Annotated in this window: 49 protein-coding genes (2 of these 49 cut by a window edge); 25 read left to right on the forward strand and 24 right to left on the reverse strand. The window is 72.2% G+C overall.

All coding sequences use genetic code 11. The features are described from left to right. Both ABT026_RS20870 and ABT026_RS20875 read right to left on the reverse strand, forming a co-directional pair. On the reverse strand, positions 1-105 hold the 5' end (the start) of the coding sequence (locus ABT026_RS20870) for an SSI family serine proteinase inhibitor (protein ID WP_351116256.1). It extends 348 nt beyond the left edge of the window; only the first 105 of its 453 coding nucleotides appear in the window; it begins with the start codon at positions 103-105; its stop codon lies beyond the left edge, outside the window. Positions 106-168: 63 nt separating this feature from the next. Beyond that, entirely contained in the window at positions 169-597 is a 429-nt protein-coding gene (locus ABT026_RS20875; protein ID WP_351116258.1) for an SSI family serine proteinase inhibitor, read from the reverse strand. Between the two features lie 463 nt (positions 598-1,060). On the opposite strand from ABT026_RS20875, the gene ABT026_RS20880 reads away from it, so the two are divergent. Beyond that, on the forward strand, positions 1,061-2,230 hold the full coding sequence (locus tag ABT026_RS20880) for a DUF6545 domain-containing protein (protein WP_351116259.1): 1,170 nt from the start codon (positions 1,061-1,063) through the stop codon (positions 2,228-2,230). A 23-nt stretch (positions 2,231-2,253) separates the two neighbouring features. On the opposite strand, the gene ABT026_RS20885 is transcribed toward ABT026_RS20880, so the two are convergent. After that, a complete protein-coding gene (locus ABT026_RS20885; RefSeq protein WP_351116261.1) occupies positions 2,254-3,687 on the reverse strand; it encodes an NAD(P)/FAD-dependent oxidoreductase in 1,434 nt (477 codons plus the stop codon). Between the two features lie 219 nt (positions 3,688-3,906). Between ABT026_RS20885 and ABT026_RS20890 the strand changes: the two genes are divergently transcribed. Continuing rightward, positions 3,907-4,341 (forward strand): DUF4240 domain-containing protein, encoded by a 435-nt coding sequence (locus ABT026_RS20890; protein ID WP_351116262.1) that lies wholly within the window; start codon positions 3,907-3,909, stop codon positions 4,339-4,341. Between the two features lie 52 nt (positions 4,342-4,393). On the opposite strand, the gene ABT026_RS20895 is transcribed toward ABT026_RS20890, so the two are convergent. The 4 genes from ABT026_RS20895 to ABT026_RS20910 form a co-directional block, all read right to left on the reverse strand. After that, complete coding sequence (locus tag ABT026_RS20895) at positions 4,394-5,611, reverse strand: peptidoglycan DD-metalloendopeptidase family protein (protein ID WP_351116264.1); 1,218 nt, start codon at positions 5,609-5,611, stop codon at positions 4,394-4,396. Between the two features lie 127 nt (positions 5,612-5,738). After that, positions 5,739-6,374, reverse strand: a complete 636-nt coding sequence (locus ABT026_RS20900; RefSeq protein ID WP_502968022.1) for a DUF1345 domain-containing protein — start codon at positions 6,372-6,374, stop codon at positions 5,739-5,741. 171 nt (positions 6,375-6,545) lie between these two features. Next, on the reverse strand, positions 6,546-7,283 hold the full coding sequence (locus tag ABT026_RS20905) for a VOC family protein (protein ID WP_351116267.1): 738 nt from the start codon (positions 7,281-7,283) through the stop codon (positions 6,546-6,548). Positions 7,284-7,324: 41 nt separating this feature from the next. Continuing rightward, positions 7,325-8,008: an Lsr2 family DNA-binding protein gene (locus tag ABT026_RS20910; protein WP_351116268.1), complete on the reverse strand. Its 684-nt coding sequence runs from the start codon at positions 8,006-8,008 to the stop codon at positions 7,325-7,327. 78 nt (positions 8,009-8,086) lie between these two features. Here ABT026_RS20910 and ABT026_RS20915 point away from each other — a divergent pair, with 78 nt between their 5' ends. Then, a complete protein-coding gene (locus ABT026_RS20915) occupies positions 8,087-9,457 on the forward strand; it encodes an SMI1/KNR4 family protein (protein ID WP_351116270.1) in 1,371 nt (456 codons plus the stop codon). 77 nt (positions 9,458-9,534) lie between these two features. On the opposite strand, the gene ABT026_RS20920 is transcribed toward ABT026_RS20915, so the two are convergent. The 8 genes from ABT026_RS20920 to ABT026_RS20955 all read right to left on the reverse strand — a co-directional run bounded on the left by ABT026_RS20920 (position 9,535) and on the right by ABT026_RS20955 (position 20,488). Beyond that, entirely contained in the window at positions 9,535-9,894 is a 360-nt protein-coding gene (locus ABT026_RS20920) for a hypothetical protein (protein ID WP_351116272.1), read from the reverse strand. Between the two features lie 91 nt (positions 9,895-9,985). Then, entirely contained in the window at positions 9,986-12,073 is a 2,088-nt protein-coding gene (locus ABT026_RS20925) for a restriction endonuclease (RefSeq protein ID WP_351116273.1), read from the reverse strand. A gap of 138 nt (positions 12,074-12,211) precedes the next feature. Continuing rightward, complete coding sequence (locus ABT026_RS20930; RefSeq protein WP_351116275.1) at positions 12,212-13,135, reverse strand: phosphotransferase; 924 nt, start codon at positions 13,133-13,135, stop codon at positions 12,212-12,214. Positions 13,136-13,256: 121 nt separating this feature from the next. Then, on the reverse strand, positions 13,257-14,414 hold the full coding sequence (locus ABT026_RS20935) for an MFS transporter (protein WP_351116277.1): 1,158 nt from the start codon (positions 14,412-14,414) through the stop codon (positions 13,257-13,259). Between the two features lie 217 nt (positions 14,415-14,631). Beyond that, complete coding sequence (locus ABT026_RS20940) at positions 14,632-15,024, reverse strand: hypothetical protein (RefSeq protein WP_351116278.1); 393 nt, start codon at positions 15,022-15,024, stop codon at positions 14,632-14,634. Continuing rightward, a complete protein-coding gene (locus ABT026_RS20945) occupies positions 15,024-17,372 on the reverse strand; it encodes a DUF4132 domain-containing protein (protein WP_351116280.1) in 2,349 nt (782 codons plus the stop codon). Before ABT026_RS20945 ends, ABT026_RS20940 begins: the two co-directional genes overlap by 1 nt. After that, positions 17,372-19,879, reverse strand: coding sequence for a DUF4132 domain-containing protein (locus ABT026_RS20950; protein WP_351116282.1), 2,508 nt, complete (start codon positions 19,877-19,879; stop codon positions 17,372-17,374). The genes ABT026_RS20945 and ABT026_RS20950 overlap by 1 nt, the downstream gene beginning before the upstream one ends. A 75-nt stretch (positions 19,880-19,954) precedes the next feature. After that, positions 19,955-20,488: a 2'-5' RNA ligase family protein gene (locus tag ABT026_RS20955; protein WP_351116283.1), complete on the reverse strand. Its 534-nt coding sequence runs from the start codon at positions 20,486-20,488 to the stop codon at positions 19,955-19,957. A 339-nt stretch (positions 20,489-20,827) separates the two neighbouring features. Here ABT026_RS20955 and ABT026_RS20960 point away from each other — a divergent pair, with 339 nt between their 5' ends. The 7 genes from ABT026_RS20960 (at position 20,828) to ABT026_RS20990 (ending at position 28,211) form a co-directional block, all read left to right on the forward strand. Then, complete coding sequence (locus ABT026_RS20960; RefSeq protein ID WP_351116285.1) at positions 20,828-21,643, forward strand: VOC family protein; 816 nt, start codon at positions 20,828-20,830, stop codon at positions 21,641-21,643. Positions 21,644-21,772: 129 nt separating this feature from the next. Continuing rightward, positions 21,773-22,036, forward strand: a complete 264-nt coding sequence (locus ABT026_RS20965) for a hypothetical protein (protein ID WP_351116287.1) — start codon at positions 21,773-21,775, stop codon at positions 22,034-22,036. 107 nt (positions 22,037-22,143) lie between these two features. Further along, positions 22,144-23,742 (forward strand): M48 family metallopeptidase, encoded by a 1,599-nt coding sequence (locus ABT026_RS20970; protein ID WP_351116288.1) that lies wholly within the window; start codon positions 22,144-22,146, stop codon positions 23,740-23,742. Positions 23,743-24,464: 722 nt separating this feature from the next. Then, complete coding sequence (locus ABT026_RS20975) at positions 24,465-25,559, forward strand: LLM class flavin-dependent oxidoreductase (RefSeq protein WP_351116289.1); 1,095 nt, start codon at positions 24,465-24,467, stop codon at positions 25,557-25,559. 59 nt (positions 25,560-25,618) lie between these two features. Continuing rightward, positions 25,619-26,443 (forward strand): NADPH-dependent oxidoreductase, encoded by an 825-nt coding sequence (locus ABT026_RS20980; RefSeq protein WP_351116291.1) that lies wholly within the window; start codon positions 25,619-25,621, stop codon positions 26,441-26,443. Between the two features lie 118 nt (positions 26,444-26,561). Further along, entirely contained in the window at positions 26,562-27,599 is a 1,038-nt protein-coding gene (locus ABT026_RS20985) for an aldo/keto reductase (protein ID WP_351116293.1), read from the forward strand. An 87-nt stretch (positions 27,600-27,686) separates the two neighbouring features. After that, complete coding sequence (locus ABT026_RS20990) at positions 27,687-28,211, forward strand: hypothetical protein (RefSeq protein ID WP_351116294.1); 525 nt, start codon at positions 27,687-27,689, stop codon at positions 28,209-28,211. Between the two features lie 78 nt (positions 28,212-28,289). Here the strand turns inward: ABT026_RS20990 and ABT026_RS20995 are convergent, their stop codons facing one another. The 3 genes from ABT026_RS20995 to ABT026_RS21005 all read right to left on the reverse strand — a co-directional run bounded on the left by ABT026_RS20995 (position 28,290) and on the right by ABT026_RS21005 (position 31,646). After that, positions 28,290-29,693, reverse strand: coding sequence for a cellulase family glycosylhydrolase (locus ABT026_RS20995; protein ID WP_351116296.1), 1,404 nt, complete (start codon positions 29,691-29,693; stop codon positions 28,290-28,292). A gap of 164 nt (positions 29,694-29,857) precedes the next feature. Beyond that, positions 29,858-30,625, reverse strand: coding sequence for a calcium-binding protein (locus ABT026_RS21000; RefSeq protein ID WP_351116297.1), 768 nt, complete (start codon positions 30,623-30,625; stop codon positions 29,858-29,860). Between the two features lie 346 nt (positions 30,626-30,971). Beyond that, positions 30,972-31,646 carry a lytic polysaccharide monooxygenase auxiliary activity family 9 protein gene (locus ABT026_RS21005; RefSeq protein WP_502968020.1) on the reverse strand — a complete coding sequence of 225 codons (675 nt, stop codon included), beginning with the start codon at positions 31,644-31,646 and terminating at the stop codon, positions 30,972-30,974. 660 nt (positions 31,647-32,306) lie between these two features. On the opposite strand from ABT026_RS21005, the gene ABT026_RS21015 reads away from it, so the two are divergent. Together ABT026_RS21015 and ABT026_RS21020 are read left to right on the forward strand one after the other, a co-directional pair. Then, positions 32,307-33,842, forward strand: coding sequence for a glycoside hydrolase family 43 protein (locus tag ABT026_RS21015; protein ID WP_351116300.1), 1,536 nt, complete (start codon positions 32,307-32,309; stop codon positions 33,840-33,842). A gap of 148 nt (positions 33,843-33,990) precedes the next feature. Then, complete coding sequence (locus ABT026_RS21020) at positions 33,991-35,049, forward strand: LacI family DNA-binding transcriptional regulator (protein WP_351116302.1); 1,059 nt, start codon at positions 33,991-33,993, stop codon at positions 35,047-35,049. Between the two features lie 100 nt (positions 35,050-35,149). Here the strand turns inward: ABT026_RS21020 and ABT026_RS21025 are convergent, their stop codons facing one another. Further along, complete coding sequence (locus tag ABT026_RS21025; RefSeq protein ID WP_351116303.1) at positions 35,150-36,442, reverse strand: ABC transporter substrate-binding protein; 1,293 nt, start codon at positions 36,440-36,442, stop codon at positions 35,150-35,152. A 289-nt stretch (positions 36,443-36,731) separates the two neighbouring features. Between ABT026_RS21025 and ABT026_RS21030 the strand changes: the two genes are divergently transcribed. The 5 genes from ABT026_RS21030 (at position 36,732) to ABT026_RS21050 (ending at position 42,052) form a co-directional block, all read left to right on the forward strand. After that, complete coding sequence (locus ABT026_RS21030; RefSeq protein WP_351116305.1) at positions 36,732-38,273, forward strand: GH39 family glycosyl hydrolase; 1,542 nt, start codon at positions 36,732-36,734, stop codon at positions 38,271-38,273. Between the two features lie 79 nt (positions 38,274-38,352). After that, positions 38,353-38,856 (forward strand): GNAT family N-acetyltransferase, encoded by a 504-nt coding sequence (locus tag ABT026_RS21035; protein WP_351116306.1) that lies wholly within the window; start codon positions 38,353-38,355, stop codon positions 38,854-38,856. A 211-nt stretch (positions 38,857-39,067) separates the two neighbouring features. Then, positions 39,068-39,571, forward strand: coding sequence for a hypothetical protein (locus ABT026_RS21040; RefSeq protein ID WP_351116307.1), 504 nt, complete (start codon positions 39,068-39,070; stop codon positions 39,569-39,571). Positions 39,572-39,629: 58 nt separating this feature from the next. Then, on the forward strand, positions 39,630-39,845 hold the full coding sequence (locus tag ABT026_RS21045; protein WP_351116308.1) for a hypothetical protein: 216 nt from the start codon (positions 39,630-39,632) through the stop codon (positions 39,843-39,845). Positions 39,846-39,985: 140 nt separating this feature from the next. Next, on the forward strand, positions 39,986-42,052 hold the full coding sequence (locus ABT026_RS21050; protein WP_351116309.1) for a HEAT repeat domain-containing protein: 2,067 nt from the start codon (positions 39,986-39,988) through the stop codon (positions 42,050-42,052). A 191-nt stretch (positions 42,053-42,243) separates the two neighbouring features. On the opposite strand, the gene ABT026_RS21055 is transcribed toward ABT026_RS21050, so the two are convergent. Further along, complete coding sequence (locus tag ABT026_RS21055) at positions 42,244-43,395, reverse strand: RsbRD N-terminal domain-containing protein (protein ID WP_351116310.1); 1,152 nt, start codon at positions 43,393-43,395, stop codon at positions 42,244-42,246. 175 nt (positions 43,396-43,570) lie between these two features. Here ABT026_RS21055 and ABT026_RS21060 point away from each other — a divergent pair, with 175 nt between their 5' ends. The 4 genes from ABT026_RS21060 (at position 43,571) to ABT026_RS21075 (ending at position 48,087) form a co-directional block, all read left to right on the forward strand. After that, a complete protein-coding gene (locus ABT026_RS21060) occupies positions 43,571-45,049 on the forward strand; it encodes a flavin-containing monooxygenase (protein ID WP_351116312.1) in 1,479 nt (492 codons plus the stop codon). Then, entirely contained in the window at positions 45,046-45,876 is an 831-nt protein-coding gene (locus tag ABT026_RS21065; protein ID WP_351116313.1) for an SDR family NAD(P)-dependent oxidoreductase, read from the forward strand. The genes ABT026_RS21060 and ABT026_RS21065 overlap by 4 nt, the downstream gene beginning before the upstream one ends. Positions 45,877-45,956: 80 nt before the next feature. Beyond that, positions 45,957-47,303, forward strand: coding sequence for an MFS transporter (locus ABT026_RS21070; protein ID WP_351116315.1), 1,347 nt, complete (start codon positions 45,957-45,959; stop codon positions 47,301-47,303). Positions 47,304-47,364: 61 nt separating this feature from the next. Beyond that, positions 47,365-48,087 carry a TSUP family transporter gene (locus tag ABT026_RS21075; RefSeq protein WP_351116316.1) on the forward strand — a complete coding sequence of 241 codons (723 nt, stop codon included), beginning with the start codon at positions 47,365-47,367 and terminating at the stop codon, positions 48,085-48,087. Positions 48,088-48,142: 55 nt separating this feature from the next. On the opposite strand, the gene ABT026_RS21080 is transcribed toward ABT026_RS21075, so the two are convergent. Further along, complete coding sequence (locus ABT026_RS21080; protein ID WP_351116318.1) at positions 48,143-48,757, reverse strand: TetR/AcrR family transcriptional regulator; 615 nt, start codon at positions 48,755-48,757, stop codon at positions 48,143-48,145. 171 nt (positions 48,758-48,928) lie between these two features. Between ABT026_RS21080 and ABT026_RS21085 the strand changes: the two genes are divergently transcribed. After that, a complete protein-coding gene (locus tag ABT026_RS21085; RefSeq protein WP_351116319.1) occupies positions 48,929-50,068 on the forward strand; it encodes an FAD-dependent oxidoreductase in 1,140 nt (379 codons plus the stop codon). A gap of 40 nt (positions 50,069-50,108) precedes the next feature. On the opposite strand, the gene ABT026_RS21090 is transcribed toward ABT026_RS21085, so the two are convergent. Continuing rightward, the gene (locus ABT026_RS21090) at positions 50,109-51,530 is read right to left on the reverse strand and encodes a family 43 glycosylhydrolase (RefSeq protein ID WP_351116335.1); all 1,422 of its coding nucleotides are present in this window, start codon (positions 51,528-51,530) and stop codon (positions 50,109-50,111) included. 326 nt (positions 51,531-51,856) lie between these two features. On the opposite strand from ABT026_RS21090, the gene ABT026_RS21095 reads away from it, so the two are divergent. Continuing rightward, positions 51,857-52,099 carry a DUF6411 family protein gene (locus ABT026_RS21095; RefSeq protein ID WP_351116320.1) on the forward strand — a complete coding sequence of 81 codons (243 nt, stop codon included), beginning with the start codon at positions 51,857-51,859 and terminating at the stop codon, positions 52,097-52,099. An 18-nt stretch (positions 52,100-52,117) separates the two neighbouring features. Further along, positions 52,118-53,095: a polyphosphate kinase 2 gene (gene ppk2, locus ABT026_RS21100; RefSeq protein ID WP_351116322.1), complete on the forward strand. Its 978-nt coding sequence runs from the start codon at positions 52,118-52,120 to the stop codon at positions 53,093-53,095. A 136-nt stretch (positions 53,096-53,231) separates the two neighbouring features. Here the strand turns inward: ppk2 and ABT026_RS21105 are convergent, their stop codons facing one another. Then, positions 53,232-53,630 carry a nuclear transport factor 2 family protein gene (locus ABT026_RS21105; RefSeq protein WP_351116324.1) on the reverse strand — a complete coding sequence of 133 codons (399 nt, stop codon included), beginning with the start codon at positions 53,628-53,630 and terminating at the stop codon, positions 53,232-53,234. Between the two features lie 187 nt (positions 53,631-53,817). On the opposite strand from ABT026_RS21105, the gene ABT026_RS21110 reads away from it, so the two are divergent. Beyond that, positions 53,818-56,844 (forward strand): AfsR/SARP family transcriptional regulator, encoded by a 3,027-nt coding sequence (locus tag ABT026_RS21110; RefSeq protein ID WP_351116325.1) that lies wholly within the window; start codon positions 53,818-53,820, stop codon positions 56,842-56,844. A 26-nt stretch (positions 56,845-56,870) separates the two neighbouring features. On the opposite strand, the gene ABT026_RS21115 is transcribed toward ABT026_RS21110, so the two are convergent. Beyond that, positions 56,871-57,060, reverse strand: the 3' portion of a protein-coding gene (locus tag ABT026_RS21115) for a hypothetical protein (protein WP_351116326.1). 122 nt of this gene lie beyond the right edge of the window; 190 of the gene's 312 nt are visible here — the last part of the coding sequence; its start codon lies beyond the right edge, outside the window; it ends in the stop codon at positions 56,871-56,873.

Here is a 57,060-nt window from a genome sequence, read left to right on the forward strand (position 1 = left end):
CGCGCCGGACACGGCGGAGGCATTCCCGGCCGCCGCGGCCGGAACCACGGACCCCGCGGTCGCCAGGACCCCCGCGGCCAGCAGTACTCCCAGTCTCTTCCTCATGCTCGTACGTCTCCGATCGTCGTACTCGTATACCGTCACCTGCGGATGTCAGGGGCGGTCGGGTCAGAACCGGAACACGTAGCCGCTGCGGAACCCGGCATCGCAGTCGCTGCCGTAGGTCTTGGTCCAGTACACCGGCTGGAGCCGCCAGGTACCCGTCACCGTGACCGTCGTGGGCATCCAGACGGGCGGACAGGCAGCACTCCCAACAGGCTGGAGCTTGTCGAACTGTCCACCGACCGCGAGGAGTTGGGCACAGGCGTCGGCTGCGGTGGGGTGGGTCCCGCCGGTGGGCTCGCACTGGAGGGTGACCTGCCGGGCCGGCAGACCGCTCCAACTCGACCCGCTCTTGGTGATGGTCAGGCTCGACAGCGCGGCCGCGCCGCCGCCCGACACCCCCGACGACGACGCGCCGGCCGCCGCGGCCGGGACGACGGACCCCGCGGTCGCCATCACCCCCGCGGCCAGAAGCACCCCAAGTCGCTCTCTCATACCTCTCCGATCGTCGCTTCGGTGTGCCCCACCACCAAAGTCGTGCAGCACACGGCACCCCACAAGTGGGCCGTCGGCCACCTTGCACAGGTCCGGACGAGGACGATGCCGGGGTACGCCAGGACGACCTCGCGCAGCCAACACCGTGGCCCGCACCGTGATGTCCCCCCGTCCATGCCCACCGATTCCCTGAGGAGCAGACTGTGCGAGGACACGGCGCTGCATCAGAATGGGACAACCACTGCAGCCGTGTGCGGCTTCCGAAGGCATGGAGCCTTGAGGTCGAAGACCGCGACACCGCCGGACCAAAAGGGGCACCACGTGAACAGCCGCGCGGCGCGCGAGATGAGGAAGTCGACCACCACACCGGCTCGGATGCGGTCACCGCGCTCCCGGCGGCTCTTTCCTGGCCACGAGGTCGCCCGGCACGTCGAGTCGCTCCTACCTGGGTCGTGGGCCTGACATGCAGGCATGGGTCTACTACCTCGCGGCCGTGGCTCTCCTCCTGGGAGCGCTGGCCCAATGGCCCGGTCTACGCGCTCTGCGCCACGACCCCCTCAAACGCGCGGTCGCCGTCGTGGCCGTCCTCGGCGCCGGCTGCTTCAGCCTGGGAGCGCCTTCCACCGTCACCGCGATCAACGCGGTCAGTGTTCCGAACGCCGCGGCCCCGGTGACCTACGCCACGGTGATGGCCTTCAGCGCGGCCTCGCTCTGTCTCATGATTCAGTGGTACGGGGGCAGTTCGGACGGCGCCCGACGTGCGACGCGAGCCTGCACCATCGCGTACACCCTCGTCGCCGTCTCCCTGTTCGCGCTCTTCGTCGCGGGGGACGCCCCCGTGGAACGCACGGCCGACCTGGACACCTACTACGCGACGGCTCCGTTCATCCGGGAGATGATCGCCCTCTACCTGGTGGCCCATTTCGTAGCAGCGCTGACCACCGCAGTCCTGTGCGGTCGCTGGTCGCGCCATGCCCACGGCTGGATTCGCTGGTCCCTCATCCTGCTGTGCACCGGCTGGATCAGTGTCACGACCTACAGCGTCTGCAAACTGGCAGCGGTGGGCGCCCGCTGGTCCGGACAGGACTGGGACGGGCTCAGCACACACGTGGCTCCGTCCCTGGTGGCCCTCGGCACCGTCTTCGTGATGGCGGGTTACGCGCTCCCGTCGCTCGGCAGACGCGTCGAGAGCACGCTGGCCTTCATCCGTCTTCGACCACTGCATTGCCTCGTCGTGCCGGCCGACGGCCGCTTCACCGTGCGCCTGCCGGGAGTGTCCGGACTCGACACGCATCTGCACCTCATGCAAAGGGTCAGCGCCATCCGTGACGGCATCCACCGCCTGGATGCCCGCCTGGACTCCCGTGTCCAGGAGCAGGTCTACGACGACCTGTGCAGGGCGGGACGCGATCCGGTGCGGGCCTCCGACCTGGCGCTGGCGGCCGTGGTGGCGGTGGCCGCTCGCCCCGGCCCCGCCGTGCCGGACGCCCACAGGGCGGAAATACCCATGACGGAGGCCTCCCTGGTGCGGCTCTCCCGGGCCGTGGAGGCGCCCGAGGTCGCCGCCGTGGTACGGGCGCACCACGGCGGCGACGTACCCTCAGCCCTCACCCGAGGCAGGAATCCGGGCTGAGTCCGGCGCCTCCGGTGGTCTGGTCACACACCCTCCTCGCTGAGGCGCGGCGCCGTGCCGTCTTCCGCCGATGGAAGGGCACCCTCCAGTTGGCCTGTCCGGTCCAGGCGACGGAGGATCGCTCGTTCCTCCGCGGTCAGCGGTGGACCGTCGAGCAAGGGAAGCCGCGGGCCGGCGACCGTGGCGGCCACCAAGGAGGGCTTGAGCAGGTGAGCGCCACTTACCTGCAGGGTGGTCACGTCACACATCGCTGCGGACACCTTGTAGGACGTGGTGGCCACCCGGGCCATGCGGCGGGTGTAGCGGGAAAGCGCACGGTCCAGCAGGGACGGGGGGTCGCCCTCGACGCCGGGAACCCACCGGTCCATGGAGGCGCTGAGTGCCCAGGCCGCGTCCACCTGCTTGCCTATCTCGCGCTGAACGCGGCTGGACGCGCCCGTTTCGTCCAGCCGTCCCCTCTGCGCCTGCTGCTTCAACGCCTTGGCGCTGAGCGCGGCAACGGTGATGCCCTGGCCGTAGACGGGATTGAAGGAGGCGACGGCGTCGCCCAGTGCGACGAACCCGTCAGGAAGTCTGGCCTTCTCGAAGTGACGGCGCCTGTTTCCCGTACTCCGGGACAGCATGACGTCGGACAGAGGTTCGGCGCCTGAGATCAGCCGGCCCACGAGCGGGTCACGGAGACTCAGGGCATACGGAGCGAAGTCCTCGGCGCGCGAGGAAGGTTCTCCGCCCCGACTGCCGCTGACGCTGACGAGCCAGCGGTCGCCCTCGATCGGCACCAGCACGGCGGACCTGCTCGGTCTGGTCGGGTCCGGGACGGACTGGAGCATGATGAGCGGCAGGCTCTCGGCTCCTGCGGGTATGCGGAAGAGCCGACTGGCATACACGAGTCCGGCGTCGACCGCTGCCTCGGGAATGCCGGTCGTGCCCAGTTGTTCGAGCCAGGGCACGGCTCGGGAACCGCGCCCACCGGCGTCGACGACCACGTCGGCCGTGAGAGGATCCGCACCCGCCAGGCGGACGCCCGTGACCCGCTCGGCCGTACCTGTGAGCCCGGTGGCCTCCGCCTTGAGCACGGCGATACCCGGATGGGACAGAACGGCTCGGCGGACCACGAAGTCCAGCAGCTCACGACTGCACGTGAGGAGGCAATGGCTCCTCTGCGGCCAGCGGCGGAACCACCCCGCGGGCCCGGTCATGAGCGCGTCGGCCGTCATGGATATGTCCCGACCACCCGCTTCGAGGATGCTCTCCCGCAGTCGCAGGTCGGGAACCAGGTCTTCGATCGCCTGACGGCCGCTCGGCAGCAGGATGTGCGCGTGCCGGCTCTGAGGGAGGCCCTTACGGAAGGCCGGCTCATCGGGCAGCGTGTCCCGCTCCACGACGGTTACCTGGTCGACCTGGTCGGCCAGGGCAGCGGCGGCAAGGAGTCCGCCCAGGCTCGCCCCGACGACCACAGCACTGCGAGACATGGCTCTCCCCGATCTTCATGGTGGGATCACGTTACCTGCACACAACCCTCAGCAGCCCCATAGGAATTCAGACATCGAGGGCCACGACCGACCACCTTCGGTCTCCCGCGGACACGCCTGGCCCTTTACGGCTCGCACTGTGCCGGCGAACCTGCTGCGCACCTGGCGCCCCGGCCTGTCGGACGCGTCCGACAGACTCCCGCCATGGACGAGAACGCCTTCTGGCAGCTCATCGAGGCGTGCCGCCCCGCCGGCCCCGACCCGGACGGCCACGGGCTGGCCGACGCCCTGACGGACCGGCTCGGGAGGGGCCCGGTGTACGCCGTGGTCGGTTTCGCCGAGCAGCTGTCCTGGGCCCTGTACCGGTTGGACCGCAGGGAGTACGGCGGGGACCTGTCGGGCGACGGGTTCCTCTACACCCGTGCCGCGGTCGTGGCGGCGGGCCGCGGGGAGTACGAGGAAGTGCTGCGGGACCCGCGGCGGTTCCTGCCCTACGCCGACGGTCGTGTTTGGGCCGAGGCGCTGCTGTACGTGCCCGACGACGCGTACGAACACCTCACCGGCGAGGAGTGGGAGCGCCGCACCCGGTACTCGTTCGAGTCGTACTCCAACGTGGCCGGGTGGGCCGACGCACGGTGAAGGCCCGCCGCGCCCGGAGGGCGGCGGGCCTGAACCGGACGGCGCCGAGGGGTCAACAGGTGCCGTTGACCGCCCCGTTGTAGCCGGTCCACAGGTAGGCGTCGGAGATCCAGGTCCCGTCGCTCAGCCTGTCCCACAGCGAGGTGACGCCGAACCGCCCCTCGTGGCTCGTGCCGTTGCGGGAGCAGGAGACGGTCACGACGGCGCCGTCGGCGACCGATCCGACGACCGCGTACCCGGTGCCGGGCCCGGACCGCTTGTTCACCGCGCCTCCGCCGTTGGCGTCCACGATGCCCTGCGTCAGCCCGAGGGCCCCGTAGTTGGTGAGGGCGCTGCCCGCGCCGCGGGTGGTGGACCCGTGCATCGCGTAGCCGGCGTAGGAGCCGGTGGTGTAGAAGACCCAGCCGCCGATGCCGTGGTCGGCGATCGGCACGTACGCGTTGTTCTGGCGCAGGCCGAAGTGGACGTGGCGGCCGGTGGCGGAGCCGCCGCACGCGACGTTGGTGCCGGTGTTGCCGAGGAAGGTCCCCTGCGAGACCGCGGCCCCGTTGGCGTTGATGTGCCCGGTCAGGTGGTAGTAGTCGGAGGCGTAGCCCCGGTCGTGGATGACCCGCACGAAGCCCGAGCAGAGCGTGTACGCGGCTCCCGCCCGTGCCGCACGGACCGCCTGGTCGCCGCCGGCGAAGTCGACGGAGCTGTAGGGGCCGCTGGCGCCGTCCCACTGGTGGCCGCCGCCGGTCAGGGTCCATGACGCGCCCGTGGACCAGGGCAGCGCCATGCCGGTGCGGAAGTCCCCGTTGGCCAGCGGCTGGACCAGGTCTCCGGAGGAGCCCTCCGCACCGGCGACCTCGGCATCGGCAGCAGTACGGGCGGAGGCGAAGAGCTTCTTCTCGTACGCGGTCACCACGGGTGAGGCCGCGGCGAGGTCGGCGAAGGCCGGTTCTCCGTCGAAGGCGACGGTCCAGGCACCGCCCTCGGCGCGGGCGACGAAGACCGCTCCGGTGGGTGCCGCTCCCTCCTTCTTCGGCGCCACGACCACCGCGGTGCCGAAGGCCCACGTGCCGCCCTTCTCCCGGGTGATCCTGACCCGCGTCTCCTGGGGCGACACGCCGCGGCCGGTGAGGGCGTTCTGGTTCAGCAGTTTCTCCGTCACGGCCGTGGTCACCGAGGTGCCGGGCGCCGCCTGGGCGGTGCCGGGATGCGCCAGGCCGACGGAGACGAAGGCGAGGGCCGCGGATATCAGCCCGGCCACGCGTCTGCGATGCAACACCGTTTCTCTCCCTACGTCAGGGGGGGGGTGGTACGCCCGGAGGGCCTAGTGAGGCTAGGGATGCGGAGCTCGCGCGTCCAGAGGGCCGACCTGATGCACCGGACGTGGGCCCGCCCGCCCGCTCCTGTCACACTCCGCCGAGCACCGAGACGAGACTGGCCACGGTCACCGTGTTGAAGACGAATGCGATGGCGGCGTTGGCCGCCACCGTGCGCCGCATCTCCCGCGAGGTCACGGTGACGTCGGTGGTGCCGAAGGTGGTCATGACGGCCAAGGCGAAGTAGACGTAGTCGGCCCACGTCGCACTCTCCTCGCCGGCGAACAGCAGCGCCCGCTCCCCCTCCATCAGGTTGTCGGCCTGGAAGGTGACGGCGAAGGAGAAGAGGACGCACAGCCACGCGACGACGACCAGCGCCAGGGCCGTCACCACCCTCGGCGCCACCGGGAAGGCGGACCCGAGGTAGCCGGGCAGCCAGACCACGGCCACCAGCAGCGCGGCCACCGCGATGAAGATCGACCCTCCGGGGCCCGGGGCGGTCCCGTAGACGTATCGCTGGAGCATCGTCCCGCGCGCCTCGCGCCCGGCCCAGGTACGCAGCCGCTCCGGCGGGGCGGTGGCGAACGCGCTCACGGTGAGGATCAGGTACGGCAGCAGGTACGAGAAGAGCACCAGGACTCCGGTGTCTCCCACCGAGATCAGCCCGTGGCGCCGGTCGAGGAGCAGCAGGACCACGGCAGCGCCCAGCGCGACGCCGCCGCTCATGAGGTCCCGGCGGCGTTCCGAGAGCCAGTACTGCACGGCGCGTTCCTCTCGCTCCCCTCCGGATCGATCCGCGTGATCCGCGTGATCCGAAGATACGGGGCGAAAGGGGAGAAACCGCCGGTCGCCGCGCTGCCCGCGCGCACCCGCGCCGACGAGCGCGGCATCCGTCGGTCAGCGCGGGGTGAGCAGGCAGAACTCGTTGCCCTCCGGGTCGGTCAGGACGGTCCAGTGGATCCCGGACTGGTCGATGCCGGGGTCACCCGCGCCCAGTGCCCGCAGCCGGGCCTCCTCCGTGGCCAGGTCGTCACCCTTGTACGGGGCGACATCGAGGTGGACGCGGTTCCACCCGCTCTTGGCGTCCGGAGTGCGGACGAACTCCAGGTAGGGACCGACACCCTTGGCGGAGCGCAGGCTCGCGTGGTCGTCGGCGACCTCGTGCACCGTCCAGTCCGTCGCCTCGCCCCAGAACCGGGCCATGGCCCCCGGGTCGGCGCAGTCGACCACCACCGCGGCGATCGGCCCGGTGTCCCCGTAGACCGGGCGGGGCTCCAGCACGCAGAACTCGTTGCCCTCCGGGTCGGCCATGACCGTCCAGGGGACGTCGCCCTGGCCCACGTCGGCGAGCGTGGCGCCGAGGGCCCGCAGCCGCTCGACCAACTCCGTCTGGTGGGCGGGCGAGGTGGTGGCCAGATCGACGTGCACCCGGTTCTTCACCGTCTTCGGTTCCGGGCGGGCGATGATGTCGATGCAGACGGCCGTGGGGTCGGGGTAGGCGAAGCCCACGGGTTCGAGGTTGGTCACGCCGGGCGCCTCGCTGTCGATGCCCCAGCCGAGCACCTCGGCCCAGAACCGGCCGAGCGCGGAGTCGTCGTGGGCCTTCATGTTGATCTGCACGAGTCTCGTAGCCATGCGCAGATACTAGAAGCCGCCCCAACTGCCCCTCCGCCGCCCTACGAAGCCGTCTCGGAGTGCGCGCGCTCCCACGCCTCGCGAACCTCACGTGGGACCCGCCCGCGCGGGGGAACGTCGTAACCCCGCGCTCGCGCCCAGGACCGGATCTGCCCCGTGTCCACGGATGTGGTGGCCACGGGCGGCCCGGGCTTCCACAGCGTGGGGCGCGAGGGCACGAACCGGTGCCGGGGGCCCGCGAGACCGCGCGGGAAGAGCGGCACCGACACCGTCCCCCGGAACACACCGACCAGGAAGGACGTCAGAGTCCCCTCATGGGTGAACCAGCGGGGGCCACGTGCCTCGTTGACGGCGACGGGCCAACGGTCGGGCGCGCCCGCGGGGTCCGTCACCCAGAACAGGTACTCCCCGTTGTCGGTGACGCCGCAGGCGAAGAGCCGGTCGGGAGGGTGCGGTACCGGGTGACTGCCCCGTTCCCGGTCACGCCGCAGCTGCTCCCGGATCCGGCCCGGCATGGGCCCGATGAGGTTGACGAACTCCGTCACCCCGTGCGGGTGGTACGGAGAGAGGTAGTCGTCGAAGGCCCCCGGCCCGTACAGGTCGGCGAGGTCCTTGTAGTCCTGCGGCAACGGCATGCCGAGCCTTGCTTCGACCGCGTCCCAGCGGATGGCCATGGGCGGGTCGGGCGGGGGACACAGCCGTGTGAGTGTGGCCAGGTCGGTCATCCGGTTCCCCTCTCCGTGATGTCGGCGCTCCCACCCATAATGCGGAGTCAGCGCGCACGAGTTCAGGAGGACCCCTTCATGCCCGGGCTTCACGACTTCGCCACCTGGCAGCCCCTGCTGCGCCTGTTGCGCGCCGCCCACGCGGAGACGCTGGATACGCCCGGCGGACACGTGTCGGGGCAGATCAGCCTCGGGGCGTGGAGCGTGCCGCTGCCGTGGCGCGACCCGGAACCGGGGCAGGCCTCGCTGGTCTCGGACCATCAGGACGAGTTCGACGCCGTGGGCACCGTCGTCGAAGCACTCGAGGAGGGCGGGGTCGACGAGGTCTCCTTCGTCGTGGAGGGCTCCTCCGCTCCCGGTGGTGTCCGGCTTCACCTGATCGATCTGGGTCCCTCGGCCGAGCCGGGGATCGCGTCCGCGCACCCGGGCACCCTCCTGCTCGCGGACTGCGCCCTGCCCGAGCCGGCGCGCCGCCTGCCCGAGGCGGTGACGGACAGGGCGCCGGCCCCGTCCGCGGATCCGGAACTGCTGCGGCGCACCCTGCTCGAACGGCTCCCGGACGCGGTGGGCGCCACCGACCAGGAGCTGGCAGAGGCGGAGGCGCGCCTGGGCATGGCGATGCCCCCTGAGTTGGCGACCTTGTACCGGACCCTCCGGGGCCGCTACGAGGACTGGCACGACGACCAGGATCCGTTCGACGTCGTCGGCTGCGAACTCCTGCCCCTCGACCAGGTGTACGTCGCCGACGCGGCCTCCCGGCACGTCCTGTGGCGGTTCGGCGCCCTGGACGCGGTCGAGACGTGGCCCGAGGACGCCGTGCAGGGGCTCGTCGGCTCACCGGGCTGGATCGTCTTCGGCGACAACGGCGGCGGGGACCGCATCGCCGTCGACCTGACGCCGGGTCCGGACGGCCACTTGGGGCAGGTGATCATCATCTCTCACGAGGAGAACATCGGCGCCGATCTGGTCGCCGACTCCCTCACGGACATGGTCGTCCACGGCCAGGACGGCGGCCGTGAGATCCGCAGGGTGACCCGGCCGCCGCTCGTCGCCCACGTCAACCACGCCTCCGTCCCCAGCGTCGAGGCTGCCGCCCACCCCGGTCTGGAGGTCCTCAGCATCGGGGTCCTGCGGCAGAAGCCCGTCAGCCTCGCGCCGGTCCTCGGCCTCCCCCGCCTGCGGGCCCTCGCCGCGTATCCCGGCACCCTCGCCGACCCCCGGGAGATATCCGCGCTCACCGGTCTCGAGTACCTGGCACTCCCCCATGCGGAGTGGCGCGTCCTCGTCGACGCGGGCGCCGTGCCCACCGGGCTCCTCGCCGCGGACATCCAGGGCCACCGGCCGCAGGACAACCCTCTGCACACCATCGCCCTCGCCGACGAGATCCTCGCCCTGTTCGGCCGGCCCCCGATTGCCGGTGTCACGGTGCTGGAGGGAGCGGTCCTGTAGGGACGACAACGGGAGCCGCCGGCCCTTGCCCGGCGCAGCGGGAACCCGCGTGGCCCCGGGGCCGGCAGACCGGGCTTCTACCAGGCGTGCCAGAGCCCTTCGTGGCGGTGGCGGACCGGCACGATGTCCGCCCCCTCGATGTCGTGGCCGGCACGGTGCAGTCCGCGGATCCGCTGCGCCTCGAGCCGGCAGCGGAGCCGGGCCCGGCTCTCGGCCGTGGCGACCTCGGTCGCGAACGAGCGGTCCCTGGAGTCGGGCTCCGTCCACTGCCAGGAGGTGACCCGGCGCAGCGTCCTGACGGGGACGGGGCGGCGGCCTTGGCGGGCGGCCCGTGCCGAGGCGGCACGGGTGTGACGCAGGTCGTGAAGGAACGCCGACTCCCCGGCGCCGTCGGGGACGCGGAGTCGCCGGGGAAGTGTGCGAACGGTTCGGGACATCGAGAGCCTCCGTAGGCCCTCCGGACTCTCCGGAGGTACCTACGGGGGGTGTGCGGTGGTCGGCAGGACCGCAGGAAGTCCCCGGGCGCGCCTACTCGACGTCGATGCCATGGTCCTGGAGGAGTTGTTGCAGTCCGTCGCGGTAGCCCTTGCCGCCGATGACGAAGTTCCAGTCCCCGTTCGCGCGGCGGCGGAAGGAGCCGAGGACGAGGGCCGTTTCACCGGGGCGGCCGTCCGAGACCTCGAGGCGGTCGAGCTCCGCGAGGCTCGGGTCGAGGAGTCTGACGTGGGCGTCCGTGAAGGCGGCGAGGTCCGCGTCCGGGTTGACGTGAGGGTCGACGGCGGCGACGAGCACCAGGCGGTCGGCCTCCGGGGGGACGGCGTCGAAGGAGACGCGGACGGCGGCCTTGTCGGGCGGTGTGGCGGGCAGGGCGGCGACCGCGCCGTCGGGGGTGCGGGGGTTGTTGTAGAAGACGAAGTGGTCCTCGCTCAGGGCCCGGTCGCCCGTGCAGACAAGGGCGCACACGTCCAGCGCCACGGTCCCGGTCCAGGACATGGCCAGCACGTTGTAGTCGTCCGGCGGGCCGGGGGACGGCGTGCGGGCGGAGGCGGGGGCGGCGGGGCGCTCGGTGCGGGCAGTGGCCGAAGGGGCGCCCGCGTCACCCAGACGTCCGGACAGCCCGTGACGGTGGAGCAGGTCGACGAGCTCGGGCCCGGAGACCAGTTCCAGCGGCTTGCCGTTGGCGAAGGTGTGGGATCCGGGGCCGAACCGCGAGGTCGTGACCAGGACGCCCTTGTTGGCTCCCACGTCCTGGACGGTGCCGTAGAGGTCGCGCACGGCGGTGGGCGGCACGGTGTTGCGGTAGCGCTTCACCTGGACGACGATCTTGCCCCCGCGGATGGGGGCCGGGTCCAGGGCGTCGACGTCCACGCCGCCGTCGTTGGAGCGCTGGGTGGTGACGGCCTGCATGCCCATGGCGCGGAAGAGTTCCGCGACGAGGGACTCGAAGGCGAGGGGGTCCATCGCGAAGAGATCGGGTTCCTCCTCCCCTCCGTGACGGACGACCTGCGCACCGATCTCCTCGGGCCGCCGCCCGGGCCGCACGGGCGTGAGCTGGTCGGGGCGGGCGGTGAGCTGTCCCCTGAGGGCGTCGGTCAGGCAGCTCACCGCGTCCACCTGCTCCAGGTGGAGCCTGTCGAAGGTGGTGCGCGGAGCCATCACCGTCGCGAGGTGGATCCGGGTTCGCCGGCCGGTCGCGGGGTCGTTGTCGTCGACGAAGCCGTTGAGGGCGACGGAGTCCAGGGCGGCGTACTCGTCGGCGGCGAAGAGGCTGTGCAGCACCAGCAGCAGGCACTGCGCGACGACTTCGCGGTACAGCGCCCGGCGTTGCGTCACGGGGCGGGCCGTTTCCTGGTCGTCGTCCGTGCCGGAGCGGTAGCGGACGGCCTTCACCGCGGGCACGACGTCGTAGCCGGGAAGCTGCCAGTCGAGCACGAGCTGGCCGGCCGCGGGGTCGTAGGCGGCGGACACCTGACGGGGGAAGCCCTCGGGCCAGGCGGTGGAGGCGTAGAGGGCGGCCGAGAAGTACTCGACCACCGCCTCGGGCGTGCGTCGGCGGACCCCGTCGACCACCTGGGCCACACCCTCGTTGTGACGTCGCACCTCCGACAGCTGGGTCTGTGCCCAGGCGTCGTACTGGGCCCGGTAGGCGGCGAGTTGCTGCTGTCGCCGGTGTTCGGCGGCCTGGGCCGCGTACCAGTCGTGCTCGAAACGGGCCCGGGCCTCGGCCTCCGCCTGGGCGCGACGGGCGGCCGTCCAGCCGCCGTTCTGCGGCTGGTAGGCGGCGCGGTCGGGAAGAGGGACGGGGTGGGCGAGCGGGCCGGGGGCGAACGGCTCCACCGACTCGGCCCGCCGCAGCGAGGTGGCGCGGAAGGCCGGGGCCCGGCATCCGGCGGCCAGCAGTCCCTGCAACTCGGCGACCTGGGCGTCGAGTTCCGCCGTGCGCCTGCCGGCCTCCGCCTGCCGGTACTCCCGGTGGCTCTGGGCCACCCGGCGCTGGTAGGCCCGCGCCTCGCGGGCGGCGGCCTGCTGCCGCCTCGCCTCGAGCTCCCTCTGACGCTGCTGCTGGCGCTGGATCTCCGCCCAGGCGCCGACGATTCCGGTGGAACGGCGACTCATGTGGTGCTTGGTCCTCCCCACGCACTCCGCCCCAGGATCCGCCGGTTCCCCCCGGATCCGGTTGCCCCCTGTGCCTGGCGCGGGGCGACAACATTACCCGACGAGGCCGTTCCGGTCGGTGGCCGAGCAGGCCCGGGGTCAGGCCGTGCCGAACCACGTCGCCGCGAGCGCGGGCAGGGTGTCCTCGGCGGGTGCGGGGAGTTCCCGCAGGTACCAGGGCAGGTTGCTGTACACGTGCAGCAGTGTGTAGGCCATGAGCGCGTCCGGCGCGAAGCCGTGGCCGTAGGCGCCGGTGAGCCGGGTCAGCAGGGCCGCATCGCCGCGGGTGACGAACAGGCCGACACCGACGAAGTCGTAGGCGCGGTCGCCGATCATCGCGGGCTCGAAGTCGAACAGTCCGGTCAGACGCCATCCGTCGGGGTCGACCAGGAGGTGCTGCTGCATGACCTCGGTGTGCAGCAAGCAGGGCCGCGGGGCTCGCGGCAGCGGAACCGACGCGAGGAAGTCCGGTATCTGGTCGAGCCAGGACGCGGACAGTCCGCGCGCGGACTGCCGCCGCACCGCGCCGGCTCTCTGGCGGTCCAGGAAGGCGCCCCAGTCTCCGGGGCCGAGGACGTCCCCCAGTTGCCCGGTGCCGAGGGAGTGCAGCACCGCGAGCATCTCACCGATCTCGGCGACGAGCCGTTCACGGTCCTGCCGGGGCACGTCGCCCCAGCAGTGGGCGAGACTCTCGCCGCGGAGCCGGGACATCAGGACGTACTGCCAGCCGTTCTCGTACGGCCCGAAGTCCCGCACCGTGGGCGTCGGCACCGGCAGTCGTCCCTGGACGTGGGTGAGGACGCGGCCTTCGGCGATGCCGTCCCGGGCGGCGGCCGTGGGGAAGAGCTTGAGCACGTGGTCGTCGCCCACCGCGTACACCGGCTGCGATCCCTCGGGGAAGCGGACCAGTGCCGCGCCGGGAAACCCGAGGCGTGCGCAGAGGTCCTCCACCGCGGGACGCATCACGCTCTCGTCGCGGACCACGGAGTCCCACGCGTCGTCCGTCTCCACCACAGGCAGCATGACCGGGACCGTAGGCCACGGGCGATGACGCGGCAACGGAGTTTCGCGGGCGCGGGGGCGGGCGCTCCGACGCCGCAGGGGCGGCGGGCCTCCCCGCCTGCCGGAGGGGGAGCCGCCCGCGTCACGCGGTGGCTTCGGCTCCCCGGGGCGGCGGACGCAACGACGAGGCGCCGACGACGACCAGGAGGATCAGCACCGCGGGGATGCCGAGAGCGGTCGGCAGGCCGGTGACGGTGCTGACCGCGCCGATCACCAACGGCCCCACGAGGAACCCCACGTAGCCGAGGCTGACCACGAGGGACAGTGCCGCGCCGGTGCGGGCCGGGTCGCGTTGCGCCGCCGCCATGTAGACCTGCGGGGCTATGCAGGACATGCCGGCCCCCAGGCAGGCGAAGCCGACGACCGCGGCGACGGGATGCCCGATCAGGAGGGCGGCGATCATGCCGGCCGAGGCGAGCACCCCGCACCCGCGGACGAGCCGCACGGGCCCGCAGCGCGCCGCCAGGCCGTCGCCGAGCAGCCGTCCGACCGTCATCGCGACCGAGAACGCCGCGAACGCCGCGGCGGCGAAGGCCGGTGTGCTGCCCAGGCTCTCGTGCAGGTAGACGGCGCTCCAGTCCGCGGCCGTGCCCTCGCCGACCAGCGTGCACATGGCCAGCCCGCCGAGCAGGAGGAGGCCGGTCAGCTGCGGACCCCCACGCCTGCGCCCGGCCGAGGGCTCGAGGTCCGCGGCGGCCGGCGGGCCGGCTTCTGCTCGCAGGGTCCAGGCGATCGCCCACAGGGCCAGCGCCAGGACCACGGCGCCGACCGCGGCGAACGTCGCTTCCGGACTCACGTCCCGGTGCGCGAAAACCCCGCCGGCCGCGGCCCCGAGGAAGCCGCCGATGCTGTACACGGCGTGGAACGACGTCACGACGGGACGGCCCCAGGCGCGCTGGACCTCCATCCCGTTCGCGTTCATCGCGATGTTCAGCGTGCCGTGCACCAGCCCGAAGACGAACAGTGCCGCCATGAGCGAGGCCAGCGTCGGCATGAACGCGGTCGGGCCGAGCAGGACGCCCTCCAGCAGCGCCGTCGGGACCAGGACCCGGAAGCTGCCCCAGCGGTCGACGAGCCGTCCCAGACCCAGCATGCCGGCGATGGCGCCCACGGCGAACGCCAGCAGGGCGAGGCTCAGCTCCCCGTCGCTCAGGCCGAGTTCGGCCTTGATCGCCGGAATGCGGCTCGTCCAGCAGCCCAGGGTGGCGCCGAAGAGCAGGAAGTACAGCGCCGTGGCCACCCGTCCGCGGAGGAGAGCGCCTCTTCGTATGCCGTCACGGCTCACGCCTGCGTCCTCCACTCGACTGCGTTGTCACCACCGGACCGTCGACCGCGACCGCGACCGCGGCGATCGGCCGGGACGGCGCGACGTCCGCCTGCGCACAGCTGATCGGAACGCCCCGTCAGCCGGGTCCCTACCCCGCGGCGCGGACGAGTGCACCCGAAGCCGCCCGTCCTCAGCCCCCGACGAGGGCGACGAGCTTGATGAAGACCAGGTCGGGGTCGGTGGTGAGGTCCACGACCTCGTCGAGATCCTCGACCTGGCGGTCGCCGGCCAGCACGAAGAAGCCGTTGGCGAGGAAGGCGCGCTCGGCGGTATCCGCCTGGCGCTCCCAGTCGATACGGCGAGGCTCCCGCAGGAGATAGCCGTTCAGTTCCGTCTCCGCGTCGTCGGGGCGGACGAGACCGTTGAAGCGGTGGGTCGGACGCGCGTTGTGCCGGGCGACCTCCTCGCGGACCCGCAGCCTGATCAGCTGCCGTACCGTCATCGTCCCCGGGAGCCCGGTGACCTCCCACTCGGTGAGCGGCCTGCCCGCCGCGGTCTCGTCCCGGAACGTCACTGTGGCCATCAGGCACCTCGCTCGATCTGCGTGAGGATGGACTGGTCGGTGATCTTCGAGTCGGCGGCCAGCAGGAACGCCTTGCTGAGGACGAGCGAGAGCCGTTCGTCCTCGAAGGGCAGGAACACCGTGCCGTCCTTGGACCGTCGCGCCGGGACGACGCAGAGGTAGCTGTCGTCCGGTTCCATCAGGATGTTGGCCGAACCGAGGTGGATCCGGTACGTCCGCAGGTCTCCCCGGACCACCAGGAAGCGCCCGTCGATCGAGCACCGGTCGGCGATCCGCAGGCGGGGCAGGATCCGTTCGAGGGCGTCGCGACGGGCCTCGGCGCTCTCGGTGAGCTCGGCGAAGCCGGCCCGCTCCCAGTAGGCCCGTTCGCGGCCGCCGGCCGTCCAGTCGGGGTCGGCGGCGATCGAGGTGACGCCCACGAAGAGGTCCACGTCGCGCATGACCTCGCTGAACACCAGCGGCGGCACGTCGGCGAGCGGGGCCTGGCGCCAAGCGCCGTCCACGCGGCGGTCGAAGCGCACCTGGTCGGTCGAGGCGAGTTCGTCCTCGCCCGACCAGTCGGCCCAGGTGTGGAGGAAGCCGGCACGCCACTCCCCTGCCGCGAGGGTGCGTTGCGCCTCGTCACTCTCTCCGCCGTCCCAGGGGCCGAGCAGTGCGCTCTTCCATCCGCGGGCCCGGAAGAGGGCGAACATCCGGCGGTAGTGGACGAGGTGTGCGGCGAAGCGGTGGGAGTGGACGCGGGTCTCCTCCTCGGCCGGGGTGAGGCGGTAGATCTCGCGGAACGCCTGCTTGAAGGGCTGCCGGACGCACCGCTCGGTGATCAGGTCGCGCCAGGCGCGCACGGTATCCGGCTCGGAGCGGATCGGGTGCCACAGGCGTACGGAGGCGTCCTCCGGGGCGTCGGGAAGGTCCTCCCCCGCTTCCGGGAGGACGGCCTGCCACTGCCCCGGGGACACCTCGATCTCCCAGATCAGCCGGCGCACCAGGGACCTGGCGACGGGGTGCCCGGCCAGGTCGGTGCGCCACCAGCCGTAGGGGTGTACCGCGTCGACGCCGAAGCTGCCTTCCAATGCCCTTACCAGCGTCGCCAGTTGGGCGTTGACCCGCTTGACCGTGTCGCGCAGCTCCTTGACCGGCGCGGGGTGGTCGCGCCGGACCGGCGCCGGGGTGGCGCGCAGCGGGCGGCCGTCCTTCTCCCAGGTGAGTGTGGCGGTGTCGGTGACCGTGACGACGGCCCGGTAGTCACCGACCGTCCGGCGCAGGACGCCCACCGCCGCCGAGCCGTCGACGGAGTCGGTTCCGAAGCCCTCCGGCGCCGGCAGCCGCAGGGCCACGTCGGTGCGTTCGGCCAGGGCCGCGTCGGCCTTCTTGAGCATCCTGTCGAGCTGCTTGGGCACGCCCGCGTGCCGGACGGTCCGGCGCACGGTGCGCAGGGCCGTCAGCAGCTCGGGCGTCGGGTAGTCCTGGGCGGCGCGCACCACCTCGTACAGGAGGGCCTGTGAGGGGAGGGTCCTGGCGGCCGTGGGGGCGAGGGAGACACCTGGCAGCAGCCGCTCGAACAGCTCCGGCAGCCAGGGCTCGTCGCGTTGCAGCGCCACCCGCAGGGCCTGTCCGAGCGTGGTGACCTCCCGGTCCGTGAACGCCTTGTCCGCCCGGTAGGGGATCCGGCCCTCCCGGACGGCGTCGGTGCGGTCGGCCGCGGCTTCCAGCGCGCGACGGGCGAACGCCGCGTAGGCGGGGTTGTCGGCCGATCTGCGCCAGGCGTGGACGGACGTCGGGGTCGGCCGGTCGTCCCGGTCCGCCACGGACGCCGAGAATCCCCGGGGCAGGGCGGAACCGGCGACGACGGCGATCTCCTCCGCGACGATCGGGTCCACGTTCCGGGACAGGTGTTCCACCGCCAGGCGCAGTTCCTCCTCGCCGGCGAAGTGGGCGAGGGCGAGGAACGCGTACGGCTGGCGCAGTGTGTCCTTGCTCAGCCAGAGCCGGACCAGGGCACCGGCCGGTCCCGACACGTCGGGCAGCGGTCCGGTGCAGTTCTCCAGGGCGTCGAGTCCCCAGGTGAGGTCCACCCAGCCCCGCTGCTCGTACCGTTCGGCGAGTGCTTCGAGCATCTCGCGGCAGGCGGCGGGCGTGAAGCGGGGCCGGCGTTGCTCGGCGGCCTGCTCCACCGCGAGGCGGACCGTTCCTGTCCTGGGGGCCTCCAGGGCGGCCACCCGCTGGGCGGCGGCGAGCAGGCCGCCGAGCTCCTCGTCGGACACCTGAGAGAGGTCGACACGCCGGTGCAGCTCCTCCGGCGGGACGCCGGGGTCGGTCAGGGCGCGCATCAGTCGGGCTGCGAGGTCCATCAGGCGTCTCTCCCGATCTGCCGGAGGATGGTCCCGTCGGTGATCTTGGTGTCGGCGGCCAGCAGGAACGCCTTGCTGAGGATGAGCGAGAGTCGTTCGTCCTCGAAGGGCAGGAACACCGTGCCGACGCCCTTGCCACGTGAGGGGACGACGCACAGGTACGCGTCGTTCGGCGCCATCAGGATGTTGGCCGAACCGAGGTGGATCCGGTACGTCCGCAGGTCTCCCCGGACCACCAGGAAGCGCCCGTCGATCGAGCACCGGTCGGCGATCCGCAGGCGTGGCAGGATCCGTTCCAGCGTCTCGCGGCGGACCTCGGCACTCGCCGTCAGCGCGCCGAAGGTGGCCGTCCGCCAGTAGCCGTTCCAGCGGTCCTCGCCCCGGTCGCTCCAGTCGGGGTCGGCGGCGATCGAGGTGACGCCCACGAACAGGTCGACGTCCCGCATCGCCTCGCTGAACACCAGCGGCGGCACCTCCGCCAGCGGCACCTCGCGCCGGCGCCGCCCCTCGCGCCGCTCGAACCGCACCTGGTCCGTCGCGGCGTAGTCGGTCGCGTGATCGCCGCCGTCGCCGGCGGGCTCGTGGTGGAAGCAGGCACGCCACTCGCCGTCACCGAACTCGCCCCATGCCTCCCCGTCACCGCCGTCGTAGGGGCCGAGGAAGTTGGCCTGCCAGCCGCGCTCCTTGAACAGCGCGTAGAGCCGGGGGTAGTGGACGATGTGGGCGGCGAACCGGTTGGAGTAGAGGCGGGTCTCCTCCTCGGCCGGGGTGAGCAGGTAGATCTCCCGGAACGCCTGCTTGAACGGCTGCCGCACCTGTTCGGCGACGAGCAGTTCCCGCCACGCCCTGATCTCCTCGGCGGACGCCAGGATCGGATGCCACAGCCGGACCCGCACGGGCTCGCCCAGCGGCCCGGCCGCCGGGGCCGCCGCACGCCAGGCACCGTCCACGTCCTGGAACTCCCAGATCAGTCCACGGACGACCGTCCCGGTGACCGGGTGGTCGCGGTAGTGGCGGCACCACTCGTCGTACGGCCATTCACGCCCGGCCGACATCAGCGCCTCGAGACGGGACCGCTCCGCCGACAGCGTCCCCCGCACCTCCTTGGCCAGGGCCTTCACCTCCCGCAGCGCGTCGGGAAAACCGTTCTTGACCGCCGCGGGGGCCGTGCGGGAGGTCCGGCCGTCGGGAGCCGTGAAGGTGAGCCGCACCGTCGCCGCGTCCTCCACCGTCACACGCGCCCGGTGTCCGCCCAGCATCCGCTCGATCGACCCGTCCGGAGCCAGGCCGTGGGCGGGGACGCTCCGTTCGACGAGCTGCCCCTGTGTGATCCCCTGCCGTGCGGCGGCCGTCGTCAGGGCCGTGCCGATCTGCTTGCGCAGGGCCCGGTGCCTGATCCGGGACCGCAGACGCCACAGGGCCTCCAGGGCGGCCGGATCGTCGACCTCGGCCAGCGCGTTGATCGCCGCGCCCGCGAGCTTGAGGTCCTCGGCCACGTCGGTCCTGGGGCCGCCGGCCCGCAGGGCGAGCGCGCCAAGGTGGGGCACGGCGGCCGGTCCGCCCGCCAGCGCGCCCGCCCAGACGAGGCCCCGGGCCAGATCCCCGTCGTTCTGGTGGACGAGGTAGTGGTAGTGGTAGTCGTCGGGCATCCATCCGTTGTGCGTGCCGCGCCTCCTGCTGCACAGCGGCTCGTCCTCGGCCAGCGTCCGCAGGATCCCGGTCGCCAGTTCGCCGGCCGACGCCGCCTCCATGAGGGTGCGGCAGGTCCGCCGCCACCGCTGCGAGGGGCGTGGCCCGGACGGAGCCAGGAGGTGCTGGACGAGCTCGGCCAGCTCGGGCGTGGGCCGCACCTCGGCGCGGTCGCGCAGCGCGGCGGCCCACGGGGCGTGCGGCGGGATCAGTCCGTCGGGTATGAGCGCCCTGTCCACGCGCGCGAGCAGTGCGCGCAGCCGCCTGCCGAGTGGTCCGCGCTGGTGCCCGGGTGCCTCACCGCTCATCAGTTCGGTGTGGGCGAGGCGCAACTGGGGGGCGAGGGCACGGCAGCCGTCGGCGTCGAGCTGCTCGGCCGCGTCCAGGGCCGGCCCCAGGGGGCCCGCGGACCAGTGGTCGATGGGGGTCGCGGTGACGCAGGACAGCATCACCGCGACCTCCTCCGGGGTCCAACCCCGCACCCGCCTCATCACGGTCCCGAGCTCGGCCCGGTACTCCCGGGATCCGGGGATGTCGCAACGGGACGCCTGCATCAGGCACAGGGCCGCGGCGCGGCCCTCCGCGTCCGAGCAGGCCGCCAGCCACCCGTCGATCGCGTCCTGGTTGGCCGCGCAGACCACCAGGATGCGGTCGTACTCCCCCGCTCCCCGCGACGCGGCGAAGGCGTTCCAACGGGGTTCCGTCCGTTGACGTTCCAGGAGGTCGACGAGCCCGCGGGCGCGGTCGAGGGCAGCGGTCCTCACGTCGTCGAGCGGGTCGTTCCGGCGGGCCTGAACGGCCAGGGCTTCGTGCAGCATGACGGGATGATGGCAAGGGGGACTGACAACGGGGCCGGGCACGCGGGCGGTTCGGCCGGCGCGCCCTGACCGCCCTCAGGGGCGGGGCAGCAGCACCTCGAGGGCACCGGTCTCGGTGTCGTAACTGCGCAGGGTGGTGAGCCGGACCGGCAGCGGCGGCGCGGGCAGCAGCTCGTGGACCCGCCGGCCGGCGAACGCGCCGGGCCTCCGGCTGCGTCCCAGGGTGACGTGCGGGGACCAACGCCCGGGTGCGTGCAGGGGGTTGAGCGCCTGGGGCGGACTGTCCGCGGTCACCGCCTCCCACACCCGGCGGTGCAGGCCGGCCAGCGCGTCGTCGCGGTCCAGGGCCCAGGCGAGCACCGAGGTGGGGCGTTCGAAGCGGACGACCCCGGTGAACCGCACCGGCAGCGGCAGGGCGGCGGCCACCTCGGCGAGCTCCCAGCGGATCGGGGCGGTCAGTTCCGGGCAGGTGACCAGGGTGAGGTGCGGGCTGTTGGTCGGCGACCGGTGGCGCGCCTGACTGGGCAGCCCCGCGTCCGCGAGCCGCCGCCAGGCCTCACGGACCGCCAGGTCCGCCGACTCGTCCAACAGAAGCTCGACCGTGCGCACCACCGCAGGGTACCCACGCGGTACTCACGGGGCCGGCACCCGTCCGTCCCGCACCACCGGGGCCCGGCCGTCCGGGCGGCGCCGGTGGCCTCACTGCCGTGCTGCCGGTGGCCCCCTCTCATCTCTCATCCTGAGCCCGCGTGCCGGGCGGGCAACTCGAGCGGAAGCGTCCCTGGACCGGGCGAGTGACACTCGGAGGGCGCGGCGAGGACGTCGCGGCGAGGAGGGTTACGGCCGTGCGGGGCGCGCCGCCGCTCCGGCCGTGGCGGCCGAAGGGCGACCGTCGCCGCCCCGTGCCAGGCTGGCTTGGTCAACGATCTGCGGAAGGGAATCCTCGCCATGATCACGAACGACTTCGTCCCCGGTTCCCCCTGCTGGCTCGACCTCGGCGCGCCCGACGTGGGCGCCGCCGCGGCCTTCTACGGCGCCGTCCTCGGCTGGGACTACGAACCCATGGGCGCGGGCGGGGGCGGCCAGGACGCCGACGGCATGGAAGGCGGCATGTTCCGCAAGGACGGCAAGATCGTCGCGGGGCTCGGCAAGCTCACCGAGAAGGGCGCCCGGTCGGCCTGGATGATCTACTACTGCGTCTCCGACGCGGACGCCACCACCCGGACCGTGGAAGGCGCGGGCGGCACCGTGCGGGTGGCGCCGACCGACCTCGACGAGTGGGGCCGGATGGCGCAGTACAGCGACCCCCTGGGGGGACAGTTCGCGGTCTGGCAGCCGGGCACCGACAAGGGCGTCGAGCTGGTGGACAAGCCGGGGTCGCTGTCATGGACCGAGCTGTACACGACCGACGCGGCGGCGGCCAAGGAGTTCTACGGCACCGTCTTCGGCTGGCAGTTCAGCGACATGGCCATGCCCGGCGGTGGCGGCACGTACACGATGATCACACCCGCCGGGCTCCCCGAGGAGCGCATGCACGGCGGCCTGATGGAACTCGGCATGGAGAACCTCGGCCTGGCGCACGGCCGGCCGTACTGGCACCCGGTCTTCAACGTCACCGACTGCGACGCCGCGGTCGCCCGGGTCACCGAGAACGGCGGCACCGTGCAGATGGGGCCCGAGACCGCGGAGGGCGTCGGCCGGATGGCCGTCTGTCTCGACCCGTCGAACGCGGACTTCGTCCTGCTCACCCCGTCGGAGAGCTGAGCCCGGCGCGCAGCACCGGCAGCCGGCCGCATCGGGACGGCGGCGGCCGGCAGGCCCCCGCCCACCCCGCCGTGGGACGCGTGCTTGGATCACCACCAGCACCCGTTCACCTCGGTGGGAGGACACACGATGGCGGCTCGCGGAGTCCTCTTCGCCCTGGACCGCGACGACACCGAACGCCTCCTGGCCTGCCGGGACGACGACGAGGTGATGCGGTGCGTCGAGGAGATCGAGGAACCGCTCAGGCTGGTGAAGCGGCCGTGCAGCCACGGTCCGTCGTCCGGCAACGCCGCGGACATCGCCTACACGCAGGCCTTCCTGCCGGGGCTGAAGGACTTCTACCGCGCGGCGGCACAGAACGGCATGGCGGTCGTCTTCACGGTCGACCAGTAGGCCGGAGCCGACACACGGACCTACCGTGCGGTACGCCCGGTGGGTAATATCCCGCGAGCGCGGCAGCCCGGTCGGGGGTGGCGGCTACAGCTGGAAGGGCTGCCATGATGTCCCGTTTGCGTGTGGTGCGCGCCTTCGTGCTGCTCACCGGCTTCTTCCTGCTGGGGTTCGTCCTGCTGGCCGCCCTCGGAGCACTGGACTGGCTGCTGGTGTCGCGGGCGGCCGCCGGTGCTCCGACGTCGTTGCTCCAGGGCGGGGCCCTCACCGCCTCCCTGCTGCTGGCCGTGGCGATCGTGCAGGGCATGTTCGCCTTCCTGCGGGCCGGACGCCTCAGGAAGGAAGAGGGCGCGGTCGCGGTGACGCCCGACGCCCAGCCCGAGCTGTGGGCACTGGTCCGGGCCGCCGCCGAGGCGACGGGGGAACAACCGCCCGACGAGCTGTACCTCGACGCGCAGGTGAACGCCGCCGTCTCCGAGGCGAGCCGGATGCTGGGTCTGCTGCCCGGACGGCGCCGGATGCGCATCGGCGTGCCGTTGCTCGTGGGCATGACCGTCCAGCAGCTCCGCGGCGTGCTGGCTCACGAGTTCGGCCACTACGCCAACCTCGACACCCGGCTCGGGGGCGTCATCATGCGCGGTCGTGCGGCCGTGCTGCACACGGTGGAGGTCTTCGGGCGGAGCCAGACCTGGTTCCACGAGGCGGTGGGCATGCTGTACGTCAGGTACGCCCACCTCTACCTGCGCACCTCGCAGGCCGTAGGCCGTGAACAGGAACTCGCCGCCGACCGGACGGCGGCCCGGCACGCGGGGCGGGACGCGACCGTCTCGTCCCTGCGTGCCATGCCCGTCCTCGACGCCGCCTACGAGCACTACCTGACCGCCTACGCCGGGGTCGGCGAGCGGCTGGGAGTCCTCCCCCCACGAGGTGAGGTGTACGGCGGATTCCGCCGGATGATGGCGGGCCGCTCCCTCGAGGACCTCGCCGAATTCTCCGCCGGACAGACCCCGCCGCGGCCCCACGAGTACGACTCGCATCCTCCGATCGCCGAACGCGTCGCCCTGATCCAGGCGTTGCCCGAGGACGGCAGGACCGCCGAACCGGACGACGCGAGGCCCGCGCTCACCCTCCTGCGCGAGGCGGACGCCGTGTTCACGGCGCTGGAGGCCTGCACGCTGGGGCCGACGGATTCCACGGTGCCCCGCGCGAGTTGGGACGATCTCGTCATGGCCCGTGCCGTCGCCGAAGCCCAGGAGGAGTCCCGGCCGCTTCAGGTCGCCACGGCCAGGGCGCTGCGGGCGGAGTCTGCCGACGACCGCGCCGGCAGACCGGCCGGCTCTGTCGCGGACGACGCGCTGCCCTGCCTGGAGGACGTGCTGGACGCCGTCGACCGGGGCCTGCTCTGGATGGAGATCGCCGACCGCATACCCAAGCCCCAGCAGGCGTCCTGGCTGACCGGGGCCTCCGCCCGCAACTTCGTCCGGCCGTCCGTCTTCAACGGCCTCGCCGGACTGGTCCATCTGCGCCTGGTCCAGGCCGGGCAGGTGACTCCCGACCTCGCCTGGTCGGGCCACAGCCCGGGCCTGGCCCTGCCCGGGGAGTGGGCGCGGCACATGGACGAGGCCCTCGACGCGGCCGTCGCCGACACACCCGACACCGCGCTCCTGCGTTCCCTGCTGGCCGGGGTCGCGTCCGAGGTCGCCCGGTAACCGAGGCGTCGTGGGGCCGTCAGGTCGCGGCGTTGTCGAGTTGTCGATTTATGGACGACCACCTTGGCGCGCGGGAGTCTTCGCCTCGCCCCAACTCGACCGCGGATCTCGGCATTCGGGCCGCCCTTGCCCCCCTTGCTCCCGGATGCCAGTCTCTCGCTCATGCCGTGGACCCCGTTGACCAGCCGCCGAGTGGTTGACTTCATGCTCATCGCCACCAGCGCGTGTCGCTGCTGCTGACGGTTCCTCCCGTCGACCGTTCTCATCGGTCGATCGCCGGCTTCCGCTGACCCGTTCATCGCGTTCGCCCCGCCCCTCCGTCGTCCGGCTCCTTGCGTCCGTCCGGGCCCGTGGGTGACGGCGCCTCCTTGCCGCGAACTTCGGTAACGCTTCCTCCCGTTCACACCGCTGCCGCCGCGTGTTCCCGCACGCTCGCCGGGGCGGCGTGAACCACCGCGTCATCGATGATCCCGGCGCGATGCCGCGTTCCGGTCGCCTCCACCGCAGGGCACGGCGCGTCGTCCGGCGAGCCGCGAACCGCGAATCGTGGGTCCGCGTACGCGACGACTCCTCCCCCGCACCGCCCCTCGGGGGCGCGCCGCTGCCCGCGCATCCCCGCTCGCCCCTGCTGGCGGCTCGCGCCGTCACCGAGGCATGCCCGCGCACGAAGCCGATCGGCCCCGCTCCACTCCACCAGCACCCACACCGAACAGGTCACCGACATGAGCTACCTCTGGTACATCCCCAACCAGATCGAGCCGGGCCACCGAGGCGACGACACCGGCCAGGACCAGGGCTGGGGCACCCTCGACCACTCCACCGACCTGGCCCGCACCGCCGAGGAACACGGCTGGGAGGGTGCGTTGCTGGGTACCGGCTGGGGCCGCCCCGACACGTTCACACTGGGCGCCTCCCTGGCCGCACGGACCACGACCTTCAAGCCGCTGATCGCCGTGCGGCCCGGCTACTGGCAGCCCGCGCACTTCGCGAGCTCAGCCGCCACACTCGACCACCTGACCGGCGGCCGCGTGCTGGTCAACATCGTCAGCGGCCTCGACAACCTCGCCGCCTACGGTGACCACCACACCGATCCGGCGAACCGCTACGAGCGCACCCGCGAGTTCCTCCAGTTGGTCCGACGCCTGTGGACCGAGGAGAACGTCACCTACCGGGGCGAGCACTTCGCCGTCGAGAACTCCACCGTGCTGCCGCACCCCGACGGCTACCCCGACCGGCACCCCACCCTCTACTTCGGCGGCGCGTCCGAGCCTGCCGAGCGGGTGGCCGCCGCCGAGGCGGACGTGCAGTTGTTCTGGGGTGAGCCGCTGGAGGGCCTGGCCGAGCGCATCGAGCGCCTGCGGAAGCTGGAGGCCAAGGTGGAACGGCGGCACCAGCCGCTGGAGTTCGGTCTGCGCATCACCACACTCGTCCGCGACACCACCGAGGAGGCGTGGCGGGACGCCGAGGCCCGGGTGGCCGCCATGGCGAAGCGGGGCGTGGAGGGTCCCGGCTGGGCCGTCGGAGGCGGGCGCGGGGCCGCGGTGGGCCAGCAGCGTCTGCTCGAACTCGCCGAGCGCGGCGACGTGCTCGACACCTGCCTCTACACCGCGCCGGGCAGGGTGGGCGGCGGCGGAGCGGGGACCACCTGGCTGGTCGGTTCGGCCGACGACGTGGCCCAGGCGCTGCGGCGCTACCGGGAGCTCGGCATCTCGCACTTCGTCCTCTCGGACACTCCCTACAAGCAGGAGATCATCCGCGTCGGCGACGAGCTGCTGCCCAAGCTGCGCGCTCTCGAGAGCACGCCGGCCGAGGCCTGAACCGCCCCCCGGCCCCCTCCTCTCTCCTCCCCTTCTCTCCTGAAAGCGAGCCTTTGCGCATGACCCTCACCGATTCCCCGACGGTCAACCGGGCGGGCGCCCGCTACGGTGACCCGGACTTCGTCCTCGGCGCGACCTCGCCGGTCATCGAGCAGCAGCTGCGCCACCGTTCGGTGCGCGCGTTCCTGCCTGGCCCCGTCACCGAGGAGGAACTGCGGGCCGTCGTGGCCGCGGCTTCGTCGGCGCCGACGTCCTCGAACCTCCAGGCCTGGAGCGTCATCGCGGTGACCGACCCGGCGCGCAGGCGCCGGCTGTCGGACCTGGCCGCCCGGCAGGAGTTCATCGCCGAGGCGCCGTTGTTCCTGGTGTGGGTGGCCGACCTCGACCGCAACCACCGCCTGGCGGAGCGCAACGGCAAGCCGCTCGACGCCACGGTCTACCTGGAGTCCACCCTGCTCGGTGTCATCGACGCCGCCCTGGCCGCCCAGAACGCGGTCGTGGCACTGGAGTCGCTCGGTCTGGGATCGGTCTTCGTGGGCGCGGTGCGCAACCACGCCCAGGAGTTCGCCGACGAACTGGGCCTCCCGCCGCACAGCGTGGCCGTCTTCGGGCTCGCGGTCGGGCGCCCCGACCCCACCGAGGAGGCCGGCGTCAAGCCGCGCCTCCCCCAGACCGCCGTCCTGCACCGCGAGACCTACAACGCCCCCGAGGCCGACGCCGACCTGCCGGCGTACGACAAGCGGCTGGCCGCCTACAACCGCGCCCACGGGCTCACCGGCGCCTGGACGGAGCGGGTCCTGGCCCGCCTCGCCGGCGCCTCCTCCATGGCGGGACGCGACAGGCTCCGCGGCATCCTCGAACGCCGCGGTCTGCCCTCCCGCTGATCTCCCGGCACGCCACGCCGGCCCACCGGGCCCAGCACCCGCCCACCCAGCGGTGGCACCAGCGACCCGCAGTCGGCGACCAGCCACCAGCGACACCCGTTACGAGAGAGAGCACATGATGAGCGAGCAGTACCCCCACTACGAGAACGTCTTCAAGGCGGCCGACACCCGCTACGACTCCTTGCCCTACCGCCGCACCGGACGGTCCGGGCTCCACCTGCCGGCCGTCTCTCTGGGGCTGTGGCAGAAGTTCGGCACGGACCACTCCTACGACACGCAGCGCGACATCATCCTGCACGCCTTCGACCTGGGCATCTCCCACATCGACAACGCCAACCGCTACGGCCCGCCCCACCGCGCCGCCGAGCAGACCCTGGGACGTGTGCTGCGCCGGGACCTGGCGCCCTACCGCCACGAGCTGATCCTCTCCAGCAAGGCCGGCGGCGTCTTCGGTCCGAACCCCAACCTCCGCGGTGGCGGCCGCAAGGCGCTGCTGACCTCGCTGGACCTCAGCCTGCGCGACCTCGGCACCGACTACGTCGACATCTTCTACCACCACAGGCCGGACGCGACGACGCCGCTCGAGGAGACCGCCGGCGCGCTCGCCACGGCCGTCAGGTCGGGCAAGGCCCTGTACGTCGGCATCTCCAACTACGCGCCCGACCGAGCCGAGGCCATCGCCCGGCTGCTCCGGGCCGAGGGCGTGCCGCTGCTCATCCACCAGCCGCGCTACTCCCTCTACGACCGCGGCATCGACCGCGACGGCCTCGCCGACCTGGCGATCGAGGAGGGCTTCGGTCTCATCGTCTACTCACCGCTGGCCCAGGGCCTGCTCACCGACAAGTACCTCGAGACCATCCCGGACGGCGCCCGCGCCCGGAACAGCGACTTCCTCAAGCCCGAGCAGATCGACGACACCTACCGGCACCGCACCGCCCGGCTCGACAAGCTCGCCCGGGACCGCGGCCAGTCGCTGGCCCAGCTCGCCCTCCAGTGGGTGCTGCGCAACCCCGCCGTCACCTCGGCGCTGATGGGCGCCAGCTCCACGGAGCAGCTCGACCACAACCTGCAGGCGCTGCGCGGCCCGGAGTTCACGGACGACGACCTCGCCGTGATCGAGGAGTTCGGCGTCCACGGCACGGGCCTGCCCGCCTGACGCACCGGGCCGTGGGAGCAACCGTCCCACCCCGGTGCGCGTCCCGTTCTACCGTGACGGCAGGGCGCCGTGACGTGGGAGGGGAACGTGGACATCAGCCTGGTCCCGCTCGACCGTCTGGAGCGTCTCGCCGCAAGGCCTGCGGGCGTCCGCCCGGAGGACCAGATCTGGGAGGCCCTGCGTGAACTGGGCACGACCCGGATGGGTCAGGCGGACCTCGGCGACGCGGTCCGCCTGCGCTGGGCCCGTCTGGCCGCCACGGCCGTCACTCTCAAGTACGCCCACGCCCACGACGACGACGCCAGGAAGCACGTCGACGTCGTACGGCTGAGGGCAGCCGCGATCAAGGCCCTGGGTCCCGGAACCGGTGATCCGGACAGGGATCCGGAAAACCTGTTCCGGTACCTCACGGAGAAGTGCGGAATGGCCTACGACGAGGTCGCCACCGAGACGTCGCAGTGGCGTGAGCTTCCCCGGGCGGAGATTCTGCGGCTGAGGAGAATCAAGAACATGCTCACAGCCGCACAGGGGGTCGAACAGCATCTGCCCAGCGGCAGTCCGGCGAGAGAGGCGGCCGAGAAGTGGCTGGCTCTGCTGCCGGATCTGCCCTGAGCCCTGTCGTGCGGGACGGTCCGCGACTCCCTGTCGCTGGTGGGCGGGGCTCCGGGCCGGCCGGAGCCCCGCCGACGGTCAGCTGGTGGGGAAGGAGTCCGCGGTGCTGATGCGGCTCTTCAGCAGAGCCCCGGACTCGGTCAGCACGCCGCTGCTGCTGTAGTCGCTGCCGTTGCAGGTGCCCGGCTTGAACGCCGCGCTGCCCTCATCGGCGTCGGAGTACGTCCAGTTCGCGTATCCGATCTTGTGCCGGTCGAGGAGGTCGAACCAGGCAGTGGTGCTGGCCCGGTCCACCGCTCCGCCGCCGGTGTAGGTCACGGTGCCGAACTCGGTGACGAACAGCGGGAGCCGGGTGGCCGCCCGGTTCACCACGGTGCGGTAGCTGTCCGTGTGGCTGGCGGCGTAGAAGTGGAACGCGTACATGATGTTGGTCGCGTTCACCGGGTTGTTGACGATCTCGCTCTCGTCGGCGCCGTCCGAGACGCCGAGCGAGGACCAGCCACGGGTGCCGACGATGACGACGGCGTCCGGGTCGGCGGCCCGGATCACCGGGATGACCTGCTCCGCGTAGCTCTTGATGGTCGCCCAGCTCACCCCGTTGGGCTCGTTGGCGATCTCGTAGATCACGTTCTTCTTGGCGGCGTTACGGGTCGCGACGGACTTGAAGAACGTCTTGGCGCGCTCGAGGTTGTAGGTCGGGTCGCCGGGAGTCAGCGTGTGGAAGTCGATCATCGCGTACATGCCGCGGGCCTCGGCCTGGTCGACGAGGTTGTTCACCTTGCTGGTGAAGCCCGCCGGGTCGGTCTCGTAACCGTCCTCCTGCACGTACATGGCGGTACGCAGCAGGTCCGACTTCCAGTCCTTCGCCAGCGCGTCCAGGGACGCGGTGTTGTAGCACTTGCTGAACCACTGCAGGCCGTGGGTGCTCATGCCCCGCAGCTGGATGGGTCGGTTGTACTGGTTGCACAGGTTCACGCCGCAGACGCGCAGCTGCCCGTTGATGCCCACGGGGGTACCGGTCGCCGGCGGCGGACTGGTCGGCGGGTCGGTGGGCGGCGGGGTGGTCGGGGACTGGTCCACGGAGCCCGTGCAGGCCACGCCGTTGAGCTTGAAGGACGTGGGCTTCGGGTTGGCGCCCGTGTACGAGCCGACGAAGCCGATGTCCGCCGCGGCGCCGGTGGCCAGTGTGCGGTTCCAGTCGACCGGGGCGGCGGTGACCGTGGAGCCGGACTGCGACAGGGTGGCGTTCCATCCCTGGACGAACTTCTGTCCCGCGTCCGGCCAGTCCCAGGTGAGCTTCCAGCCGGTGACGGGGTCGCCCAGGTTGGTGACCTTCACGCCGGCTTGGAAGCCGCCCTGCCACTGGCTGCTGATCGTGTAGTCGACCTTGCAGCCGGTGGCGGCCGAGACCTGGGGAGCGCTCAGCGCTATGAGGCCCAGACCCGTCGCGCAGGTTGCCACTAAGGCTGTCAAGCGTTTCAAGGCGTATCTCCTCGTGTGTGGGGGGGAGGGGGGACAACGGGATGGGAGCGCTCCCAGCGCCCGTCGAGGCGAGACCGTACACCGGTGCGGTGATCGGCGTACAGATGTTTGACCATCGAGTGCCCGGCCATCGAGGAACGGCCGACGCATGCTGCCGCCGTGCGCTACGGGAGGACGATGTCGCGGCCGGGTCCGCCCGTGAGGACGTCCTTGCCGGAGCCGCCGAGGAGCAGGTCGTCGTCGCCCTCGCCGTCCAAGGTGTCGTCGCCGGGTCCGCCGAGGACGATGTCGCGGCCGTCCCCGCCCATGGCGTGGTCGTCGCCCTGGCCGGCGTACACGACGTCGTCGCCGCCGTACCCCTGGATCATGTCGTCGCCCCGGCCGCCCGACAGCCGCTGGTCGGCATGGTCGCCCATCAGGTCGTCCATGCCGTCGCCGCCGTACAGGGCACCCGACCCCATGACCATGTCGTCCCCCGCGTCGCCCCGCGCCGTCCGCGCGGTGTGGGCGTGCAGTTCGTCGTCGCCGGGTCCGCCGCTGACGGTGCCGACCGCGGGGTCGAAGGCGGCGATCGTGTCGTCGCCGTCACCGAGGAAGACGTCGATCCTGTCGGGGCGGGGGCCCTCGACGGGCAGTTCGCAGACCACGGAGGTGAGGTCCTCGGCCCGGGAGTACGCGCAGTGGTCGCCGGGCCGGAGCGGGACCACGTCGCTGAAGCCGATCCGCCGGATCCCCTCGGCGGTGTACATGGAGAAGATCTGGAGGTTGTTGGCCTGGCCCGGAGCGGCGGTGAAGACGATCGACTGGCGGGCCCAGTCGGCGCCGACGCTCGCTTTCGCCTCCGCGGGGGCGGCGATTCCCGGACCGGTGGCAACACCCGTGGCGAGCAGGGCCACGGCGACCGCGCCGACGGTCACGCGGTGTAGGTTCACTGGACCTCGTTTCGGTGTGGGGGCGGTGGATCGATCGGGCTGTCTGCGGCACGGCACACCCCGGGAGGGCAGGCCGAACGGCGCGACAACCGCGGCGGGTTGACGAAGTCGCGGCGACCGCTCGGTGCCGGGGCCGGCCGGCGAGGGGACGGCGTCGAGCCGACAGCCGGGCCACGGCCTGCGGGCCGGGTGCGCGCCAGGAGCAAGGAAGCCCCGCCGGGGCAGAGTGACCGCGAGGTCCCCTGCCCCGACGGGGCTCGGTCTGCCGGGCGGCGGGTTTCCGGCGCCCGGCAGACCGGTGCCACGTGCGGCGTTCTTCAGCTCAGCTCAGCTCAACTCGGCCGGCTCAGGTGAAGTTGACGTCGCTGCACCACATGTAGGCCTGGTCGAGGTGCGAAGCCTGCCAGATCACGAACACGATGTGGTGGCCGCTGTAGCCGGAGGTGTTGACGTTGAACGAGATGTTCTGTGCCGGGGCGTAGCGGCCGGTCTGCGTGATGTAGTCGAGGTTGCCCCAGCCCAGGGTCTGGGTCTTGGGGTCGAACCCCTGCTTGCTCACGTAGACCTTGAAGTAGTCGGCACCGTGCGACGCCTGGTCGTAGAGCTGGACCGAGAAGTTGCTGCCGAGGTTGGTCGTCTTCCAGGCGCCGGGCTTGTTCAGGCTCGCGTTCCTGGAGAGGTTGTTGCTGCAGAGCGTCCCGTCGGGGGTCCGCGCCTGGAACTGGCCGCCGAGGCCATCGCGGAGGGCGCTCATCCAGTTCCACATGGTGTCAGGGTTGGCCTGGAAGGCCTGATAACACATGGGGTCTTCGGTCTGCATGGCGGGGTTGGTGTGGTTGCTACCCCACTTCTGCCAGCACTGGTACGCGCGGGTGGCAGGACCGACAATGGTGCCGTGAGCCTGGGCGGGGGCCGACCAGGCCAGCGCGCCGGCGACCACGGCGAACAGCATGACCAGCGCCTGGAGAGGTCGTCGGAGAGCCGACCGGGACCGCCCGGCTAACGGAAGCTGTGTGCGCATGTGGGGGGAACTCCTTCCAATTGGATGCACTGTGGGAGCGCTCCCAGCGTTACGACACATGAATGAAATGTCAATGGAGCAAACAAAATTGGTTGCAGAAGCAGCGGTGAACAGGGAGTTGTCGCCCTCTGCCTCTGCCGTGAGCGGGGTCGCGGCCACGCTCTCCGGCTCCGGGTGTCGCGGACCGCATGCAGGCCCTCCGCGAGCAGCGCCTCGCCGGCACCGTCCAGACCGACGCGGGAGGGCGCCTGACCCTTCGGATTCCGGACGACGTGGACCGGCCACAGCGGCTTGATGTGCTCGAAGGCCGGATCCGGTGCGTTTCGGCCAGGACGACAAGCGGGCCTCTCCTCCGGGGACCTCGCTGCGGGAGAAGTCGTTTCCCGTGCAGGAAGTGCACGGCAGGGCGTGCGGCGAAGACGGCCGACACGGCGTGAGGAGATGAGACGAAGTGACCGCTGTGGTGCTCGTGCACGGGCTGTATCACCGACCGGAGCGCTTCGCACCGGTGGCGAAATGTTTGCGGTCGAAGGGAACCGAGGTTGTCATGCCCGAGCTGCATCGGGACCGGGCTGTCGCTCCGTTCCGCGGCGGTCCGGCCTAGACTCGCCCGGCGGCAACACTCGTCGGCGCCAGGCGGCCTGAAGGGAAGTGCGTTCCGTGCCCACCTACGACAACCCGGTCATCAGCGGATTCCACCCCGATCCCAGCGTGTGCCGGGTGGGTGACGACTACTACCTGGTGTGCTCCAGTTTCGAGTACTTCCCGGGGCTGCCGCTCTTCCACAGCAGGGACCTCGTGCACTGGGAGCAGATCGGCAACGTTCTCGACCGCCCGGCCCAGTTGCCGCTGCCGCTCCCGGGCGCCAAGGCGTCCGGTGGCCTGTACGCTCCCACGATCCGTCACCACGACGGTCGTTTCTGGGTCGTCAACACCAACATCGACGGCGGCGGCAACTTCGTCGTCTCGGCCGAGCGGCCCGAGGGTCCGTGGAGCGACCCGGTGTGGCTGGATCTGCACGGGATCGACCCCGACCTCGCGTGGGAGGAGGACGGCACCTGCTGGTGCGCCTTCTCCGGGCCCGCGGGAGGCATCAACATGGCCAGGATCGACCCGGTCGGCGGGAAGGTGCTCGAGGGGCCGTTCCCCACCTGGTCGGGCAGCGGCCTCAAGTTCCCCGAGGCGCCGCACCTCTACCGCATCGGCGACTGGTGGTACCTGCTGATCGCGGAGGGCGGCACCGAACGCGGCCACAGTGTGTCCGTCGCCCGCAGCCGTTCGCCGCGCGGCCCCTGGGAAGGCGCGCCCGCCAACCCCCTGCTGTCGCACAGCGGCACCGGCCGCTCCATCCAGAACACCGGTCACGCCGACCTGGTGCGGGCGCCCGACGGCAGTTGGTGGATGGTGCTGCTCGGCGTCCGGCCCCGCGGCTTCACACCCGACGTGCACGTGCTCGGCCGTGAGACGTTCCTGACTCCGGTCGAGTGGGACGCCGACGGCTGGCCCGTCGTCACGCCCGTTCCCGAGAGTCACGCGGCACCGGGCGGCGCCTGGCACCCCGTGGCGCAGCCGCCCGCTCGCGACGACTTCGACGGGTCCGTTCTGGCTCCGCACTGGATCTCGCCGTTCGCCCGCCCGGAGGGCTCCTGGTCGCTCACAGAACAGCCCGGCCGGCTGACCCTGCGGGCCACCGGAACCACGCTCGACCGCCCGGGCTACACCTTCGTCGGCCGCCGCCAGCAGCACCACGACTGCCGTGTCGGCGTGTCGGTCGACCCGGGCACGGGACGCGGTGGACTGGCCGTGCGCCTGGACGAGGCCCACCACTACGAGCTGGAGGTCGGCGACGGTGAGGCGGGGGTCGTCGCCCGGATCGGGCCGCTGCGCCAGACCGTCGCCTCCCGGCCGGTCCCGCCCGGGCCGTTGACCCTCACCGTCACGATCCGGACGTCCGATCTCGTGCCCGCGTCACCCGAACTCACCGACGGCGGGACCACCGGCCCGGACACCATCGCCTTCTGGGTCGGCGATCCCGACGCCGAGGACGCCCGGCCGCTCGCCGAGCTGGACGGTCGCTATCTGTCCACGGAGGTCGCCTGCGGATTCACCGGCCGTGTCATCGGCATGTACGCCACGGAGGGCACGGTCGCCTTCGACTGGTACGCCTACGCTCCTGCCCCCGTACCCTCCGCCTGAGACGCGAAGGCGCGTCCCGGGCCGGGGCGGGCGGCGCCCCGGCCCCGCGGCTGCCGTGCCCCGCCCCAGGTCGTGGCCCCGGCACGCGTAGCCGTGACGGCCCCGCCCCCTTGTCCCGAACGCATCACCGGCTGGATAGCCTGTCCGCATGTCGCCTCGACCCGTCGGCTCGCGTCCGACCTTGTCACTGGTCGCCGAGACCGCCGGTACGAGTGTCCCCACCGTGTCCAAGGTGCTGCGCGGCGGAACCGACGTCTCGGCCGAGACACGGGCGAGGGTGATGGAAGCCGTACAGGCGGTCGGCTACACCCGCCGGGGCGGGGCCAAGATCGAGAGTGAGCGGGACGAGAGCGGTCTGTCCAACGTGCTCACCCTGGTGGTCACCCACTTCGAGGGTTCCTGGGCCAATCTGGTGACGGCCGGAATCGGGCGCGAGGCGGCGGCGGCCGGCCTGGACGTCGTGCTGACGCTGGCCGAGCCGCACACCGACTGGGCGACGCGGGTCCTCAGAAGGCGCAGCGTGGGCATCGTCGCGATGCCGGTCGACCCCAACTCGCGCCACCTGCACGCCCTCTACGCGGCAGGCGCCCCCGTGGTGCTGATCGACCCGATGAGCAAGCCGCCGGCCGGAGTGGCGAGTGTCGGCGTGGCGAACTGGGACGGTGGCCGCATGGCCGCCGAGCACTTCCTGTCCCTCGGCCACGGACGACTGGGCGTCGTGGCCGGCCATGCCCGTCACCTGTACAGCCGTGCGCGCGTCGACGGGTTCCGCGCGGCCGCCGAGACGGCGCCCGGCGGCGGGACCACGGTGTCCGTGGTGCACGGCGGGTGGGACCGGGCCAAGGCGACGGCCGCCACCCACGCCCTGCTGGACAAGGACCCGGGGGTCACCGGCATCTTCGCGTGCTCGGACACGATGGCCCTCGGTGTCTACGACGCGCTGACAGCTCGCGGGCTGCGCGTGCCCGAGGACATCGGTGTGATCGGCTTCGACGACCTGCCCGAGGCGCAGTGCGTCACCCCGGGGCTGACGACCATCAGGCAGCCGAGCGCCGAACTGGGTGCCGCGGCGGTGGGCCTCCTGCTCGACCTCTCCCGGAACGGGGCCGAGGGCGCGCGCCGCCCCGTCGGCATGGAACTCGCCACCGAGCTGGTCGTCCGCGCCTCCTGCGGTCGCGCCCCGGCCTCCGCGGCGACCCGCACGTAACAGCGCGGGACGAAGGGGCACTGCGGGGTCACCGGTCCGGCCGGCGGCCTCCCCACGACGGCGGCCGGTGACCGCCGTCGCGGGGAGTCGTGCGCCGGCCTCAGCCCTTGGCGGCGGCGGCGGTCGTGTCCTTGGGGATGTCGGCGCCGGTGCCCTTGCCCGCCAGCACCTTCACGACGGCGGTGTTCATGGCGTTGCCGACGTTCTGGCCGTACACGGTGTCCAGGAACATCATCGTGTAGGACGCCTTGTTGAAGGCCTCGAGCGCCGAGACGTTGTAGGACTCGGTGACGACGTCCTGGGCGTCCTTGTTCACCGGGATCGTGAAGAAGGCCTTCGCGTAGGCCCTCTGCTGGTCCTTGGTGACCAGGAACTGGAGGAAGCCGAAGGCCGCCTTCGGTGCGTCCTTGGACAGGGAGTAGCCGCCACCGCCGCCCATCAGGGCGGTCGGGTCGCCCTCGCCGCCTTCGACCGCGGGGAAGGCGAACCATCCCAGGTCGGGGAGCGACTTCTTGTCCGGGGTCAGGTTGGCGATCACACCGGGCTGCCAGGTGCCCATGAGTTCCATGGCCGCCTTGTGGTTGGCGACCATGCCCGCCGACGATCCCGCGCCCTGCTGCGACGGAGTCGTCAGGAAGCCCTTCTGGAAGGGGTCGGTCTCGAGGAAGTCCTCCAGGTCCTCACCGGCCCTGGTCCAGCACGGGTCGTCGAAGGTGAGCGACTCGGCGGCCTTGTTCATGGCGTCCTGGCTGCACTCGCGCACAGCGAAGTTGTAGTACCAGTGTGCGGCCGGCCACGCGTCCTTGGCCCCGACCGCGATCGGTGCGACGCCGCTCTTCCTCAGCTTCGCGACGGCGTCCTCGAGTTCCGCCATCGTCTTCGGGGGCGCGGTGATGCCGGCCTTCTCGAAGAGGTCCTTGCTGTAGTAGATGCCCTCGGGCTGCGTGTCGGTCGGCATCGCGTAGACCTTGCCGTCGATCGTGTTGCCCGCGACGGCCGCCTCCCCCGTGTTCGCCCGGTCGGTGTCGGTGAGCTCCAGCGCCTGGACCTGGCCGGCCTCGACCATGGCGCGCATCTTGCCGCCGCCGCGCTGGAGGAAGATGTCCGGCGCGGTGTCCGAGTTGAGAGCGGTCTGGAGCTTTCCGTCGAAGTCCTCGTTCTGGATCGCCTGGAGCTTGATCCTCACGTTCGGGTGCAGCGCCTCGTACTCCTTCACGGCCGCCTTGAAGTAGTCGTCACCGGGCCCGGGCATGGCGTTCTCCCAGAACGTCAACGTGATCCTGTCCCCGGACGAGGCCCCGCCGTCGGTGTCGCCGCCCGCGCAGCCGGTGGCGACGAGGGCGATGCCCACGCCCACCGCGGCAACGGTTTCCCAGCGTGTCTTCCTGATCATCGTGGAACTCCCTGATCTGTCGTCATGGAGACCACAAGCCGCAGTTTTTGCGCAAACTAATGGCCGTCCGTCAAGTCGCGGCAATGTCTACCGTGTCGAACAGGGTGGTTACTACCCAAAGTTTGCGCAGATTGCTGAATCGTTACTGGAGCGGGTGGGCGCGGCGCCGGAGACCTTGACACCCTTTTCGGCGGCTCCCTAGGGTGCGCAGAACCTCTCACGGAGCACGACCGGCCAGGCCACTCCCCCGCCCCCCCCCAGCAGCCCGCAGCAAAGGACCGTTGCCACCATGCGGATCGTCGTTCCCAGCCGGCCGACGGCGCGGCTCTCCGACGCCTGGCGTCATTGCGTGGGCACGGGCCGGCTGGACCTCGCGCTGCGGCGTGACTACCAGGACTCACTCGACCTCGTGCAGCGGGAGATCGGGTTCCGGTTCATCCGCGGGCACGGCCTGCTCAGCGACGGGATGGGCATCCACCGCCCCTACCAGCACGCCGGCGGGCGGCACGTACGCCACGCCTTCACCTACCTCGACCAGGTGGTGGACGCCTACCTGGAGAAGGGCGTCGCGCCCTTCCTCGAACTCGGCTTCATGCCGTCCGGGCTCGCCTCCGGCGAGGAGACCGTGTTCTGGTGGAAGGGGAACGTCACTCCCCCTCGCGACGAGAAGGAGTGGGCGGACCTCGTCCGCGCCGTCCTCGGGCATCTCACCGACCGCTACGGCCTGGACCAGGTGCGCCGCTGGCCGATCGAGGTGTGGAACGAGCCCAATCTGGCCCCTTTCTGGGCCGCCGACCAGGACGCGTACCACCGGCTGTACGAGGTGACCGCGCTGGCCGTGAAGGAGGTCGACGCCGAACTCCAGGTCGGCGGACCGTCCTTGGCGCCGGGTTACCAGGACGAGTGGATCCTTCGCTTCGCCGAGTTCGTCGAGGAGCGCGACCTGCCGATCGACTTCGTGAGCCGCCACGCCTATTCGTCCGGGCCCGAAGACCACGTGCCGTTCGGAACGCACCAGACCCTCATGCCGGCCTCGGCACTGCTCGAGCAGTTCGGCGCTCCCCGCAAGCAGTTGGCGGGCACCGGCCTCGCGGACCTGCCGGTGCACATCACCGAGTTCAACTCCTCCTACCGGCCTGACAACCCGATCCACGACACGGCGTTCCACGCGGCCTACCTCGCCCCGGTCCTGGCGACCGGCGGCGACCACGCGGACTCCTTCTCCTACTGGACCTTCAGCGACGTCTTCGAGGAGACGGGCATCCCCACCGCTCCCTTCCACGGCGGCTTCGGACTGCTGACCCACCGCCAGATCAAGAAGCCCACCTACCACCTGTACGCGTTCATGGCCGAGATGGGCGCACACATCCTTGCCCGGGGCGAGGACCACCTGGTGACACGGCACGACGACGGCAGGGTCACCGTGCTGGCGTGGGCGCCGGCCGACCCGGCCGGCGGCGAGCCCGTCGGCGGCCACACGGTCCGGCTGTCCCTGCCCGTCGGCGCGCCGGGGCCCCGCGGGTCCGCCTACGCGCGCCGCCTCTCCGTGAGCGAGGACGCCGGCAACGCGTGGGCGGCCTGGTGCGAGATGGGACGGCCGCTCGCGCCGGGCCACCGCCTGCTCGACGCGCTCCGCGAGGCGGCCGAACCCGCCCGTTCGCACCGGAGCGTCCCCGTCACCGAAGGGCGGGCGGACGTGGATCTGGTCCTGGGCCGCAACGGGGTGACGCTGCTCGAGCTCACCCCGGTCGTCGACGAGACGCCGCCATGGTGGAGTGACGACCGCCTCTTCGGCGGCGGCGCCGAGGAGGCTGAGGCTCCCGGGGTGTGACGCCCCCCTTCCGGGGGGCGCCCGCCGCCCCGGAAAAACTCGGGAGAGCTGACGGCCGCGCGCTGCTACGGTCGGCCCCATGAGCTGGCTGCCCGAAGACTTCGTCCACCCCGTACTGGTACCGCTGCCGGACGGCGGTCATCACCTGCGGCCGATCCGGGAGACGGACACCCCGCTGGACTATCCGGCGGTGATGGGCTCACGCGAGCGGCTGTGGGACATCTACGGCCCGGCCTGGGGCTGGCCCGCCGCCACCATGACCTACGAGGCCGACCAGGCCGATCTGCTGCGGCACGAGAAGGAGATCGCCGCACACGGGTCCTTCAACTACGCACTGTTCGACGCTGCTGAGACGGCTCTGCTCGGCTGCGTCTACATCGATCCGCCGGAGAGGGCCGGCGCGGACGCCGAGATCTCCTGGTGGGTGGTGGACGAACTCGTGGGCAGCAAGCTTGAGCAGGGTCTTGACGCACTGGTGCCGCGGTGGATCACCGCCGAGTGGCCGTTCCAGCGACCCCGCTTCGTCGGCCGCGAGATCTCCTGGCAGGAATGGCTCGCCCTGCCGGAGCACTCCGACACGTAAGGCACCGTTGCCGTCCCCCTCCCTCCGGTCGACGGCAACCACTGGTTCCGGCCACCGGGCAGCGGCCAGAATGCAGGGATGTCAGGCATACGCCCTCGAACGGACCGGTGCGCCCTCCTGATCCTCGGCGCACTGATCACCCTCCTGAGCGCGGCCCCGTCCGAAGCCGGCCCCGCCATACGCGGCCATCGGGGCCGAGATCACCGGCCGGGTGGGGGACGAGCGCCGCGTCGTCGTCGGCTACGTCAACAAGGGCCCGGGGATGTCGCGGGAATCGGAGACCGCGGTGGTCTTCACGGTGCCTCCGGGCGCCAGGGTCACCAAGGTGCCGTTCGACCCGGAACTGGCGGAGGAGGGGGACCCGCAGCACTGCGCCAGGTCGGACGACGACCGCACCTACGTCTGCGAGCTGTCCAACACCGTCGGCCGGCCACAGACGTTCGCGTTCACCCTGCGCATCGTCGCGCGGGACGACCGCCCGGGCAGCGTGAGGATCCTCTACCCGGAGGCCGCGTCGAAGGACCCCGTCGCCGGCGACAACAGTGCCCCGGTTCGCCTGACCGTCACCCGCACGGCCACGAACCACTCGGGCACGGACGACTCGGGGCACGACTCGGGCACGAGCCCTGAGGTGTGGGCCGCGGTGGCCGGCGGTACCGCGGTGCTCCTGGCCGCGGAACTGCTCCTCCGCCGCCGCCGACGCCGAACCGCGTGAACACACCACCGGCCCGCCCACACCGGGCGGGCCCGCCCACCGAGCAAGGAGCACCCGCGTGGAAGACGCCCGCCAGATCATCCTCATCTCCCCGACCGGTTACGCCCACCACCCCGGCTGCCACCACATCTCCCCGGAGTACCTCGACAACCCCGCTTGGGCCCGCCTTGTCCTCCACGGCGTGGCCTTCCCGCCCGTCGATGAGGACCGCCCGGTGACCGTCGACATCGGTGAACGCACCTGGATCGCCAAGCGCCGCTGCCCCGACTGCTGACCCGCCCGCCCATCTGCCTCCGCAGGGACCTCCCGGCGGGTGCAGACCTGCACGCGCTGACCGACTCGGAGAACTCGGCGATCACAACCAGGAGACCCAGCAACTCGGCCCGCGTCAGTGCGACCCGGCATAGTGCCCGCATGTTCAACGGACTGCACGACATCGACTGGTCGTCGATGGACCACGCATACGGCACCGCCGACGAGATCCCCGACCTGCTGACCGCGCTCCGCTCCCCGGACGCCGAGGTCCGCGACAAGGCCCTCGACCGGTACTACGGCGCCGTCCACCATCAGGGCGACGTGTACGCCTGTACCACCGCAAGCCTTCCGTTCCTCTTCGAGCTGGTCGCCGACGAGACCACGCCCGGCAGAGACGCCATCGTGCGCCTGCTGGTCGGCATCGCCGGGACCAGTGTCGAACGGTGCGAGAGCGAGTACATCGGTGACGTCGTCGACTACGTCGGCGCCGCGGCCGTGCTCCGGGAGCGGGCCGATGCCTTCGTGGGGTGGGCGGCGGACGACGACGTCCGGGTCCGCCGGGCTGCCCTTCCCGCGGTGGGGCTGCTGATCGACGACACCCGACGGGCCCTGGCCGTGCTGCGGGATCGACTGGCCATGGAGGACGAGGCGGTGGTTCTGCCGGCGATACTGGACGCGGCCGCCGAACTGGCCTTGCGCCTGCCGCAGGCGAAGGACGAGGCGGTGGCCTGGTTCACCGCTCTGGCCGTCGACGAGGGCGCCGGTCCGTTGATCCGGCTGGCGGCCGTCGTTCAGCGTGTCCGCTGCGCGCCCCTGGCCGTCGACGCCGGCGTCGTGCCCACCGCGATCGCCCTGCTGCGCGAATCGGCGAACGGCACGGTGTCGGTGGACACTTGGGCCGATCCGCCCACCGAGAAGGCCCCTGCTGCCGCCCAGGCCCGGGTCCCCCCGCAGGTTGCGGCCGTGTTCGAGGACATGGAGCGGCAGAACACTGTCCATTCCTCCACGACCGGCCTGCTGAGCTCCTTCCACGAGGCGCTGGCCTGGCGGGTTCGGGAGCGCACCGAGTTGCTCGAAGAACAGCTGCGCTCCCCTGACCTCGGTTCCCGTCTCGATGCGATCCGGATGAGCGGCACCCTGATGAAGGGCTGGCGCGGCGACCATACCCGGCTGATTCTGCTGGTCGCCGACCAGCTGAAATCGCCGCATCCGGACGTCGCCGCGGAGGCGGGCGCCCTCCTCTCCAGCTGCGCCGCGCTGGCCGGTCCGGCACGTGAGGCGCTGGCGGCGAAGGTCGCCGACCAGCGGGAGGCGTACGGACCACAGGTGTGGGCGTCCGAGCGGCCTCAGCTGCGTCGCGCGCACCAGGAGGCGGTGCGGGCCCTGGCCCGGGTCGGCGACGACCGTGCCCTGCCGGACCTGCTGTTCGCGTTGGACAGCGGAGTGGACGCCTGGCGGGCGGTGGAGGTCGCCGGCGCATTGCCACAGTCCGCCGGGCAACTGACCCCGCGGTTGTGCGATCGGCTGCACGGCGTGGACCTGTCGCAGGAGTGGGTCGACATGAGCGTCAACGCGCTGCTCTCGACACTGTCCCGTCTGGGCGACCCGGTGGCGGTCCCGGTGATCGCGGAAACACTGGCCGAGGCGGTGCGGCAGGAGCAGGGTGGCGTCACGAGATCGGCGGTGCGGGCCCTCGCCGGGTTCGGCACCGTCGCCGCGGCGGCTCTGGGTCCGATTCGCGCGTTGACCGGCTCACCGGGCAACCTCCGGTCCGAAGTTGTCGCCGCCCTGTGGGCGATCGGCCGCGACCACGAGGAAGTCCTGCCCCCGCTCCTGGAGATGCTCGACAGCGGCAAGGACACCACGGTCGCCGACGTGCTCGGCGACATCGGCCGCCCCGCCGCGACCGCCCTGCCCCGTCTGCGCGAACTGCTCTCCGACGACTACGAGTGGGTCCGGGTCCACAGCGCCGCCGCCGTCTGGGACATCGCCGGAGAGGAAGAGACCGCCACCGTCCTGGACGTCCTCCTCGAAGCCTGGCAGCGGAACCACGCGACCGCCACCTTCGTGGTGGCCTGCCTGAACCGCATGGGGCTTGCGGCCCGACCCGCCCTTCCTCAGCTCCTCGAAGAACTCGCCCGGCAGCAACGCGACCGGTACGCGGACCTCACCAAGGACGAAGCGCTCCGGCGAAGCTGCCAGGCTCTCGTCGCGCGGCTCGCCTGAACCGGGGTGCCGCGCGTGAGGACACCCCACGCTCTGCCGACTCGGCGGTGATCGCACCGGACATGGCTGCTCAGATCCGCAGGGGCGATGCGACGAGGACTGCGCCTGGCCTGCCGTGGCCCGGGCCGCCTCCGGTCCACGGGCTCCGTGGTGGGCCAGGACCCGGCGGAGCGTGGTGACGAGCTCCGCGCCTACGCCCCGGCGTCGACCGTCCAGGCGTGGCACAGCCACCAGGCGGTGATCCCGCCGAAGGTGCTGTGGGGGTCGATTCCGGTCACCGTGGAGAAGCGCTGGACGCGGTTGCGCACGGTGTTCTCGTGCACGTACAGGGTGCGGGCCACGGACGCGGCGTCGCGGTCGGCCTCGAGCCACGCGCGAACGGTGCGGGCGACGGCGCCCGCGGCGGGGCCGAGTTGGGCGTGGCCGGAACGGTGGTGCGCGGTGAGGGCGGCGGCGAGGTCGGTCCGGGACAGGAGCGCGACGGCCGGGGCGACGGCGCTGATGTGGACCGGCCCGGACAGGCCGGAGACCTCCGCGGCGGGGACGGTCGCCGCCGCCAGCCGGTGCGCGAGGCCGAGTTCTTCGGCCACGACCGGGCCGGCGATGCCGACGACCTGCCCGGCCCCGCCGGAGCCGAACGCCGGACGGCCGGCCACGACGGCGACCAGGGTGTCGTCGACCACCGCGGCCAGCCCTCGCCCACCGCCCTCGGTCGAGCGTCCTTCGGTCAGGCGGCGCAGCGCCGTGGCGGAGGCGGGGTCGCCGGGCCGGGTCACCAGCACCCAGAAGCCGGTGCCGGAGGTGAAGCCCCGCTCGGCGGCGGCGAGAGCCGCGGCCGAACCGCCCTCGAGCAGACGGCGCATCGACTCGGCGTCCCGGTCCCAGCCGTCGTGCTGGCGGGGCGCCTCCCGGTGGGCGCGGATCAGCCGTGCGCGCACGGCGTCGGCCCAGTCGTCGTACAGCTCGCGGGCGTCCAGCACCCGCTCGGCCGGGATCCCGGCGGCCTCGGACAGCTCGCGCGCGCGGGCCCAGATGGCGCGCTCGGAGATCCGCACCGAGCCGAGGACCACGTCGATCGGGATGCCCTGCCGTGCGCGGGTGACGGCGAGCTGTTCGACGACCGTCAACTCCGCCTCGGTCGGGGCCCGGCGGCCGGCCAGCGCACGGGCGGCCGCGGTGAGCAGCACCCTCGTGTGGCCGGTGATGTCGGAGACCGGCAGGGTGGCCGACTCCTGCACGTGGCTGCGCACCGCGGCGACCACCTGCGGGAGCAGGTCCTCGTCGGCGAGCACCCGCTCGATCAGGTCGACGAACGCCTGCCAGTCGTGCTCCTCCGCCTTCACGGCTGCATCGTTCCACAGGTTGTGGCGGGCCACAATCGAGCCCTCGAACGCGGTGGCCGCGGCCAGTCCGCGAGGAGGTGGGGCGACCTAGCGTTGTGACCGCCACCAGACGAAGCTCCCGGCCCAGCCGCCCGAGCCGTCGGTCCCACCACCCGGAACAGGAGAAGGAACGCGCATGAGCAATCCCGCCCGCGTCGCCGTCATCGGCGCCGGCGCCGCCGGCCTGGCCACCACGAAGGCGCTGCTCGACATCGGCGCGGACGTCGTCACCTACGAGAAGGGCGACCGGCCCGGCGGTCTCTGGGACCGCCACAACGGCAGCGGCCTCTCCCCGGCGTACGACTCGCTCCACCTGAACACCAGCAAGGGCCGGACCCAGTTCGCCGACCACCCGATGCCGACCGACTGGGTCGACTACCCGTCGGCGTCGCTGGTGGCCGGCTACCTGGCCGACTACGCCGACACCTTCGGCGTGACCGGGCGCATCCGGTTCGGCAGCACCGTGACCCGCGTCGAGCGCGAGGAGACGGGCGCCCGGGCCGGTGCGTGGACGGTGACTACGGAGGACGGCGGCGCGGAGCGGTACGACGCCGTCGTCGTCGCCAACGGCCACAACTGGGACCCCCGGCTGCCCGAGCCGGGCTACCCCGGGACCTTCGACGGCGTCCAGATGCACGCCCACGACTACCGCGACCCGGAGGTCTTCCGCGACCGCCACGTGCTGGTCGTCGGCATGGGCAACTCGGCCATGGACATCGCCGTCGACGCCTCCTACGTGGCCGCCTCGCCGGTACTCCTCTCGGCCCGGCACGGCGTGCACATCGTCCCGAAGTACCTCTTCGGCCGCCCTGCCGACGCCACCGGCGGCGCCATCGCCGGGCTTCCGTGGCGGATCCGCCAGCGCCTGGCGGAGACCATGCTGCGTGTCGCGGTCGGCCGGCCCGAGGACTACGGCCTGCCGGCCCCGGCGGGCGGCCTGTTCCAGAACCACCCGACGATCAGTGACACCATCCTGCACCGGTTGACCCACGGCGAGGTGGTGGCACGTCCGGGGATCGAGCGGCTCGACGGCGACCGCGTCGTCTTCACCGACGGCAGTGCCGAGCGCGTCGACACCATCGTGTGGGCCACCGGCTACCGCGTCACCATCCCGTTCCTCTCCGACCGCTGGATCGGGGCCGACCCGGAGAAACTGCGCCTGCACCACCGCGTCTTCCACCTCGACGACCCGAGCCTGGCCTTCGTCGGCCTGATGCAGTCCACCGGCGCCGCGCTCCCCGTCGTGGAGGCGCAGGCGAAGCTCGTCGCGGCGCACCTCGGCGGCCGCTACGCCCTGCCGGACGTCGACGAGCGACGCCGCATCGCCGACCGGACGCTGCGCGACGCCCGGGCGCGGTGGGGCGAGAAGCGCCCCGCGATGCGTATCGACTTCGACGCCTACATCGCCTCCGTGCCGCGCGAGCTCGCCGCGGGCAGGAAGCGGCTGGCCGTCCACGGCGGCGCGTTCGAGCCCCGTCTCACCAGCACCGGAGCCGCCACCGGCGACGGCAACGAAGCCGGCAGCGACACCGGCACAACCACCAGCACCAGCACCAGCACCAGCACCAGCACCGACGCCACCGCGTCCCCCACCACCGACGAGGTCTCCGCATGAGTCTGCGCAACGCCACCGGTCTGCGCGTCCTGATCACCGGCGCCTCCGGCACGTTCGGCCGGGCGCTCGCCACCGAGCTGATCGGCCGGGGGGCGCACGTCGTCGGGCTGGACGTCGCGCCGCGCGACGACGACCCGATGACGGTCGTCCCCTGCGACCTCACCGACGACGCCGCCGTGCCCGCGGCCGTGGCCACCGCTCTGGCGGAGCTCGGCGGGCTCGACATCCTGATCAACAACGCCGGCATCGGCGGCCCCGCCCCGGCCGAGCTGCCGCCGGGCGAGGAGGTCCGGCGCCAGCTCGACATCAACCTGCTCGGCACCTGGCGCGTCAGCGCGGCCTGCGTTCCGGCGCTCGTCGCCTCGCGCGGCCGCGTGGTCATGCTCACCTCGCGGATGGCCGTCATGCAGCTGCCGCTCGCCGCCGCGTACGGCGCGTCCAAGCGCGCCCTGGTCGCCTACGCCGACGCGCTGCGCCTGGAACTCGGCACGCACGTGGGCGTCACCTGCGTCTACCCGTCGGCCGTGCGCAGCCCGATCCACGACTCGACCGCCAGGGCCGGCCTGTCGCTGGAGGGCATGAGCTCGTACGAGCCGCTCGAGGGCGTGGTGAACACCGTGCTGCGCGCCGCCCTCTCCCCTCGGGCGCTCCGGGACCTGCCGACCACGCGTCGTGGTGCGGTGGAGTTCTTCCTCGCCCGTCACCTGCCGTCGCTGACCGACCGGATCGTGCGGCGCACCTTCTCCTCCCGCATCCGGTCGGGCGCCTTCCGCGACGCCGAGCTCGCGGCCGGTGCGGTGGCGCGCCACGCGGAGGCCGCGGAGTGAGGGCCCCGGACACGCTTCCCGCTCACGACGGACCGGGCTCCCACGTCGGACCGGGCACCGCCGTCGGACCGGGCACCGTCTTGGCGGAGGACGGGGAGTCGGCACGGGCCGGGCGCGGACCGCTGCTGCGGTACGCCGCCGGCTCACTCGGCATGGGCGCCTGGGTGACGGTCCCGGGCCTGCTCCTGCTGTACTTCCTGACCAACACCCTCGGCGTCTCGCCGCTGATCGCCGGCCTGGCGCTGCTGATCCCCAAGGTCGTCGACGCCGTCGTCCACCCCGTCTTCGGCACCCTCTCGGACCGTCAGGCCCGTCGGCGGGGGAACCGTCGCGGGATGATGCGCTGGGGTCTGCTGCTGGGCGCCGCCATGATCGCGATGTTCACCGTCCCCGGCGGGCTGCACGGCACGCCGGCCGCCGTCTGGGTCGCCGCCTGGTACGTCGTCGGCAACCTCCTCTTCGCGGCGTTCCAGGTGCCCTACCTGACCACGCCCTCGGACCTGCGGGTCGGCTCCCACGAGTCCGCCCGCGTCTTCATGGTGCGGATGGTGCTGCTCACCGTCGGCCTGCTGGTGGCCGGTGTCCTGGCCCCGGTGCTGGTCTCCGACGAGCAGCGCGGCAGCTACACCCGGATGGCGTTCGTGTTCGCCGCCCTCATGCTGGTCACGGCGCTGGTGGCGATCCGCGGCGTCCGCCGTCTCAACGACACCTGCGGCTTCCGGGAGCCCACCGCGCACTCCCAGTCCGCCCTCGCCGACCTGCGGCTCGCCTGGGCCGACCGAGGCTTCCGGCTGCTGGTGCTCTCCTACCTGTTCACGGGGACGACCACCCACCTGGTGCTCGCCGCCGTGCCGTTCTACGCCGAGCACGTCCTCGGCCGCTCGGGCCTGACCGCTGTCCTGATGGGCGCGTTCCTCGGCCCGGCGATGATCACGTCGCCGGTGTGGCTCCGTGTCTCCGGGCGGATCGGCAAGCAGCGCGGGCTGCTGCTCGCCCAGCTGCTGTTCGTCCTCGGCAGTGTCGTCCTCGTCGCCGGGGACCGGGTGCCGGTGGCGGTCACCGTCGTGGTCGTCGCGCTGCTGGGCACGTCCTTCGCCGGGCTTCAGCTGCTGGCGTTCTCGATGGTGCCGGACGTCGTGGCCGCGGCCGAGCGCCGTGGACACTCGCGGGCGGGCGCCTACACCGGTGTATGGACGGCCACCGAGGCCGTCGGAACCGCCGCCGGCCCGTACGTCTACTCGGCCGTGCTGGCCGTCGGCGGCTTCGCGGCCGCGGTCGACGGGGAGGGCGTGACGCAGAGCGCGGGCGCCGTCCAGGCCGTACTGCTCGGGTTCACCGTCGTGCCGGCGGTCCTCATGGCCGTCGCCTGGCTCATCCAGCGGCGCTGCGGAATCGATCAGCTCGCGGACGCGACGGCGACGCGGTGATCGGCGACATGGCGACCGGCGACGTGGTGATCGACGACGTGGCGACCGGCGACGTGGTGACGTGGTGATCGGAGACGTCGGCTCGCTCGGGACCCTCGTGGTCCTGGCCGCCGTCGTGGTCGGGGCGATCGCCCAGGCGGCGACGGGCATGGGCTTCTCGCTGATCGTCGCGCCCTGCCTCGTGGCGGTGATGGGGCCTCGCGACGGCGTGGCGGTGACGCTCGTGCTCGCGGCCCTCTCCTCGGTGGCGCCGTTGTGGAACAACCGCGCCCACGTCGAGCCGCGGGCGGTCGCCCGTCTGCTCGTGCCGACGCTGGCGTTCACCCCCGTGGTCGCCTGGGCGGTCCGCGACGTCGAGACGCGTTGGCTCGCCCTCGCGGGAGGTGTGGGCGTCATCGGCGCCACGCTCCTGCTCGCCGGCGGCCTGCGCTCCCCGTGGCTGAGGCGTCGCGAAGCGGTGGTCGTCGTCGGGGCCGCCAGCGCCGCGCTCAACGTGGTCGGAGGAGTCGGGGGCCCGCCCGTCGGCCTGTACGTGGCCAACGCCGGGTGGGAGCCACGCAAGGCGCGCGGCAGCCTGCAGGCGTTCTTCGGCATCCAGAATCTCGTGACCGCCCTTGTCCTCGGTCTCGTGCTCCCCGACCCGGCCCAGCTGGCCGCGCTCGCCCTCGGGACGGCGGCCGGGCTGCTGCTCTCCGGCCGAACGGGGGCGGCCACCGTGCGCGCCGGGATCCTGGCCGTCTCGCTGATCGGCGGCGTCTGGCTGGTGGCCGGCGCCGTCCAGTAGCACCGCCTGTCACGGGGGCGGGAGCGGGCGCCCGGTCCGGGCACCGCACGCCGGGTCAGCCGGCCCGGGTGGCCGCCGTCCCGGCCGGCGGACGCCAGCCGTCGGCGAGGATGTCGAAGATCTCCTCGACGGCGGCCCTGCGGTCCTTCTGTCCCCGCGCGAGGACCGGGATCTCCAGGACGAAGCGGGCGAGGGTCACACAGGCGAGGTTGCCGTGCTCCACCCCGAACTCGTCGGCGAGCGCCGCGCCGAGCGTGTCGGTGTGCCGGGCCCACATGCGTTCGGCGTAGGCGCGCAACGAGGGTGTGGAGTCGACCAGGCGGAAGAACTCCTCGTTCTGCGGGTGGTCGGCGATCGGCAGCCAGGTGTCGAGGAGGCGCCGGCGCAGCGACTCGAGGACGTCCACGCCGTCGGCGCGCTGCCGCACCGCGGCGATCAGGTGGGCGTCGGTGCTCTCCTCCTGGTCGAAGACGAGAGCCTCCTTGCCGGTGAAGTGCTTGAACACCGTGGTGGTCGACACGTCGGCCTCCTCGGCCACGTCCCGGACGCTCACCTGGTCGTATCCCCGCTCCAGGAAGAGACGGAGCGCGGCGTCGGCGATCGCCTGCCGGGTGGCGGCCTTCTTGCGTTCACGGCGTCCGACGGGGGCTTCGGCGGGGGGTTGGGTCATGGGCGTGAGCCTATCCGACAGCGGCATCCGTAAATTAGCGGCCTCGCTGAAAAAGTTGTCGGATTACACTTTTACACCTACTCTCCTTTTGTATCCCGGCTCTGCGCCCTGCCTCCGAGCCCTGCCCGGCGCCGGGACCGCTGCCGCACGACCACCGACGAGGAGCGACCCATGACCTCTCCGCACCCCACCCGCGCACGGATCAGCATCGTCGGGGCCGGCCCCGGCGGGCTGACCTGCGCCCGCATCCTTCAGCGGCACGGCATTCAGGCCACCGTCCACGACCGCGACGCCCGCCCCGAGGCGCGCGACCAGGGCGGGAGCCTGGACCTGCACGCCGACAACGGTCAGATCGCCCTGCGCGAGGCCGGCCTCCTGGAGAGGTTCTTCGAACTGGCCCGCCCCGAAGGCCAGGAGATGCGTCAACTGGACCCGTCCGGCGCGCTCACGTTCCATCGGATGCCGGAAGCCGGCGAGCTGTTCAAGCCCGAGATCGACCGCGGACAGTTGCGCGACATGCTGCTCGACTCGCTGCACCCCGGCACCGTGCGCTGGGGCCGGGGCGTGGAGCGCGTCAGCGGCCCGGCCCAGGGGCCGCGGCGCCTGCACTTCTCCGACGGCAGCACCACCGAAGCGGATCTGGTCATCGGCGCGGACGGCGCCTTCTCCCGGGTCCGACCCGCCGTCTCCTCCGCGACCCCCGCATACAGCGGAGTCAGCTTTCTCGAGGCGTGGTTCTCGGACGTCGACCGGCGTCATCCCGAGATCGCCGAACTGGTCGGCCAGGGCGGAGCGCACGCGGCCGACGGCGAGCGCGCCCTGTTCGCCCAGCGCAACAGCGGTGACCGGATCCGCGTCTACATCGTCCAGCGCGTCCCCGCCGACTGGATCGCCGCGCGCGGTCTGCGGCCCGACGACACCGCGGGCATCCGGGCCCTGCTCCTGGAGCACTTCGCCCAGTGGTCGCCCCGGCTGCGCCGGATGATGACGGACAACGAGGGCGCCTACGTGGACCGGCCCATCCTCGCCCTGCCCGTGCCGCACATCTGGGAGCACAGTCCCACGGTGACCCTGCTCGGCGACGCGGCCCACCTCATGCCGCCGCTCGGCGTCGGCGTCAACCTCGCCATGCTCGACGCCTGCGAGCTCGCCCTCGCCCTCGCGCGCGCCGCCACCGTCGACGACGCCGTCCGCGCCTACGAGACGACCATGCTCCCCCGCTCTACCGAGACGGCGAAGATGCTCGACGGCGCCGCCGCACACCTCCTCGAAGCGGAGGGAGCCGGGCCCGACGAGGACGCCCCGCGGTGAGGGGCGGATCCGACGCGCCCCGGAGCGCCGGCGACGCCCCTCACTGCGTGTAGAACGTGGCGTCGGCCCGGTCGGTCGCCGTGCTGAGGGCCTGCACCTGCAGCAACTGGTCGAAGTGGCGGATGTAGCGGCCCGGGAAGTTGGACGACTCGTAGGAGACGCCGGCGGAGTCGGCGAGTCCGGCCCGCGCCGACCAGGACGCGTCGCCGCGGAACACGGCCGTGCCGTCGTTCTTCTCCACCCGCACCTCGAAGTTCCGGTGACGCAGGAAGTAGCCCGGGAAGTTGGCCGACTCCAGGGAGACGGTGCCGTTGCCGGCCAGTCCGGAGACGACACGGAACTGCGAGTCGGCCAGCGGGCTGACGTTCGCGTCGGTCCTCGCGCGGAACTCCCAGTGGCGGACGAACCGGTCGGGGAAGTTGTACGAGGAGAGCCGGATCGGCGTCACGCCGTCGGCGACCGGTATCCCGAAGTCGGGTGTGCCGTCGGCCTTCCAGTAGAACTTCTGGACGCGGGTACGGCGGTTGGGGTCGTTGAGGGGGTCGCCGCTGATGTCCCGGTAGCCGCGGTCGTGGTAGACGAGGATGTCGGAGGTGCCGTCCTCGGAGACCGTGAACTGGTTGTGCCCGGGGCCGTACTGGCCGGTGGCGGCGTTGCTCGCGAAGACCGGGCCCGCGGTCTTGGTCCACGACGACGCCTTCGTCAGGTCGGCGGAGGCGGACGCCGTCAGCATGCCCATGCAGTAGTTGGCGTCCGTCGCACTGGCCGAGAAGGTCATGAAGACCTTGCCCCCGCGCTGGATGACGGCCGGGCCCTCGTTGACGGTCTGGCCTCCCGCGGTCTCCCACGAAGCGGTCGGCCGGCTGAGCATGACCGGCGTACCCGTGATGGTCCACGGGTTGGACATCCGTGCCAGGTAGAGGTTGGTGCCGGGGCCGACCGCCGGGTCGTTCTGCGCCCAGGCGAGGTAGCGGGTGCCGTTCACGGCGAAGGTCGTCGCGTCCAGCGAGAAGGTGTCGAGGGGCAGGGCGATCCGGCCCTTCTCCGTCCAGGTCCCGGTGAGCGGGTTCGCGGCGGCGCACTCGAGGACGTACGGCCGGATCCTCCACACGTCGTTCGCGTCGCCGGCGGCGAAGTAGACGTACCACCTGCCGTCGACGACGTGCAGTTCGGGCGCCCAGATGTGGGAGCCCATCGCGCCACTGGCGTGCTTGGTCCACACGGTCGTCTCGGCGGCCGAGGACAGCCCCTGGATGGTGGTGGCGCGGCGCAGCACGATCCGGTCGTACGCGGGCACGGTGGCGGTGAAGTAGTAGTAGCCGTCGGTGTGCTTGTGAATGTGCGGATCGGCCCGCTGCTCGACGAGCGTGTTCCGGTACGTCACCCCCGGCGACGCCGGAACCGCCGCGTGGGCGGTGGTGGCCGTGGTGCCGGCAAGGGTGGCGACGGCCGAACCGGCGATGACACCGAGGGCCGAGCGACGGGTAAGGCCAGGTCTCACGACTACTCCCTTGCGGGGCGGGGGGTGCGGGCGCCGGACGTTCACACACCGCCGATGTACCGAGCACGGCTCGTAGCCTCGGCGAGAGGCTAGGTTCCGCCGATCACGTCGTCAACGCCTTCGCCGGGATCCGGTCCCCGACGGTGGCGACACGCGGTGGCGGCCGCGCGGGGCCAGGCGAAAAGGCGACTGGTCACGGCGCGAGCGGGCAGGCGGGTCTCGCACGCGGGTCACAACCGACACGCGGCGCATTTCCGGCCTTACCGTCCAGACCTCAGGAGTTCCGCGTGATGATTGTCGGCGTGATAGCCGCTTGTGTCGTCCTGGCCGTGCTCGCCTTCCTGCTCCCCCGGCTGTCCCGGCACCCGCAGAACGGCGCACAGCGTGCGCTGGGAGCGGGGTCGCGCACCGGGTCCAAGGCGCCCGGCCCGCTGGGGCGGCTGCTCAGCAAGCCCTTCAGCTCCAGTTCGCGTGCCGTGGGCCGCAGCGGCTCCGCCGGCCGGCGGGCGCGCGGGCGCCTGCCGTTCTGATCACCGGGAGAGGACGAAGTGGACGAGCCCGAGGACGACCTTCTCGACGGCCTGACGGTGAACGAGCGGCGGCCGGAGAAGCCGGTCCTGCTCAACGCCGACGGCAGCCCCATCAAGACCTGGCAGGAGAACCATCCCTACGCCCAGAAGGTGCGCAGGGCCGAGTACGACCGCCGGAAGCGGGCTCTGCAGATCGAGCTGCTGAAGATGCAGCGCTGGGTGAAGGAGACCGGCCAGCGGATCGTCGTGGTCTGCGAGGGCCGGGACGCGGCCGGCAAGGGCGGCACCATCCAGCGGTTCACCGAGCGGCTGAACCCGCGCGGCGCCCGCGTGGTGGCACTGGAGAAGCCCACCGAGCGGGAGGCGGGCCAGTGGTACTTCCAGCGTTACGTGTCCCATCTGCCCGCGCGCGGTGAGATCGTCTTCTTCGACCGCTCCTGGTACAACCGGGCGGGTGTCGAGCGGGTGATGGGCTTCTGCACGGAGGAGGAGTACCAGCGGTTCCTGCGGCAGGCGCCGATGTTCGAGCGGATGCTCACCGACGACGGCATCCTGCTGGTGAAGTTCTGGTTCTCCGTCTCCCGGGCCGAGCAGCGCACCCGTTTCGCCATCCGGCAGGTCGACCCGGTACGCCGCTGGAAGCTGTCGCCGACGGACCTGGCCTCGCTGGACCGCTGGGACGAGTACACGACCGCCAAGGTCGAGATGTTCCGTGCCACGGACACGCCGCACGCCCCGTGGACGGTGGTGAAGAACAACGACAAGCGGCGCGGTCGCCTGGAGGCGATGCGCAGCCTGCTCGACCGCTGCGCCTACCCGCTCAAGGACCACACCGTCGTGGGCACGCCGGACCCGCTGATCGTCGGCTCGGCCGACACCCTGCTGGAACCCGGTGAGGAGCCCGCCGACCTCTCCCCCACTCCGCTCGCCGGTGACCGCCGCGGACCCGGCCTCCATCCCGACCGCGGGGACGAACGGCCGGGTGGAGCCGCCTGAACGTCGCGCGAGGCCGGGACAGCGATTCCTGAGAGCAGATCGAACAGGCAGGACCGCACCCTGGGCGAAGGCCCGGGCTGCGGTCCTGCTCGCTGAGGATCCCCAGCGAACCCGCTGACCATTTCCGGTCACAGCGCTAGGGAGCCGTGTGGTAGTAGCGGGTGCACTCGCTGACCATGCCGTCGTCGGCGATGCGGAAGACGTCGACGAAGCGCGTGCACGGGTGGTGCGAGCCCGGGACGACGCGCCGGCCCTCGGCGACCACACTGCGGTCGGCGGCCACCAGGTGGTCGATCTCGTGACGGGCCTGGGCGGTGCCGTGGCGGAAGTGGGCGCGGACGACCTCGGCGCGGCCGTGGACGGGGGGCATGCCGGGCAGCTCCAGGACCACGCACTCGTGCATCAGGGAGGCGCAGGAGTCCGCGTCGCCCGCGTCGAGGTAGTCGTAGACCAGACGGACGTGGTCCATGCCTGCGGCGGTGATCAGGTCGGTCGCTCCCGAGAGCGCGGCTGCCGACTGGTCGTGACTCGTCATCGGGCTGTACCCCTTTCGTTCTCCCTCCCGAGACTGGGTGGCGGGGCCAACTCTTTGCTATCCCGGCACTATTCTCGCCCGACATATGCACGCCATGGACAGAACAGTGACATATGTGGAGACTGTTCGAAGCTGCTCTTGCCTCGTCAACTCATGTGTCTCGGTGGGGGATTCGTTGACCGACCTCATGACGGAGGATGAGCAGGGCGTCCCTCCGGCGCCGCGCCCGTCCTTCCGGATTCTCGGACCGCTGCAGGTGCAAGGGGCCGACGGTCCACTGCGGGTGCCGCCCGGCCGCCAGGAGGTGATCCTCGCCGCGCTGCTGCTGGAGGCCAACCGGGTGGTCAGCACCGGTTACCTGGTCGACCTCATCTGGGAGGACGTTCCGCCGGAGACCGCCCGCACCCAGGTGCAGATCTGTGTGTCGCGACTGCGGAAGCTGCTGGCCGGTGCCGACGCGGAGGTCGCGATCACCACCCGGCCCCCCGGGTACGTGCTGCACACCGACGCGCGCAACGTGGACGCCGCGCTGTTCACCGCGGGGGTGTCGCGGGCCAGGCGGCTGCGGGAGCGGGGCGACGCGCAACGGTCCGTGGAGGAGCTGAGAGCCGCGGTGGCCCTGTGGCAGGGGGACTGTCTGCCGGGGCTGGACAGCGGTGCGCTCGCGAACAAGGCGCGGCAGCTCGACGAGGAGCGGCTCACGGCCGTCGAGCTGCGGATCCAGCTCGAACTCGGGCTGGGGCGGCACGACCGGCTGGTGGGAGAGCTGCAGCTGCTCACCCATGAGCACCCGCTGCGGGAGAAGCTGCGCGGCCAGCTGATGCAGGCGCTGTACTGGTCGGGCCGGCAGGCCGAGGCGCTCGAGGTGTTCCGCACGGGGCGGCGGCTGCTCGACGAGGAGCTCGGGCTGGAGCCGGGCCGGGAGCTCAAGGACCTGGAGTCGGCGATCCTCACGGGCACGCTCACCCCGCCCGCCGGCCCGGCTCCGGACGTCCCGGGGCGGGCCGCGGAGGCGCAGACGCAGTCCGGTGCGGATACGGAGGCCCGGCCGAAGGAGTCTTCGGCACGTGTCGAGACCTCCCGGCAGGAGGCCGTGCCGCATCAGCTTCCGGCGGCGACCGCCGACTTCGTGGCGGACGCGGCGCAGCTGGCGGCGCTCGCGGACGCGCTGACCGGAGGGCCGGAGCGGACGACGGTGGGGCTGGCGGCGGTCACCGGGAAACCGGGCACCGGCAAGTCGGCCCTGGCCGTCGAGGTGGCGCACCGGTTGTCGGACTCGGCGTTCCCGGACGGGCAGCTGTACTGCGACCTGCGGGGGACGACCGGCGCCCCGGTCACCCCGGAGGAGGTGCTGGGGCGTTTCCTGAGGGCGCTGGGCATTCCGGGGCAGCTGGTCCCGGAGTCGCTGGACGAGCGGGCGGAGATGTACCGCTCGAGGCTGGCGTCGCGCCGGGTGCTGGTGGTGCTGGACGACGCGGCGAGCGAGCGGCAGGTGCTGCCGCTGCTTCCGGGGAGCCGTCACTGCGCGGTGCTGGTCACCAGCCGGACCCGGCTGACGGCGTTACCGGGAGCGCACCGCGTCGAGCTGGACGTGCTGGGTGAGGACCGGGCGCTGGAGCTGCTGGCCCGGATCGTCGGACGGGAGCGGGTGACGACGGAGGCGGTGGCGGCGGAGGCGCTGGTGCGCACCGTCGGCAGGCTGCCGCTGGCACTGCGCATCGTGGCGGCCCGGCTGGCGGCGCGGCCGCACTGGTCGCTGGCGTCGATGGTGCAGCGGCTGGCCGACGAGCGGCACCGGCTGGACGAGCTGACGCACGGTGAGATGACGATGCGGGCGAGCCTGGCCCTGACGTACGACGGGCTCGCCCCGGACGACCGTCGGCTGCTGCGGCTGCTGAGCATGGCCCAGGCGCCTACGCTGCCGAGCTGGCTGGCGGGCGCCCTCCTGGACGACGGCCGGCCCTTCCCGTCGGATCTGATGGAGCCGCTGGTCGACGTGCAGATGCTGGACGTCGCCGGAGTGGAGCGGAGCGGCGGTTTCCGGTACCGCTTCCACGAGATCATCCGGGTGTACGCGCGCGAGCGGCTGGCGTCCGACCCTCCCGGGGAGCGGGGGGCCGCGCTGGCCCGGATGGGCGGTGGGTGGATGTACCTCGCGCAGCAGGCCCACCGGAAGCTGTACGGCGGGGACTTCACCGTGCTGCACGGAGACGCCCCGCGGTGGGAGCCGCCCGCCGTGTACACGCAGGAGCTGCTGGCAGATCCGCTGGCCTGGCTGGAGGCCGAGCAGGCCGCCCTGTGCCGCATGGTGGAGCACGCGGCCGAGGAGGGGCTGCACGACCTGTGCTGGGACCTGGCGACGACGCTGGTGACGCTGTTCGAGGTCAGAGGTCTGTACGACCTGTGGGAGCGGACGCACCTGTGCGCGCTGACGGCGGCCCGCAAGGCGGGCAATCTGCGGGGCACCGCGGCGGTACGTGCCTCGCTCGGCTCGCTGTACATGAGCCGCAGTCAGTTCGACGCGGCGCGGCAGGCGCTGACCTCGGCGCTGGACGTCTTCCAGGCACTGGACGAGCCCACGGGTGAGGGCCTGTGCCGCCGGGACCTGGCCCTCATCGCCCGGACGGTCGGTGACGACGCCTCGGCGCTGGAGCTGTACGCGCGGTCGCTGGCGGACTTCGACCGGGCGGGGGACGTGGTGGGGCGGGCGATCGTGCTGACGCAGAGCGCCCACATCCGGATGCGGCAGGGCGAGTTCGCGGCGGCGCAGGCCCAGCTGGACGAGGCCCTGGACACGTACGACGCGGTGGGCTACGTCGGCGGCCGGGCGCGCACGTTGCGGCGGGTGGGCCAGTTGCTGCTGGAGCAGGGCAAGAGCGATCTGGCGGTGCTGACCTTCACGGAGGTGCTGGAGCTGTGCCGGGATTCCGGCGACGTGATCGGCGAGGGGCACCTGCTGCGCGATCTGGGGAACGCCTTCGCCGTGATGGGCCGGCCCGATCGTGCCAGGGACTTCTTCGACCGGGCCGTGACCGCCCGGGAGCGGATCATGGATGTCGGCGGGGGCGCGCTGGCGCGTCTCGACCTGGCGCGCCTTCTGGACGGGGAGCCGGGGCGCGCCCGGGAGCTGCTGGCACCGGCGGTGGAGGTGTTCCAGGAGCGGGGGATGGTCCGTGAACTGACGGAGGCGCGGCGGCTGCTCGCCGCGGGCTGAGGCCGGCGGACCGGTCGCGGCCGGGGTCAGTCCCAGGGGTTGTTGTCGGTGGTGCCGCCCGTGCCACCGGTCGTCCCCGTGCCGCCGGTCGTGCCGGTGCCGCCGGTCGTGCCGGTGCCACTGGTGCTGCCCGTGCCGCCGGTGGTGGTGCCGGTGTCGCCTTCGTCCGTGGTGGTGTCCCCGCCGGTGGCGGATGCGGCGGTGGCGACGGCCGTG

The organism is Streptomyces sp. NPDC002734 (genome assembly GCF_040295685.1).
Lineage (GTDB): Bacteria > Actinomycetota > Actinomycetes > Streptomycetales > Streptomycetaceae > Streptomyces.

Excerpts from the sequence above, each read along its gene's own strand:
- ABT026_RS20925 (WP_351116273.1), bottom strand. The coding sequence starts at position 12,073 with ATGAGTCGCCGTTCCACCGGAATCGTCGGCGCCTGGGCGGAGATCCAG.
- ABT026_RS21080 (WP_351116318.1), bottom strand. The coding sequence starts at position 48,757 with ATGACCCAACCCCCCGCCGAAGCCCCCGTCGGACGCCGTGAACGCAAG.
- ABT026_RS21020 (WP_351116302.1), top strand. The coding sequence starts at position 33,991 with ATGTCGCCTCGACCCGTCGGCTCGCGTCCGACCTTGTCACTGGTCGCC.
- ABT026_RS20915 (WP_351116270.1), top strand. The coding sequence starts at position 8,087 with ATGCCCGGGCTTCACGACTTCGCCACCTGGCAGCCCCTGCTGCGCCTG.
- ABT026_RS21035 (WP_351116306.1), top strand. The coding sequence starts at position 38,353 with ATGAGCTGGCTGCCCGAAGACTTCGTCCACCCCGTACTGGTACCGCTG.
- ABT026_RS20910 (WP_351116268.1), bottom strand. The coding sequence starts at position 8,008 with ATGACCGACCTGGCCACACTCACACGGCTGTGTCCCCCGCCCGACCCG.
- ABT026_RS20960 (WP_351116285.1), top strand. The coding sequence starts at position 20,828 with ATGATCACGAACGACTTCGTCCCCGGTTCCCCCTGCTGGCTCGACCTC.
- ABT026_RS20980 (WP_351116291.1), top strand. The coding sequence starts at position 25,619 with ATGACCCTCACCGATTCCCCGACGGTCAACCGGGCGGGCGCCCGCTAC.
- ABT026_RS21030 (WP_351116305.1), top strand. The coding sequence starts at position 36,732 with ATGCGGATCGTCGTTCCCAGCCGGCCGACGGCGCGGCTCTCCGACGCC.
- ABT026_RS20905 (WP_351116267.1), bottom strand. The coding sequence starts at position 7,283 with ATGGCTACGAGACTCGTGCAGATCAACATGAAGGCCCACGACGACTCC.
- ABT026_RS20985 (WP_351116293.1), top strand. The coding sequence starts at position 26,562 with ATGAGCGAGCAGTACCCCCACTACGAGAACGTCTTCAAGGCGGCCGAC.
- ABT026_RS20930 (WP_351116275.1), bottom strand. The coding sequence starts at position 13,135 with ATGCTGCCTGTGGTGGAGACGGACGACGCGTGGGACTCCGTGGTCCGC.
- ABT026_RS21105 (WP_351116324.1), bottom strand. The coding sequence starts at position 53,630 with ATGACGAGTCACGACCAGTCGGCAGCCGCGCTCTCGGGAGCGACCGAC.
- ABT026_RS21060 (WP_351116312.1), top strand. The coding sequence starts at position 43,571 with ATGAGCAATCCCGCCCGCGTCGCCGTCATCGGCGCCGGCGCCGCCGGC.
- ABT026_RS20950 (WP_351116282.1), bottom strand. The coding sequence starts at position 19,879 with ATGCTGCACGAAGCCCTGGCCGTTCAGGCCCGCCGGAACGACCCGCTC.
- ABT026_RS20920 (WP_351116272.1), bottom strand. The coding sequence starts at position 9,894 with ATGTCCCGAACCGTTCGCACACTTCCCCGGCGACTCCGCGTCCCCGAC.
- ABT026_RS21050 (WP_351116309.1), top strand. The coding sequence starts at position 39,986 with ATGTTCAACGGACTGCACGACATCGACTGGTCGTCGATGGACCACGCA.
- ABT026_RS20970 (WP_351116288.1), top strand. The coding sequence starts at position 22,144 with ATGTCCCGTTTGCGTGTGGTGCGCGCCTTCGTGCTGCTCACCGGCTTC.
- ABT026_RS20945 (WP_351116280.1), bottom strand. The coding sequence starts at position 17,372 with ATGGACCTCGCAGCCCGACTGATGCGCGCCCTGACCGACCCCGGCGTC.
- ABT026_RS20900 (WP_502968022.1), bottom strand. The coding sequence starts at position 6,374 with ATGAGCGGCGGCGTCGCGCTGGGCGCTGCCGTGGTCCTGCTGCTCCTC.
- ABT026_RS21005 (WP_502968020.1), bottom strand. The coding sequence starts at position 31,646 with ATGCGCACACAGCTTCCGTTAGCCGGGCGGTCCCGGTCGGCTCTCCGA.
- ABT026_RS21110 (WP_351116325.1), top strand. The coding sequence starts at position 53,818 with ATGACGGAGGATGAGCAGGGCGTCCCTCCGGCGCCGCGCCCGTCCTTC.
- ABT026_RS21065 (WP_351116313.1), top strand. The coding sequence starts at position 45,046 with ATGAGTCTGCGCAACGCCACCGGTCTGCGCGTCCTGATCACCGGCGCC.
- ABT026_RS20975 (WP_351116289.1), top strand. The coding sequence starts at position 24,465 with ATGAGCTACCTCTGGTACATCCCCAACCAGATCGAGCCGGGCCACCGA.
- ABT026_RS20875 (WP_351116258.1), bottom strand. The coding sequence starts at position 597 with ATGAGAGAGCGACTTGGGGTGCTTCTGGCCGCGGGGGTGATGGCGACC.
- ABT026_RS20880 (WP_351116259.1), top strand. The coding sequence starts at position 1,061 with ATGCAGGCATGGGTCTACTACCTCGCGGCCGTGGCTCTCCTCCTGGGA.
- ABT026_RS21025 (WP_351116303.1), bottom strand. The coding sequence starts at position 36,442 with ATGATCAGGAAGACACGCTGGGAAACCGTTGCCGCGGTGGGCGTGGGC.
- ABT026_RS20890 (WP_351116262.1), top strand. The coding sequence starts at position 3,907 with ATGGACGAGAACGCCTTCTGGCAGCTCATCGAGGCGTGCCGCCCCGCC.
- ABT026_RS21085 (WP_351116319.1), top strand. The coding sequence starts at position 48,929 with ATGACCTCTCCGCACCCCACCCGCGCACGGATCAGCATCGTCGGGGCC.
- ABT026_RS20965 (WP_351116287.1), top strand. The coding sequence starts at position 21,773 with ATGGCGGCTCGCGGAGTCCTCTTCGCCCTGGACCGCGACGACACCGAA.
- ABT026_RS20940 (WP_351116278.1), bottom strand. The coding sequence starts at position 15,024 with ATGGCCACAGTGACGTTCCGGGACGAGACCGCGGCGGGCAGGCCGCTC.